This is a genomic window from Sphaerotilus sp., from assembly GCF_034519685.1.
Lineage (GTDB): Bacteria > Pseudomonadota > Gammaproteobacteria > Burkholderiales > Burkholderiaceae_C > Sphaerotilus.
In genome coordinates this window covers 1,363,630-1,420,763 of sequence record NZ_JAXHOF010000006.1, presented here as the reverse complement: position 1 = coordinate 1,420,763, position 57,134 = coordinate 1,363,630, and the positions used below count along the sequence as shown (strand labels likewise).

At 70.3% G+C, this 57,134-nt stretch carries 46 protein-coding genes, 1 pseudogene and 1 riboswitch (2 of these 48 only partly in view); of the genes and pseudogenes, 29 read left to right on the top strand and 18 right to left on the bottom strand.

Annotated features, from left to right (window positions below; translation table 11 throughout):
* Positions 1-1,669, top strand: the 3' portion of a protein-coding gene (gene metG / locus U5O44_RS17630) for a methionine--tRNA ligase (protein ID WP_322590528.1). The gene continues 401 nt to the left of window position 1, outside the view; only the last 1,669 of its 2,070 coding nucleotides appear in the window; its start codon lies beyond the left edge, outside the window; the stop codon is at positions 1,667-1,669.
* A gap of 24 nt (positions 1,670-1,693) precedes the next feature.
* On the opposite strand, the gene U5O44_RS17625 is transcribed toward metG, so the two are convergent.
* On the bottom strand, positions 1,694-2,230 hold the full coding sequence (locus U5O44_RS17625; protein WP_322589704.1) for a hydrolase: 537 nt from the start codon (positions 2,228-2,230) through the stop codon (positions 1,694-1,696).
* Positions 2,231-2,324: 94 nt separating this feature from the next.
* Between U5O44_RS17625 and U5O44_RS17620 the strand changes: the two genes are divergently transcribed.
* Positions 2,325-2,933 carry a PH domain-containing protein gene (locus U5O44_RS17620; RefSeq protein WP_322589703.1) on the top strand — a complete coding sequence of 203 codons (609 nt, stop codon included), beginning with the start codon at positions 2,325-2,327 and terminating at the stop codon, positions 2,931-2,933.
* Positions 2,934-2,950: 17 nt separating this feature from the next.
* Here the strand turns inward: U5O44_RS17620 and U5O44_RS17615 are convergent, their stop codons facing one another.
* Positions 2,951-3,556 (bottom strand): TetR/AcrR family transcriptional regulator, encoded by a 606-nt coding sequence (locus U5O44_RS17615; RefSeq protein WP_322589702.1) that lies wholly within the window; start codon positions 3,554-3,556, stop codon positions 2,951-2,953.
* Between the two features lie 66 nt (positions 3,557-3,622).
* Between U5O44_RS17615 and U5O44_RS17610 the strand changes: the two genes are divergently transcribed.
* Entirely contained in the window at positions 3,623-5,335 is a 1,713-nt protein-coding gene (locus U5O44_RS17610; protein ID WP_322589701.1) for a tannase/feruloyl esterase family alpha/beta hydrolase, read from the top strand.
* 292 nt (positions 5,336-5,627) lie between these two features.
* A complete protein-coding gene (locus U5O44_RS17605; RefSeq protein ID WP_322590527.1) occupies positions 5,628-7,391 on the top strand; it encodes a SulP family inorganic anion transporter in 1,764 nt (587 codons plus the stop codon).
* Here U5O44_RS17605 and U5O44_RS17600 read toward each other — a convergent pair.
* Positions 7,354-8,292: a CYTH domain-containing protein gene (locus U5O44_RS17600; RefSeq protein ID WP_322589700.1), complete on the bottom strand. Its 939-nt coding sequence runs from the start codon at positions 8,290-8,292 to the stop codon at positions 7,354-7,356. The genes U5O44_RS17605 and U5O44_RS17600 overlap by 38 nt on opposite strands.
* Before the next feature lie 61 nt (positions 8,293-8,353).
* Here U5O44_RS17600 and U5O44_RS17595 point away from each other — a divergent pair, with 61 nt between their 5' ends.
* The 5 genes from U5O44_RS17595 (at position 8,354) to U5O44_RS17575 (ending at position 14,859) form a co-directional block, all read left to right on the top strand.
* Positions 8,354-8,554 carry a DUF3460 family protein gene (locus U5O44_RS17595; RefSeq protein WP_322589699.1) on the top strand — a complete coding sequence of 67 codons (201 nt, stop codon included), beginning with the start codon at positions 8,354-8,356 and terminating at the stop codon, positions 8,552-8,554.
* 1 nt (position 8,555) lies between these two features.
* A complete protein-coding gene (locus tag U5O44_RS17590; protein ID WP_322589698.1) occupies positions 8,556-9,380 on the top strand; it encodes a segregation and condensation protein A in 825 nt (274 codons plus the stop codon).
* A 56-nt stretch (positions 9,381-9,436) separates the two neighbouring features.
* Positions 9,437-10,321, top strand: a complete 885-nt coding sequence (locus U5O44_RS17585) for a Dyp-type peroxidase (protein ID WP_322589697.1) — start codon at positions 9,437-9,439, stop codon at positions 10,319-10,321.
* A 165-nt stretch (positions 10,322-10,486) separates the two neighbouring features.
* The gene (locus tag U5O44_RS17580) at positions 10,487-11,944 is read left to right on the top strand and encodes a FecR domain-containing protein (RefSeq protein WP_322589696.1); all 1,458 of its coding nucleotides are present in this window, start codon (positions 10,487-10,489) and stop codon (positions 11,942-11,944) included.
* Positions 11,941-14,859 carry an EAL domain-containing protein gene (locus U5O44_RS17575; RefSeq protein WP_322589695.1) on the top strand — a complete coding sequence of 973 codons (2,919 nt, stop codon included), beginning with the start codon at positions 11,941-11,943 and terminating at the stop codon, positions 14,857-14,859. Before U5O44_RS17580 ends, U5O44_RS17575 begins: the two co-directional genes overlap by 4 nt.
* Here the strand turns inward: U5O44_RS17575 and U5O44_RS17570 are convergent.
* Complete coding sequence (locus U5O44_RS17570; RefSeq protein ID WP_322589694.1) at positions 14,807-15,784, bottom strand: GMP reductase; 978 nt, start codon at positions 15,782-15,784, stop codon at positions 14,807-14,809. The genes U5O44_RS17575 and U5O44_RS17570 overlap by 53 nt on opposite strands.
* 311 nt (positions 15,785-16,095) lie before the next feature.
* Here U5O44_RS17570 and U5O44_RS17565 point away from each other — a divergent pair, with 311 nt between their 5' ends.
* Entirely contained in the window at positions 16,096-17,022 is a 927-nt protein-coding gene (locus tag U5O44_RS17565; RefSeq protein ID WP_322589693.1) for a caspase family protein, read from the top strand.
* A gap of 34 nt (positions 17,023-17,056) precedes the next feature.
* On the opposite strand, the gene U5O44_RS17560 is transcribed toward U5O44_RS17565, so the two are convergent.
* On the bottom strand, positions 17,057-18,187 hold the full coding sequence (locus U5O44_RS17560; protein ID WP_322589692.1) for a hypothetical protein: 1,131 nt from the start codon (positions 18,185-18,187) through the stop codon (positions 17,057-17,059).
* Between the two features lie 218 nt (positions 18,188-18,405).
* On the opposite strand from U5O44_RS17560, the gene U5O44_RS17555 reads away from it, so the two are divergent.
* On the top strand, positions 18,406-19,707 hold the full coding sequence (locus tag U5O44_RS17555; RefSeq protein ID WP_322589691.1) for a GGDEF domain-containing phosphodiesterase: 1,302 nt from the start codon (positions 18,406-18,408) through the stop codon (positions 19,705-19,707).
* A gap of 38 nt (positions 19,708-19,745) precedes the next feature.
* Here U5O44_RS17555 and U5O44_RS17550 read toward each other — a convergent pair whose 3' ends face one another.
* From U5O44_RS17550 to thiC, 5 genes are read right to left on the bottom strand one after another with little or no spacing between them, the layout of a single operon-like run.
* Entirely contained in the window at positions 19,746-21,398 is a 1,653-nt protein-coding gene (locus tag U5O44_RS17550; RefSeq protein ID WP_322589690.1) for a bifunctional hydroxymethylpyrimidine kinase/phosphomethylpyrimidine kinase, read from the bottom strand.
* A gap of 32 nt (positions 21,399-21,430) precedes the next feature.
* On the bottom strand, positions 21,431-22,243 hold the full coding sequence (locus U5O44_RS17545) for a thiazole synthase (RefSeq protein WP_322589689.1): 813 nt from the start codon (positions 22,241-22,243) through the stop codon (positions 21,431-21,433).
* 7 nt (positions 22,244-22,250) lie between these two features.
* On the bottom strand, positions 22,251-22,457 hold the full coding sequence (thiS, locus tag U5O44_RS17540; protein WP_322589688.1) for a sulfur carrier protein ThiS: 207 nt from the start codon (positions 22,455-22,457) through the stop codon (positions 22,251-22,253).
* Entirely contained in the window at positions 22,454-23,530 is a 1,077-nt protein-coding gene (locus U5O44_RS17535; RefSeq protein ID WP_322589687.1) for an FAD-dependent oxidoreductase, read from the bottom strand. The genes thiS and U5O44_RS17535 overlap by 4 nt, the downstream gene beginning before the upstream one ends.
* The gene (gene thiC / locus U5O44_RS17530; RefSeq protein ID WP_322589686.1) at positions 23,527-25,374 is read right to left on the bottom strand and encodes a phosphomethylpyrimidine synthase ThiC; all 1,848 of its coding nucleotides are present in this window, start codon (positions 25,372-25,374) and stop codon (positions 23,527-23,529) included. The genes U5O44_RS17535 and thiC overlap by 4 nt, the downstream gene beginning before the upstream one ends.
* Positions 25,375-25,464: 90 nt before the next feature.
* Positions 25,465-25,597, bottom strand: a riboswitch (TPP riboswitch).
* A gap of 95 nt (positions 25,598-25,692) precedes the next feature.
* Between thiC and U5O44_RS17525 the strand changes: the two genes are divergently transcribed.
* The 3 genes from U5O44_RS17525 (at position 25,693) to U5O44_RS17515 (ending at position 31,283) form a co-directional block, all read left to right on the top strand.
* A complete protein-coding gene (locus tag U5O44_RS17525; RefSeq protein WP_473964711.1) occupies positions 25,693-29,382 on the top strand; it encodes a DUF748 domain-containing protein in 3,690 nt (1,229 codons plus the stop codon).
* A 126-nt stretch (positions 29,383-29,508) separates the two neighbouring features.
* Positions 29,509-30,621 carry an AAA family ATPase gene (locus U5O44_RS17520; RefSeq protein WP_322589685.1) on the top strand — a complete coding sequence of 371 codons (1,113 nt, stop codon included), beginning with the start codon at positions 29,509-29,511 and terminating at the stop codon, positions 30,619-30,621.
* Positions 30,621-31,283: a DUF3226 domain-containing protein gene (locus U5O44_RS17515; RefSeq protein ID WP_322589684.1), complete on the top strand. Its 663-nt coding sequence runs from the start codon at positions 30,621-30,623 to the stop codon at positions 31,281-31,283. Before U5O44_RS17520 ends, U5O44_RS17515 begins: the two co-directional genes overlap by 1 nt.
* A gap of 17 nt (positions 31,284-31,300) precedes the next feature.
* Here the strand turns inward: U5O44_RS17515 and U5O44_RS17510 are convergent, their stop codons facing one another.
* From U5O44_RS17510 to U5O44_RS17490, 5 genes are all read right to left on the bottom strand, one after another.
* Complete coding sequence (locus U5O44_RS17510; protein WP_322589683.1) at positions 31,301-32,428, bottom strand: GNAT family N-acetyltransferase; 1,128 nt, start codon at positions 32,426-32,428, stop codon at positions 31,301-31,303.
* Positions 32,429-32,432: 4 nt separating this feature from the next.
* A complete protein-coding gene (locus U5O44_RS17505) occupies positions 32,433-34,376 on the bottom strand; it encodes an MFS transporter (protein WP_322589682.1) in 1,944 nt (647 codons plus the stop codon).
* A gap of 84 nt (positions 34,377-34,460) precedes the next feature.
* Complete coding sequence (locus U5O44_RS17500; protein WP_322589681.1) at positions 34,461-35,249, bottom strand: DUF2145 domain-containing protein; 789 nt, start codon at positions 35,247-35,249, stop codon at positions 34,461-34,463.
* Positions 35,246-35,677: a hypothetical protein gene (locus U5O44_RS17495; protein WP_322589680.1), complete on the bottom strand. Its 432-nt coding sequence runs from the start codon at positions 35,675-35,677 to the stop codon at positions 35,246-35,248. The genes U5O44_RS17500 and U5O44_RS17495 overlap by 4 nt, the downstream gene beginning before the upstream one ends.
* A gap of 62 nt (positions 35,678-35,739) precedes the next feature.
* On the bottom strand, positions 35,740-36,147 hold the full coding sequence (locus U5O44_RS17490; RefSeq protein ID WP_322590525.1) for a YiaA/YiaB family inner membrane protein: 408 nt from the start codon (positions 36,145-36,147) through the stop codon (positions 35,740-35,742).
* 266 nt (positions 36,148-36,413) lie between these two features.
* Between U5O44_RS17490 and U5O44_RS17485 the strand changes: the two genes are divergently transcribed.
* The 13 genes from U5O44_RS17485 (at position 36,414) to U5O44_RS17425 (ending at position 53,365) form a co-directional block, all read left to right on the top strand.
* A complete protein-coding gene (locus U5O44_RS17485) occupies positions 36,414-37,148 on the top strand; it encodes a helix-turn-helix domain-containing protein (protein ID WP_322589679.1) in 735 nt (244 codons plus the stop codon).
* A gap of 245 nt (positions 37,149-37,393) precedes the next feature.
* Positions 37,394-38,737, top strand: a complete 1,344-nt coding sequence (locus U5O44_RS17480) for a GH1 family beta-glucosidase (protein WP_322590524.1) — start codon at positions 37,394-37,396, stop codon at positions 38,735-38,737.
* A gap of 11 nt (positions 38,738-38,748) precedes the next feature.
* Positions 38,749-39,987, top strand: coding sequence for an ABC transporter substrate-binding protein (locus U5O44_RS17475; RefSeq protein WP_322589678.1), 1,239 nt, complete (start codon positions 38,749-38,751; stop codon positions 39,985-39,987).
* Between the two features lie 133 nt (positions 39,988-40,120).
* Positions 40,121-41,020: a carbohydrate ABC transporter permease gene (locus U5O44_RS17470; RefSeq protein ID WP_322589677.1), complete on the top strand. Its 900-nt coding sequence runs from the start codon at positions 40,121-40,123 to the stop codon at positions 41,018-41,020.
* Between the two features lie 12 nt (positions 41,021-41,032).
* The gene (locus U5O44_RS17465) at positions 41,033-41,947 is read left to right on the top strand and encodes a carbohydrate ABC transporter permease (protein WP_322589676.1); all 915 of its coding nucleotides are present in this window, start codon (positions 41,033-41,035) and stop codon (positions 41,945-41,947) included.
* Between the two features lie 41 nt (positions 41,948-41,988).
* Positions 41,989-43,074, top strand: a complete 1,086-nt coding sequence (locus U5O44_RS17460; protein WP_322589675.1) for an ABC transporter ATP-binding protein — start codon at positions 41,989-41,991, stop codon at positions 43,072-43,074.
* Between the two features lie 24 nt (positions 43,075-43,098).
* A complete protein-coding gene (locus tag U5O44_RS17455) occupies positions 43,099-45,675 on the top strand; it encodes a beta-mannosidase (protein ID WP_322589674.1) in 2,577 nt (858 codons plus the stop codon).
* A gap of 16 nt (positions 45,676-45,691) precedes the next feature.
* The gene (locus U5O44_RS17450) at positions 45,692-46,732 is read left to right on the top strand and encodes a LacI family DNA-binding transcriptional regulator (protein WP_322589673.1); all 1,041 of its coding nucleotides are present in this window, start codon (positions 45,692-45,694) and stop codon (positions 46,730-46,732) included.
* Entirely contained in the window at positions 46,729-47,829 is a 1,101-nt protein-coding gene (locus tag U5O44_RS17445) for a Gfo/Idh/MocA family protein (RefSeq protein WP_322589672.1), read from the top strand. The genes U5O44_RS17450 and U5O44_RS17445 overlap by 4 nt, the downstream gene beginning before the upstream one ends.
* 25 nt (positions 47,830-47,854) lie before the next feature.
* Complete coding sequence (locus U5O44_RS17440) at positions 47,855-48,610, top strand: sugar phosphate isomerase/epimerase family protein (RefSeq protein WP_322589671.1); 756 nt, start codon at positions 47,855-47,857, stop codon at positions 48,608-48,610.
* Between the two features lie 15 nt (positions 48,611-48,625).
* Positions 48,626-49,699: a sugar phosphate isomerase/epimerase family protein gene (locus tag U5O44_RS17435; protein WP_322589670.1), complete on the top strand. Its 1,074-nt coding sequence runs from the start codon at positions 48,626-48,628 to the stop codon at positions 49,697-49,699.
* Positions 49,696-50,856 carry a Gfo/Idh/MocA family protein gene (locus tag U5O44_RS17430; RefSeq protein ID WP_322589669.1) on the top strand — a complete coding sequence of 387 codons (1,161 nt, stop codon included), beginning with the start codon at positions 49,696-49,698 and terminating at the stop codon, positions 50,854-50,856. The genes U5O44_RS17435 and U5O44_RS17430 overlap by 4 nt, the downstream gene beginning before the upstream one ends.
* Positions 50,857-50,908: 52 nt before the next feature.
* Positions 50,909-53,365 (top strand): glycoside hydrolase family 3 C-terminal domain-containing protein, encoded by a 2,457-nt coding sequence (locus U5O44_RS17425; RefSeq protein WP_322589668.1) that lies wholly within the window; start codon positions 50,909-50,911, stop codon positions 53,363-53,365.
* Positions 53,366-53,367: 2 nt separating this feature from the next.
* Here the strand turns inward: U5O44_RS17425 and U5O44_RS17420 are convergent, their stop codons facing one another.
* Together U5O44_RS17420 and U5O44_RS17415 are read right to left on the bottom strand one after the other, a co-directional pair.
* Positions 53,368-53,646 carry a DUF2442 domain-containing protein gene (locus tag U5O44_RS17420; RefSeq protein ID WP_322589667.1) on the bottom strand — a complete coding sequence of 93 codons (279 nt, stop codon included), beginning with the start codon at positions 53,644-53,646 and terminating at the stop codon, positions 53,368-53,370.
* Positions 53,618-53,857: a DUF4160 domain-containing protein gene (locus tag U5O44_RS17415; RefSeq protein WP_322589666.1), complete on the bottom strand. Its 240-nt coding sequence runs from the start codon at positions 53,855-53,857 to the stop codon at positions 53,618-53,620. The genes U5O44_RS17420 and U5O44_RS17415 overlap by 29 nt, the downstream gene beginning before the upstream one ends.
* Positions 53,858-54,006: 149 nt before the next feature.
* Between U5O44_RS17415 and U5O44_RS17410 the strand changes: the two genes are divergently transcribed.
* Complete coding sequence (locus tag U5O44_RS17410) at positions 54,007-55,044, top strand: pirin family protein (protein WP_322589665.1); 1,038 nt, start codon at positions 54,007-54,009, stop codon at positions 55,042-55,044.
* A gap of 12 nt (positions 55,045-55,056) precedes the next feature.
* Here the strand turns inward: U5O44_RS17410 and U5O44_RS17405 are convergent, their stop codons facing one another.
* Positions 55,057-56,904 (bottom strand): PhoX family protein, encoded by a 1,848-nt coding sequence (locus U5O44_RS17405; RefSeq protein ID WP_322589664.1) that lies wholly within the window; start codon positions 56,902-56,904, stop codon positions 55,057-55,059.
* A gap of 24 nt (positions 56,905-56,928) precedes the next feature.
* Between U5O44_RS17405 and U5O44_RS17400 the strand changes: the two are divergent.
* Positions 56,929-57,134, top strand: a pseudogene (locus U5O44_RS17400) (AbrB family transcriptional regulator); it runs 853 nt beyond the window's last position.

Below are 57,134 nucleotides of genomic sequence, written 5' to 3'. Positions count from 1 at the left end.
GCCCGACCGCTTCATCAAGGGCGAATGCCCGAAATGCGGCGCCAAGGACCAGTACGGCGACTCGTGCGAGAACTGCGGCGCCGTCTACAGCCCGACCGAGCTGAAGAGCCCGTACTCGGCGCTGTCGGGCGCCACGCCCGTGCTGCGCACCAGCGACCACTACTTCTTCAAGCTCTCGGACCCGCGCTGCGTCGAGTTCCTGCAAGCCTGGACCACCGAGCCGGGCAAGCTCCAGCCCGAGGTGCTCAACAAGATCAAGGAATGGTTCACCAAGGACGAGGAAGGCAAGGGCGGCCTGGGCGACTGGGACATCTCGCGGGATGCGCCCTACTTCGGCATCGAGATTCCGGACGCGCCGGGCAAGTATTTCTACGTCTGGCTGGACGCGCCGATCGGCTATCTGGCCTCGCTGAAGAACTGGTTCGACAAGGGCGGCCCGGCTGCGAAGTACGGTGACACGCGCAGCTACGCCGAGTTCATGGCCGACCCAGCGATCGAGCAGTACCACTTCATCGGCAAGGACATCACCTACTTCCACACCCTGTTCTGGCCCGCGACGCTGCACTTCAGCGGGCGCAAGACGCCGGACAACGTCTTCGTCCACGGCTTCCTGACCGTCAACAACGGCGAGAAGATGAGCAAGAGCCGCGGCACCGGCCTGGACCCGCTGAAGTACCTGTCGCTGGGCATGAACGCCGAGTGGCTGCGCTACTACATCGCCGCCAAGCTCAACGCGCACGTCGAGGACATCGACTTCAACCGCGACGACTTCACCGCCCGCGTCAACGCCGATCTGGTCGGCAAGTACATCAACATCGCCTCGCGCGCGGCCGGCTTCATCGCCAAGCGCTTCGGCGGGCAGTTGAGCGGCGACCTGGGCGTCGAGGGCCGCGTGCTGCTCGACACGCTGCGCGCCCACCGCGACACGGTGACCGGTTTGTACGAGGCGCGTGAACTCGGCAAGGTGCTGCGCGAGATCATGGCGCTGGCCGACCGCGTCAACGAGTACGTGGACCAGAACAAGCCGTGGGAACTCGCCAAGCAGGCCGGGCAGGACGCCGTGCTGCACGATGTCTGCTCGGTGTGCATCGAAGCGTTCCGGCTGCTGACGATCTACCTGAAGCCCGTGCTGCCGAAGCTGGCCGCACAGGTCGAAACCTTCCTGCAGGTCGAGCCGCTCGACTTCCACGCTGCCAGCCGGGCGCTCGGCGCCCACACCATCGGCACCTACCAGCACCTGATGCAGCGCGTCGATCCGAAGCTGCTCGAAGAACTCTTCGCGGTGCCGGAGCCGGAGAAGGTCATCCCCGGCGGCGAGGACATCGCGCCCGAGATCAAGATCGACGACTTCACCAAGGTGGACCTGCGCATCGCGAAGATCGTCAAGGCGGAAGCCGTGGAAGGCTCGACCAAGCTGCTGCGCCTGACGCTCGACGCCGGCGAAGGCCGCACCCGCAACGTCTTCTCCGGCATCGCCAGCGCCTACCAGCCGGCGGATCTGGAAGGCAAGCTGACGGTGATGGTCGCCAACCTCGCGCCGCGCAAGATGAAGTTCGGCGTCAGCGAAGGCATGGTGCTGGCCGCCAGCGATGCGGACGAGAAGAAGAACCCGGGGGTCTTCGTGCTGGAGCCGTTCCCGGGGGCGCAGCCAGGCATGCGCATCCGCTGACGGCCTGCCCCGCTGCGCCGCCGGTCAGCGCACCAGCGGCAGCAGCGCCCGGAAGTCCTCGGTGCCGGCGCGCTCCAGCCATTCGTAGAGCACCATCTCGGTGGTGACGACCTCGGCGCCGTGCTGGCGCAGGCGGGCCAGGCCGGCCTCGCGGTTGGCCGCGGTGCGGGAGCTGCTGGCGTCGGCCACCAGCGCCAGCTCGAAGCCCGCCTGCAGCAGGCCCAGACCCGTCTGCAGCACGCAGATGTGCGTCTCCATGCCGGTCAGGATCACCTGCGGTCGCCCGAAGGCGCGCAGCTTGTCGACAAAACCTGGCTCGCGGGTGGCGCCGAAATGGATCTTCTCGATGACCGTGGCGCCCGCCAGATGCGGCTGCAGGGCCTCGACTGTCGCCCCCAGCCCCTTGGGATAGTGCTCGGTCACGACGACTGGCACGCCCAGGCGCTGCGCCGCCAGCAGCAGCCGGCGGTTGTTGTCCACCGCCGCCGCCCCTTCGTCGATCGCGGGCGCCAGCCGCGCCTGCACGTCGACCACCAGCAGCACCGAACGTTTCGCTTCCATCCACATCACCGCTTCTCCTGAATCTGAAACGTCTATGCTGCGCCGATTCCACGCCCGGCGCATGCGCGCTTTCTCCCATTCCAGGAGCCCACCCATGTTCAAGAAGCTTGCCTCCGAAGCCCTCGGCCTGAGCGACATCGGCTCGATCATCCAGCCCAAGGACTTCGGCAGCGTCGATGCCGACGACTACCTCTTCCACGAGGACGGCGAAAAGATATTCTTCCTGATCAAGTCGAAGAAGGACGAATACTGCTTCACCAACCTCGCGCTGATGCACGTCGATGGCGATTCGGCCGTGTCCTCCAAGCGCACGATCCGCCGCCATGAATACGCCGACTGCGCCATCGGCACCGTCACGATCGAGACGGCCGGCACGGTGGACATGGACGTGGAGCTGAAGTTCTCGATCGGCGGCACCACCTTCAGCATCGACGTGCGCAAGCAGTTCCTCGAACAGCTCAAGGATGTCTACAAGGCCCTGATCGCCATCAGCCGGCTGCAGGACCGTGACGAAACCGCCCGGCAGAACGCGCTGAAGGTGCTCGGCGCGATGTCCTCGATGTACAAGGTCAGCCAGATCGGGCTGGCGCGCGACCTGCCCGACCAGTTCAACGCGCTGCTCGACAACCTCAACCAGACCGTGCTCGACCGCCACACGCGGCGCGACTTCGGCGAGGTGTTCAGCCGCTACATCCACGGCTGACCCGCACGCCACAGCCTTCAGCGGCGCAGCATCCCCACGAGCTGCGCCGCGAGTTCCGCCGGTCTGAGCGCCCCGTCCGGGCGGTACCAGGTGCGCGTCCAGTTCATGGCCCCGATCAGGTTCAGCCGCAGCACCCGCCGGTCGAGCCCCGCGCCCTCGGGCAGCGGCAGCGCCTCCACCAGCCGCGCCCACAGCGCCTCGTAGTCGTGCCGCAGCGGTCCGAGCGCCACATGCACCGGCCCGTCCCGCGGCTCCATCAGCCCCTGTCCGGTGACACGCGCGATCGGATCGCCCTCCAGCATCTCCGCCAGGTGCGTGCGGCACGCCAGCTCCAGCCGCCTCCACGGGTCGTCCTGGCCTTCCAGGACACGCGACACCGCCGCCTGCATGCGCAGGTAACCGGTGCGGTGGACCTCCAGGTACAGCGCCTCCTTCGATTCGACATGGTGGTAGACCGACCCGGCCAGGATGCCCGCCTCGTCGGCGATCTGGCGCAGCGTCGCCGCCTTGTAGCCATGGGCGTCGAAGACCCGCGCGGCGGCCAGCAGCAGGTGCTGCTTGCGGGCAGAGGGCTCCGGCCAGACCGGGGACGCCAGGGGTGGAAGGGGTGGGTTTGTGCGCATGGAAGCCTGGAGGTTGCGTGCCTAGAGTGTCGCCCATCGAAACCAAACAATTGTTAGGTTATTGGCATGCACGCCCAGCTCCACACCCTGACCCCCTTGGCCGCCGCCGCGCTGCTCACCGCCTGCGCCCTGCCAATGCCACCCGGCAGCCCCGCCGCCCCCACCGCCCCGATGGCCGCCGCCCAGCCCGGCGCACTCCAGCACTGCACCGACCTCGCCAGCCGCTTCCAGTTCGCGGCGACCCGCATCACGGCCGCCGAACCGGTGGCTGCGGATGCGCTGAAGGTCGCGGGCCAGCCGGTCGGGGCGCACTGTCGCGTGGCGGGCCTGATGCACGAGCGCACCAGCCCGGTCGATGGCCAGTCCTACGCCATCGGCTTCGAGATGCGCCTGCCGACGAACTGGAACGGCCGTTTCCTGCACCAGGGCAACGGCGGCCTCGACGGCATCCTGGTGCCCGCCACCGGAGGCGTCGGTGGCCGGGGTTCGCTGACCAATGCGCTGCAGATGGGCTTCGCGGTGCTGAGTTCGGATGCGGGGCACAACGTCCGGCAGTTGCCGCTGTTCGGCCTCGACCCGCAGGCGCGGCTGGACTATGGCTACCAGGCGGTCGCCAAGCTCACGCCGATGGCCAAGGCCTTGATCGCGACGGGCTACGGACGCGCGGCGGATCGCTCGTATTTCGCCGGCTGCTCGAACGGCGGACGCCACGCCTTCGTGACGGCGGCGCGTCTGCCCGAGTCGTACGACGGCATCCTGGCCGGCGCGCCCGGCTACAACCTGCCGCAGGCGGCGGTCGCGCAGCTCTTCGGGGCGCAGCAGTTCGCCCGTGTCGCCACCGACCCCAAGGATCTGAAGACCGCGATCACGCCGGCCGAACGGCAGCTGATCTCCCGGCAGGTGCTCGCCCGCTGCGACGCGCTGGACGGCGCGACCGACGGCATGGTCCAGGACTCGGCCGCCTGCCAGAAGGCGTTCGACCTGGCGCGTGACGTGCCCACCTGCGAAGGCAGCAACCGCACGGGCCAGTGCCTGACAGGTGCACAGAAGACTGCGCTGGGCAACGTGCTGGCCGGCGCCCGCGACTCATCGGGCAAGGCGCTCTACACCCGCTTCCCCGTCGACCCCGGCTTCGTGTCCGAGGACTGGGCCAACTGGAAGTTCGTCTACTCGGTGACCAACCGCGATCCGGTGGCGGTGGGCCATGTCTTCACGGTGCCGCCCGCACCGAAGGAGATGATGAAGGACACGCTCGGCTACGCGCTGAACTTCAGCATGGACCGGGACGCGCCGGCCATCTTCCGCACCGACGCGACCTACACCGAATCGGCGATGCAGTTCATGACGCCGCCGAAGCCGGCCGAGCTGGGCGCGCTGCGTGCCCGCGGCGCCAAGCTGCTGGTCTGGCACGGCACCAGCGACGGCGTGTTCTCGCCCGAGGCGACGGTGACGTGGTACCGCGACCTGCAGAAGAACGCCGGGGGCCGTGCGGACGACTTCGCGCAGCTCTACCTCGTGCCCGGCATGAACCACTGCGGCGGCGGCCCGTCGACCGACCAGTTCAACCTGCTGCAGCCGCTGGTGGAGTGGGTCGAGCAGGGCAAGGCCCCCGCCGGTCTGACCGCCCAGGTGCGCGGCCCCGCCAACGCGGGTGGCGCCAACACCGAACTGCCCGCCGGCTGGTCGCCCGAGCGCAGCCGCCCGCTGTGCGCATGGCCCAAGGTCGCCCGCTACCAGAGCGGGGACGTGGAGCAGGCGGCGAGCTTCCGCTGCGAATGAACGCCCCAGGACACCGGTTGCGGCCCTGACCCGACCGCGACCGACCACGACCACGGGAGAATCCCCGGCCCCAGTGCCCCCGCCTGAAGGCACAATCCGGCCATGCACGCGGTGACCTGCTCGAACCAGTCCATCCGCCCGATCAGCCGGCGGCGGCGCTTCATCGCGCAGCGCCACCACTGCGGCCCGCCTCGACCCCGAAGCCCCTGACGCATGCCCCGCCCGCCACACCCCGCGGGCGGTCTGTCCCGCTTCCGGAGTCACCGTGTCACTGCCCGCCACCCCGTTCTCGATGCCCGCCTGGACCACGCGGCTGCATCGCTTCCGCCCTCGCCTGTCCGACACCCTGCGCGGCTACGACCGGCCGCGCTTCCTGGCCGACCTCGGCGCGGGCGCCACCGTCGGCATCGTGGCCCTGCCGCTGGCCATGGCCTTCGCGATCGCCTCGGGGGTCAAGCCCGAGCAAGGGCTCTACACCGCCATCATCGCGGGCTTCCTGATCTCCGCGCTGGGCGGCTCGGCGGTGCAGATCGGCGGCCCGGCCGGCGCCTTCATCGTCATCATCTACGGCATCATCGAGCGCTACGGCCTCGCCAACCTGCTGATCGCCACGATGCTCGCCGGGGTGCTGCTGTTCACGATGGGGCTGCTCAAGCTCGGCGGCATGGTGCGCTACATCCCGGTGTCGATCGTCATCGGCTTCACCAACGGCATCGCGGTGCTGATCGGGCTGTCGCAGCTGCGCGACCTGTTCGGGCTGGACATCGCCAAGATGCCGGCCGACTTCTTCGCCCAGATCCGCACGCTCTGGACACACGCGGACAGCTTCAACCCCTGGGCGTTCGCGCTGGGCATGGCGTGCCTGGTCGGCCTGTTCGCGTGGACGAAGCTGTTCAAGCCCGGCTCGGTCCTGCCCACCGAACTGGTCGAAGGCCGCAGCGCCCGCGTCATCGCGCGCGTGCCGGGGCCGATCGTCGCGCTGATCTCGCTGACGCTGGTGAGCACGGTGTTCAACCTGCCGGTCGAGACCATCGGCTCGCGCTTCGGTGGCATCCCGCAGGCGCTGCCGGCGTTCGAGCTGCCCGAGTTCACCTGGGCCACCGCCAAGCAGCTGCTGATGCCCACGCTGACCATCGCGCTGCTCGGGGCGATCGAGTCGCTGCTGTGCGCCCGCGTGGCCGACAACATGATCGACGCGCCGCGCCATGACCCGAACCAGGAGCTGATGGCGCAGGGTGTGGCCAACTTCGTCGTGCCCTTCTTCGGCGGCATTCCGGCCACCGGCACCATCGCCCGCACGGTGACCAACGTGCGCGCCGGGGCGGTCTCGCCGGTGGCGGGCATGGTGCATGCACTGGCGCTGCTGGCGATCATGCTGGTGGCCGCGCCGCTGGCGATGAACGTGCCGCTGGCGGTGCTGGCCGGCATCCTGCTGTTCGTCGCGTGGAACATGGGCGAGTGGCACGAGTTCGCGCGGCTGCGGCACTTCAGGCTGCCCTACCGCTCGGTGCTGCTGGGCACGTTCTTCCTCACGGTGGTCTTCGACCTGACGATCGCGGTGGAGGTCGGGCTGCTGCTGGCGTGCGGCTTCTTCATCTGGCGGATGAGCCAGCTGTTCCAGGTCGAGCGGGTCTCGGCCGACACCACGCCCACCGGCGACTTCCAAGACACGCTGCCGACCCCGCAGCCGGGCATCGAGGTCTACAGCTTCTACGGCACGCTGTTCTTCGGCGCGGTCGGCAAGGTCGAATCCCTGCCCGACCGGCTGCACGCGGGCACCCGCGTCGTGGTGCTGGAGATGCACCGGCTGATCTCGGTCGATACCTCGGGCGTGGATGCGCTGGTGCAACTGCACCGGCAACTGCAGCGCCGCGGCGTGCGCCTGATCGTGGCCGCCCTCAACGAGCAGCCGCACTCGCTGCTGAGCCGCTCCGGCTTCGACACGCTGCTGGGCGAACACGGCATCGCGCCGACGCTGGCCGCCGCGCTCGACGCCGCGCAGCTGTACGCGGATTCGCTCAGCGGGCGTCCGGCAGGCTCCACGCCAGCAGGCTGAGCCAGAGCGCCTGGGTCTCGACGCGGCGCCAGATCGCGGCATCGAACACCATCCCGGCCAGTGCGGCCACGGTGTCCGCTGCGCCGGCAGCCTGTGCGTCGGCCCGCAGCGTCTGCGCCAGCACACCCAGCGCCTGCGCCAGTGCCACCCGCTGGGTGGGCGAGGCCAGGTCGTCCGCCACATCGCCCACCAGCGCCAGCACCGGCGACAGCGCCACGGCCACCTGCTGCGGCCACGGCTGCGCCGCATCGACCGGGCGCACCGCAAGCACGTCGCCCTGTGTCACGCCGCGTGCCAGCCGGTCGCCCCGCTCGGCCTTGCTGCGCGCATCGAGCCAGAGCCCGAAGGCCTCGGTCCACAGGTAGGCCATCGACAGCAACCCCGCGGGCGCCCCACGGACCAGCTCGAACTCGATCTCCCACACCGGCAGCGTCTGTCCGCCGCCGGCAATCTGCCCGACGTCCAGCGCCAGCTCGACCACGGCGCCGTCGGCATGCACCTCGGCGTGGGTGCGGGTGATGTCGGTGGAGAACTGCAGCACCAGATCGGCCGGCGTGCGCCCCGCACGGGCCAGCAGCGCCACCAGCGCCGCGCCGGCGGGCGTGCCGGCGTGGCATTCCAGCGACAGTGCGGGGGCCGCGTCGCCCGAGTCGGTGCCGAGCGGCGCGTTGTGTTCCAGCCGGGTCATCAGGCCGTCGCCGCGGCCCTTGAGGGTCTGCACCCAGCCCTCGCCCTCCTGGCGCAGCCGCAGCGCGAAGGCCGAGCGCGCCAGCAGGCGGTCCTCGGTGTCGAAGTAGCGCGCGCGCAGTCGGGTGGTGGCCCCCGCCGCGTCGCGCAGCGCTTCGGACAGCGCGGGGCGGCAGGCGGGGGGTATCTGGAATTTCAGTTCGATTTCTTGCATGGTTGCGCCTGTAAAATCAGGGGTTCACTCTATCCCCACAGCGTCCGCCCGCTCACACACCATGCCGCTCTTCTGGAAGCACTACAAGTCCGAGACCACCCAGTTCATCGAGAGCCTGAAGCAGCAGGATCCGACGCTGGAACAGCGCCAGCGCGAAGGCCGCAACCTGCTGTGGGACCGTGAACAGAACCGCAGCGCCCAGGGCGAGTTCAACACCGCCAAGGTGCCGCAGCAGCCCTACGTCTACCAGACCAAGGCCTGACATGCCCCCGGATCCCGGCACCGCCGCGTCGGACACCGACCCGGCGGTGCTGGCACTGGCGCGGCTGTACGGCGAGCCGCTGTTCGCGCTGCCGCAGGATCTCTACATCCCGCCCGAGGCATTGGCCGTCTACCTCGATGCCTTCGAGGGGCCGCTCGATCTGCTGCTCTACCTGATCCGGCGGCAGAACTTCAACATCCTCGACATCCCGATGGCCGAGGTGACGCGCCAGTACCTGGCCTACGTCGAGCAGCTGCGCGAACACCACCTCGAACTCGCCGCCGAGTACCTGCTGATGGCGGCCATGCTCATCGAGATCAAGTCGCGCATGCTGCTGCCCCCACGCCAGGTGGCGCACGACCAGGAGGCCGCCGATCCGCGGGCCGAACTGGTGCGGCGCCTGCTGGAATACGAGCGCATCAAGCTCGGTGCGCGCAAGCTCGACCAACTGCCGCTGCTCGGGCGCGACCTGCTCGCCGCGGCGGTGCACATCGAGCAGACCCTGGAGCCGCGTCTGCCCGACGTCAGCCCGATCGACCTGCGCAACGCCTGGGCCGATGTCCTCAAACGCGCCAAGCTGACCCAGCGCCACCACATCGGCCGCGAGACCTTGTCGGTGCGCGAGCACATGACGCTGGTGCTGCGCGCATTGCAGGGCCGGCGCTTCGTCGAGTTCCACGAGCTGTTCGATGTCACACGCGGCGTGCCGGTGCTGGTCGTGACCTTCATCGCCATGCTGGAACTGGCCCGCGAGCGCCTGCTGGAGATCACCCAGGCCGAGGCCTTCGCGCCCATCTACGTGCGGCTGGCCTACACCCCGTCCTGAGCCGACGGCGCACAGCGCTCCCCTACACTCCGCTGAAATCCTTCAGGAGTGTGCAGATGTCCACGATCCAAGCCGGCATTGCGGCCCGCGTCCCCGCCCACGGCCGCTACCTCAGCCTCGCGCTGCGTCCTGGCGCCGATGCGGCCGTGCGCACCACGCTGCAGGCGCTGGCCGCCGAGGTCGACGGGCTGCACACCGTCGTTGGCCTGGGTGCCACGCTGGTCGCGCGGCTGGACGCCGCCGTGCCCGGCCTGCGCAGCTTCTGCGCACCGCCCACCAGCCGGGTCGATCTGCCGGCCACGCCCGCCGAGCTCTGGCTGTGGCTGCGCAGCGAGGACGATCCCGGCGCACTGCTGCAGCGGGGCCGCGCACTGGCCCGCCTGCTGGCGCCGGCCTTCGACGTCACCCACGAACTCGCCGCCTTCCGCCACCAGGACGGCCGCGACCTGACCGGCTACGAGGACGGCACCGAGAACCCCACCGGCCGCGACATGGTCGACACGATCGGCGTGCAGGGCCAGGGGCCGGGGCTGGACGGCGGCAGCTTCGTCGCGGTGCAGCAGTGGGAGCACGCGCTGGACCGCTTCGACCGGTTCGACCGCACCACGCAGGACCGCATGGTCGGCCGCCGCCGCGACGACAACATCGAACTCGACGACGCCCCGCCCAGCGCCCACGTCAAGCGCACCGCGCAAGAGAGTTTCTCGCCCGAGGCCTTTGTCGTGCGGCGCTCGATGCCGTGGATCGAGGGCGCGCGCTGCGGCCTGCACTTCACGGCCTTCGCCACCAGCTTCGACGCCTTTGAGGCCCAGCTCGCCCGCATGGCGGGCGTCGAGGACGGTATGGTCGACGACCTCTTCCGTTTCAGCCAGCCGGTGTCGGGGGCCTATTTCTGGTGCCCGCCGGTGGACGGGCGGGGGCTGGACCTGCGCCGCCTCTGAGCCGCTTGCCAGCGCGCGGGAGGGCGCGCGCCCGGCAGATCCCAGCAAGTACGTCCTGATTTGCCGTTTCCACGAAGTGAACAATTCGCCAGCCCCGCATAAGATGCGGGCGGCGAATCTGCCATTTACGGGTCCATGACGGCCACCCGCCGACCCTCTGCCTTGATGATCTCCCCGCTCCGCCTGGTTGCCGCTCTGCTGGCCATGCTGCTGTCCGCGGCCAGTGCCTCCACGCCTGCCGGCGCGCCGGGGGCCTCTGGTGCGCAAGAGGAGTTCCTCTACACCGTCCAGCCCGGCGACTCGGCCTGGACCATCACCGCCCGTTACCTGCGCGATGCGCGCCACTGGAACGGGCTGCGGGAGAACAACCAGCTCCGCGGTGACCGGCTGCGCCCGGGCCAGGTGCTGCGCATCCCGCTGCCGTGGCTGCGCCTGACCACCCCGCAGGCACGCCTCGTCACGCTGCAGGGCGACGTCACGCTCAACAGCGGCGCAGGCTGGGAGCCCGCGCGCGCAGGCACGCTCTTGCCGCCAGGCGCCTGGCTGCGCACGGCCCCTGCAGGTTCGGCGATGCTGGGGCTGGCGGACGGCACCCTGGTGCTGGTGCGTCCGGGCAGCGAGCTGCGGCTGGTACCGCTGGATGCCGCGCAGCTCGCCGCCTGGGTCAAGGCACAGGCGGCGACACCTGCGACACCCTCCGACCGCCCCACCTCGCGGCCAGCCGACGATGTCGCCCCCGTGCGCATCGAGCTGCTGCGGGGCGGGCTGGAAAGCCAGGTCCGGCCGCAATCGGGCAACGGCCGGTTCGAGGTCCGCACGCCGTCCGCGGTCACGACGGTCAGGGGCACCGAATTCCGGATCTCCGCGGAGGGCGACAGCAGCCGGGCCGAGGTGGTCCACGGCGCCGTGGCGTTCGGCAACGGGCACGGACAGGTCGCGCTGGAGACGGCCACCGGCTCGCACGCCACCGCCGGAGCCGAACCCGCCCCCGCCATCCCGCTGCTGCCCGGCCCGGATCTGCAGGCCATCGCTGACCGCATGTCCCCGGCACAACTGCAGGCCCTGGTCCTGCCCGCGCTGACCGGCGCCGTCGCCTACCGCATCCAGTGGCTGGCCGACACGGCGCCGGACCAGCTGCTGCTGGACCGCCTGCAGCAGGCCCCCCTGCAACCAGGCCATCCTGGTCTGCCCGATGGCCGCTACCGGCTGCGCGTGCGCGGCATCGACGCGCTGGGCCTCGAAGGCCTGTCCGGCGAACGCACGCTGGACATCGCCACACCGCCTGCGCCCCCACCCCCGCCCCCTCCTGCGCCAGCACCACCACGCGCCCCGACACTCGGCCTGGACCGCAGCGCCCAGCGCCTGGTGCTGCACTGGACTCCGGTCGAGCCACTGGGCCCGGACGACTGGTACCAGGTGCAGATGGCGCTGGACCCCGGCTTCACGGCCGTGGTGCTGGACGAGCCCAGCCCGCTGCAGCACCTGCACCTGCCACTGCCCCGCCCAGGGCAGCCGGGGCCTCTGCACATCCGCGTGCGTGTGCGGCAACCCGGCGGTGGCCACAGCGCCTGGTCCGAGCCGCGTGTCTTCGACCTCCGCGCGCCCCTGGAGTCCACGCCATGACCAACCCCCCGCCCTTCGCCAGGCGAAGCCTCGCCTTGTGGCGACTGTCGGCCCCCTGGTGGTTCGCGTCCATGCTGACCGCGCTGCTGCTGCTCACGACGCGGCCGGTGGTCGAGCGCTTCGATCTCGCCGTGCACGACCTGCTCGGCCGCGACGTGGTCACGCCGATCGGCCAACCGATCGCGCCGGCCGACAGCATCGTGGTCGCCATCGACGACGCCAGCCTGCAGGCCATCGGCCGCTGGCCCTGGCCGCGGCAGCGCCATGCCGAGCTGATCGACGTGCTGCGCAACGCGGGCACCCAGGCCGTGGGCTACAACGTGCTGTTCTCCGAACCCGCCGCCGACCCCGCGGAGGACGAACGTCTGGCACAGGCCATCGCGGCCCATGGCCAGATCGTGCTGCCCGTGCTGCCGGAACACCGGCCGGGCGACACCCCGACCGGCGTGCTGCAGCCGCTGGCCGCCATCGGCAAGGCCGCAGCCGCGCTGGGCCATGCCGAGGCCCCGATCGACCGCGATGGCCAGGTGCGCCGCGTCGCCCTCGTCGCCGGCAGCGGCACGACGGTCTGGGAGGCGATGCCGCTGGCCGTGCAGCGCATCAGCGCACCGCGGACTGGAGCCCCGGCGGCGGCCGGCTCTGCGCAGCCATCCGCCGACCTGTGGTGGCAGGACAAGCTCCAGCTGCTGCCCACCGGCCACCGCCCGGTCCAGGAACTCTCGGCCGCGGACCTGCTGCGCGATCCGACGCTGGCGCTGCAGCTCACCGGCCGGGTCGTCTGGGTCGGACTGACGGCACGGGGCATCGACAGCGCCATCACGGTGCCCGGCCCGCACGGCAGCACGCCGCTCAGCGCCGTCCAGTGGCAGGCCCAGGTCCACCATGCGATGGACGGCAACCGCCTGGTCGACATCGCCAGCACGCCGGTGGTGCTGGCGGCCAATGTGCTGCCGCTGCTGCTGGCGGCGCTCTTCAGCGGGTGGGTGAGGCCTGTTGCGCAGAACGTCCAGCGCCAGCGCAAGGCCATGCTCTGGCTGCTGCCGCTGCCCTTGCTGGTCCAGACGGCGGCACTGGTCGGGATGCAGCTCTGGTTGCCGATGGGCGCCATGGTGCTGGGCTGGGCAGCGGCACTGCTGATGAGCCGGGCGATGGAACTCCGGACCGCGCGCCAGGACCTGCAACGCGAACGTGGCCTGGCCGAGGTGACGCTGCAGTCCATCACCGACGCCGTGCTGACGCTCGACCAGACCCACCGCGTGCGTTACCTCAACCCCAGTGCCGAGCGCCTGGTCCGCCAGCCGGTGGCGGGGTCGGCACCGCGGCAGGGGATGCAGACAGTGCAGATGGTGCAGGAGGTGCTGCACCTGGCACAACAGGACGAAGCGCTGCTGCTGCAGGCGATCCGCGACTGCCAGTCACAGCAGCGCAAGGTGGTGGTCGGGCTGGCGCTGCACCTCCACGCCCAGGACGGCGAACATCTGGTGCAGGCCGTCGTCAGCCCGCTGCAATCGCCGAACGAGCCGGAGCCCGGCGTGGTGATCGTGCTGACCGATGTCACCGCCACCGCACGCGCCGAGCAGGCGGTCGAACACGGCAGCACGCACGACGGTCTGACGGGCCTGCCCAACCGGGTGCTGCTGACCGATCTGCTGGCCCATGCGCTGGCGCATGGGCGCCACCAGCACCAGGCGCTGGCCGTGCTCTTCATCGACCTCGACCGCTTCGGCCGGATCAACGACAGCCTGGGCCAGCGCCAGGGCGACGAGGTGCTGGAGGTCATCGCCGCCCGTCTGCGGCGCGTGTTCCGCCCGCACGACACGATCGCGCGCTGGGGCAGCGACCAGTTCGTCGTGCTGATCGAGGACGTGACCTCGCGCGAGGTGGTGGCTGCGCTGGCGGCGCAGCTCATCGACGTGGTCGCCCACGATCTGCGGGTGGACGAGGTGGCGATCGCCTGCACCTGCAGCGTTGGCATCGCCCTCTCGCCGGACGACTCCCCGACCACCGACGGGCTGCTGACCATGTCGGAAGCGGCCATGTCGCGCGCCAAGGCGGCAGGCGGCGGACGCTTCGAGTTCTACACCTCCGGCATGTCCACGCTGACCCGCGACTGGCTGGCGCTGGAGAACCGGCTGCGCCATGCGCTCGACTCCCAGGAATTCGTGCTGCACTACCAGATCCAGACCGAGCTGCGCAGCGGCCGGCCGGTCGGGCTGGAGGCCCTGCTGCGCTGGCGGCAGGACGACGGCGAGCTGTGGGCGCCGGCGCGTTTCCTGTCGATCACCGAGGAGACCGGGCTCATCGTCGCCGTCGGCAACTGGGTGATCCGCGAAGCCACCCAGCAGCTGCGGCGCTGGATCGACGCCGGCGTGACACCAGTGCCGGTGTCGGTGAATGTCTCGGCCCGCCAGTGCATGGACTCGCACCTGTTCGACGTGATCGCCGGGGCACTGAAGGAGGCCGATGTCGCCCCCTCGCTGCTCAAGGTGGAGATCACCGAGAGCACCGCGATGGCCGATCTGGACCATCTGCGGGAGCTGCTGATGCGGCTGCGCCAGCTCGGCGTGGCCATCGCGCTGGACGACTTCGGCACCGGCTTCTCCTCGCTGGCCCACCTGAAGCGCTTCCCGGTCGACCAGATCAAGATCGATCCGAGCTTCATCGCCGACATCCACCGCGACCCGAACGGAGCCTCCATCGTGCGGGCCACGATCGCGCTGGCGCACGGGCTGGGCGTGCCGGTGGTGGCGGAAGGGGTCGAGAACGAGGCCCAGATCCGCTTCCTGCGCGAGCACCACTGCGACATCGTGCAGGGCTACCTCTACGGTCGCCCCGGCAGCCCGGACGCCATCCGGGAGGTGCTCACATCAGCAGATGTTCACCCGCGTTATCTCCACCCAGAATCACATAGTTGACGCGGCGGATGTCCTGCAGCCGGGTGCCCCCGGCGTAGGAGATGGAGCTTTGCAGGTCTTCGCGCATCTCGCGCAAGGTGTCGGCCAGCTGGCCTTTCACCGGCTCCAGGATGCGCTTGCCTTCGACGTGGCGGTATTCGCCCTTGTTGAAGTCGCTGGCCGAGCCGTAGTACTCCTTGAAGAGCTGGCCGTCGACCTCGACCGTGCGGCCCGGTGATTCCTCGTGGCCCGCGAACAGCGAGCCGATCATCACCATCGCCGCCCCGAAGCGCACGCTCTTGGCGATGTCGCCGTGGTGGCGGATGCCGCCGTCCGCGATCATCGGCTTGGTCGCCACGCGCGCGCACCACTTCAGCGCCGAGAGCTGCCAGCCGCCGGTGCCGAAGCCGGTCTTCAGCCGCGTGATGCAGACCTTGCCGGGGCCGATGCCGATCTTGGTGGCGTCCGCGCCCCAGGCTTCGAGGTCGATCACCGCCTCGGGCGTGCCGACGTTGCCGGCGATCACGAAGGTGCCCGGCAGCTTCGCCTTGATGTGCTCGATCATGCGGCGCACGCTGTCGGCGTGGCCATGGGCGATGTCGATGGTGATGTAGTCGGCGCCCACGCCCTCGGCGGCGAGCTGGTCGACCACCGCCATGTCGGCCGGCTTCACGCCGGAGCTGATCGAGACGAACAGCCCCTGCGCGCGCATCGAGCGGGCGAAGGCGACGTTGTCCAGGTCGAAGCGGTGCATCACGTAGAAGTAGCCGTTGGCAGCCAGCCAGGCGGCCAGCGGCGCGTCCAGCACCGTCTTCATGTTCGCCGGCACGACCGGCAGGTGGAAGCGGCGACCGCCGAACTCCACCGCCGTATCGCATTCGCTGCGGCTGTCCACGCGGCAGCGGCGGGGCAGGAGCAGCACGTTGTCGTAGTCGAAGATGTCCATGGGGAAAAGGCTCTCGAGTGGCCGGCAGCGAAGGATGCAGTGCTGCCGCGAAACTGCGAGCGCTTGACCTGAGACCCGGTCAGCAGACCGGGCCGCAGAATTTGGGCCCGGTGGCCGATTCTACGCGGGCCGCCGTGGCTGCCGCAGCCCCAGACACGGCGCGAAAAACAGGGCAAATCTCCGTGAAATAAGCACAGGCAAAGCCTCGTCTTTGCCCCATCCGGCTATGGACTTCCGGAACTGCACGTTTTCCACTGCCCGAGAGGATCTTGCACTTTCCGAACACCCCCTCCACCTGCCCGAGCACCACGATGCCCACCAAGACAGCCACCCCGGCCAAGAAAGCCACCCCGGCCAAGCCCGCCGCCCTCTCGCTGCACATCGGCCTGAACGCTGTCAGCCCGACACACTACGGCGGCTGGAGCGGCGACCTCGCCGCCTGCGAGGCCGACGCCGACGACATGCAGGCCATCGCCAAGTCCAAGGGAATGAAGCCGACCGTGCTGATGACGGCCCAGGCCACCCGCGCGGCCGTGCTGGCCGCGCTGCGCAAGGCGGCCAAGACGCTGAAGAAGGGAGACTTCTTCTTCCTGACCTTCTCGGGCCATGGTGGACAGGTGGCCGATGTGACCGGCGAGGAGATCGACCGCAAGGACGAGACCTGGTGCCTGTGGGACAGCCAGCTCATCGACGACGAGCTGTATCTGGAGCTGAGCCGGTTTGCGGCCGGTGTGCGCATCCTGGTGCTCTCCGACAGTTGCCACAGCGGCACCGTCACCCGCGACGCCGTGCCGACACCGACCCAGCCGGGCGGTGCGCGCTCGCGGATGATGCCGCCCGCCATCGCGCTGCGGACCTACCGCAACCACAAGGCGTTCTATGACGGCCTGCAGCAGGACGTCGCCGCCTCGGCCGTGAAGTCCGGTTTCATCGACCCGGACGCCGCCCTCGCGCAAGTGGCGGTCACCAGCACGCGCCTGACCACCGTGGTCAACAGCTTCGCACCGTCGGTGATCCTGATCTCCGGCTGCCAGGACAACCAGACCGCGATGGACGGCGACTTCAACGGCGCGTTCACCGGCCGGCTGCTGCAGGTGTGGAACAACGGCAGGTTTTCGGGCAACTACACCCAGTTCCGCCACCTGATCGCCGCCGGATTGCCGCCCACGCAAAGCCCGAACCTGTTCGTCCTGGGCAGCGCGGCCAGCTTCCTGACCCAGCGGCCGTTCACGGTCTGAGCGGGGCGGGTGGTCCGCGCGCAGCCGTGCCAGCTCAGGCCGCAGCGGCCAGGGCCGGCGCGTGGTGGTGTGTGTCCCCTCCCCGGCGGTCTTGCAGTCCGGGCGGCAGCTGCGCCGGGTAGACCCGCCGTTCGCGGCGCTGCTCGTCCAGCAGCGCCTTGGCCTGACCGACCCAGTTCTCGCGGTAGACGCGCCGGCCGAAACGCGGCAGGTGGCCGGCCACCCATTGCAGCTCGTCGGCCTTCCAGCCCGCGATCTGCCACAGGTACCAGACGCCGCACCGGTTGAGCCAGGCCTGGTTGCCCGGGCCGATGCCGGTGATGCGCAGCAGGTTGTCGGGCGGCGGGCTGTCCGGCTGGCGCTCGAACGGCCGCAAGCCAGAGGCATCCGGTGGACTCGGTGGGTGGGCGTTGGCGGCCAGCGCAGCGGTGGAGATCGTGGTCAGCGCCGCCTGCGCGACGGGACGCATGGTCGGCATGGAGGTGCTGCGTTCACGCTCGCGCTCCAGCGCCCGGCGGGTGTCTTCCAGCAGGCGCTGGCTGGTGGCCAGTTGCTGCTCGTGTGCGTTGAGACGGTGCTGCAACGACGCCTGCGCCGTGTCGGACTGCTCCAGCAATTCGAGCAGCTTGGCCACCTCCTGGCGCAGGTTGTCGCGGACAGTGCAGACTTGGAGATGCTGGTCCGCATCGACCCGCACCGACTGGCGCTCCGCCGCCAGCAGCTCGCCGAATTCATCACATTGCACACGCAGCGCCTGGACCTCGCGGCGGTGTGCCATCCGCTCCGCCGCCACCTGCCGGTCCATCGCCAGCAACTGCTGGCACAGGGCCTGCTCGGCCTTGCTGTAACCGACCCGGGCACCTTCCATCTCGCGGCGCACACGCTCCAGCGCCTGGTCGCCATCCGAGCGGATCTGGTCACGCTCCTGCTGTGCGGCCTGTGCAAGCTCAAGTGCGGCCTGCCGTTCCTGCAATGCGGTGGCCAGCTCGCCTTCGTGCTCCGCGGTCCAGCGGTCTTGGTCGGCCCAGCAGGCACGGTGCACGCTGTCCAGATCGAGCAGATGCACCCTGCGCGCCCGCAGCGTCGCGAACACCCCTCCCAGCAGCAGACCCAGCATGTGGACCAGCAGCAGATCGACCCACCAGACTTGACCAACGACACCCATGGAACACCTCCAGCGCCAAATAATGCGTTACTTTTTGTAACCGCCTGTGATGTGCCAACTATCGTGAAAATGATCACGTTTTTTATGAAGCTTGCCTGATAGTCGGCATTGGAACGGTTTCGTTTTTGCGGCGCCTGACCCCCTGTGTTAGCATTTTTTCTACCCTTGGACAGGCCTTCGGCAAACAGACTTTCATGAATCAATTGCGCATCGTGGTCATGGAAAACGATCCCCTGCTGGCAGAGGACCACGACGCCACCATGCGGCAACTCGGGCTCATCGATGCCCGCACCGGACTGCCGCACCGAGATCTTTTGCTGGACCGGCTGGGACAGGCCACGGCGGGAGTGGCCCGCGGAGGATCGGCGTTCGCGCTCATGTACATCGGCACCAGCGCCGCCAGTCCGGGCACCTCTGCCGAGGCGATGGAGGCCGTGATGCTGCAGCTCGCCCGCCAGCTCCATCGCCTGAGTCGACGCACCGACAGCTTCTCGCGCATGGGTGCCCGCGACTTCGCCGCGCTGCTGCCCGGTAATCCCTCCGTGGCCGGACTGATGGCCATGGGCCAGAAGATCGCGGCCGAGTTCGCCGACCGGATCCATGTGCACATCGGTGTGGCCCTGTGCCCGCGCCACGCCAGCGACGCCGACACGCTGCTGCTGCAGGCCCGCACGGCGCTCGACCAGGCCCGCCACGCGCAGGTCGTCACCGCGCTGTTCGAACCGCGGTCCGTGCCCGTGCACGCGGGGTTGTCGACCGCAGCGGATGGCAGCGTGCGCGCCGCCTTCCAGCCCGTGCTCGACCTGAAGACGGGCGGGCTGTCGCGGCTGCAGATCTCCACCCGCGGGCTCTCGCCGGCACAGGAGGATTTTTCGCCGACCGAGCTGGGCAGTGCCGGTCAGAACACCCGCCAGGAGCTGTACACCCGGCTCATCGCCACCACCGACGCCGCCTTGCGCAGCGCACAGCCCCTGCGCCAGGAAGGGCTGGTGAAACACCTGTCGCTGCCGCTGCCTGGCCGCCTGCTGGACCATCCGTCGCTGGCACAGGCACTGCTCGAACTGCTCGACCACCACCGCTGGCCGGCGCAGCATTTCCTGGTCGAGGCGCAGGCCGCTGCCATCGCCCAGCGCGGCGGGGACGTGCTGGAAGCCCTGTCCCAGGCCGGTGTGGGGCTGGCCATCCAGGACGGCGGCTCGGGGCTGAGCCTGCACGTGGCGCTGGCCGGTCTGGACCCGGTGGGGGAATTCAAGTTCGATGTGCGGACACTGTCGGTGCTGCCACGCATGGAGCAGCGCACGGCGGTCGTGCGTGCGCTGATGTCACTGGCCCGCGGCTGGGGCGCGCGGGTGGTGGCCGACGGGGTGGACGACCTGGGCACGCTCGCCTGGCTGGGCGAGCTGGGTTGTGACGGCGCGCAGGGCCATGCCAGCGGCAAGTCCATGCCAGCCGAGCAGGTGCGGGCCTGGTGCGCCGGGCACACGGACCGGCCACGGTCCCATCCTCCGCTTGCACGCTGACGGCGCGTCGGCGTCGGTGTCGGTGTTGGCATCGACGCTCACGACATGGCCGGATCGAGGCTCGGTCTCGGCCAGTCTGGCGCAGGCAACGGGGGCGCTGCCGCGCCGTGGCGCCACGCCAGCACCGCTGCGGCCAGCCGGCTGGCCACCGGCTCGCGCTCGCCAGCCTGCGTGGCCACGGCCCTGACGAGGCAGGCGCACGCCGCCCCGGTGCCCGCCACCGCCTCGACCTGCGCCGTCGTCAGCAGCCCGCCGATGCCCACCACCGGCACCGGCGACATCACCGCCCACCAGCGCAGGTTGTGCAGCCCCTGCGGGTGCCAGGGCATGTCCTTGGTCGTCGTCGCCCAGACGGGGCCACAGGCGATGCAGGCCGGCGCCAGCGCCGCCGCCCGGCACAGCTCCCACAGGCTGTGCGAACTCACGCCCAGCCGCAGCCCGCGCGCCTGCGCCGCCGCGAGCCGCGCGCGGCCCGCCGCGCCCAGCGCCAGCACGTCTTCCTGCCCGAGGTGCAGCGCCACGGACGCCGGATCGACCGTGCCGGCTTCGACCGCGTCGAGCACCAGCGCGTGGTGGTCGTTGACGACGATCACCACGCGCGCCGCCTCGGGTAACGCCGCCGCCTGCGCCAACGTACGGTCGATCTGGGCACGGACCTCGGCGGCAAATGCCTGGTCGTCCAGTGTCTGGTGCGACGTCCGCTTGATGCGCAGTTGCAGCGCGCACAGCGTCGGTTCGGCCGCCGCCAGCAGCGGCGTGGCCTGGTCGGCGCTGTCCACGATCGCGTACAGGCCAGCGGGCCACGGCAGCGCCGGCCCGCTGGTCCCCGACACCGGCGATGTGTCGCACCCCAGACGCGGCAGCCAACGAGGATCCGCCGCAAAGCCCGCATCGAACCCGACCGGCCCGACGCCCTGCCCCGCCGCGTGGCCGACCGCCAGCCCCGCCGTCGTCGCCATCTTGGCCAGCACCAGCGCGTCCGCCGTGACGAAGCCACGCGCCATCGCGGACGCCGCCGTGGTGGCGAAGGTGCAGCCCGTGCCATGCGTGTGCGGCGCGTCGAGCCGAGGCAGCGCCAGCCAGCCGCGGGCGTGCGGCGTGTCGAGCCAGTCGAGCGCGTCGGCGCCGTCCGGGCTGTCGCCGCCGGTGATGCAGACCGCCGCCGCGCCCAGCGCCCGCAGCGCTGCCGCCTGCGCCGGCACCTCGGTCAGCGCCACCGCCTCGGGCTGGCCGAGCAGCCGCGCTGCCTCGCGCCGGTTCGGCGTGACGAGGTCGGCGCGGGGCAGCAACTGCGTGCGGTAGGCGTCGATCAGCGCCGCGTCCGCAAAGGCCGCGCCGCCCGCGCTCGCGCCGAGCACCGGATCGATCACCAGCCGCACGCGCGGCCCGCCGTCCGCGTCGAGCCGGTCCAGCCAGCGCGCCAGCACGGCCACCCCGTCCACGCGGCCGATCAGGCCGGTCTTGATGACCGCCGGGCGCAGGTCGGTGGCCAGCGCCGCGAGCTGCGCCTCCAGCACGTCGGGTGCCACCGGCACGACCCGCTGCACGCCGAGCGAGTTCTGCGCCGTGACGGCGGCAACCACCGGACAGAGGTGGACCGTGCAGCCCTCGGCGGCGCGGGCGTCGGCGCTGAGGCCCGCCCCACCGCCGCTGTCGTTGCCGGCCACGCTCCAGACGATCGGCCGTGTCATGTCCCGGTTCATGTGGTGGCGCATGTCCCTGCTCACAACAGGAAGGGCCGCCCGCCCACCGGCGTCGTCGCCACTGCCATTGCCTGCGGCGCCATCACGCCCGCCTCGAAACCGAGCCGCCCCGCCTGCACCGCCGCCCCGAACGCCGCCGCCATGCGCACCGGCTCGCGCGCCTGCGACACCGCCGAGTTCAGCAGCACCGCGTCATAGCCCAGCTCCATCGCCTGCACCGCATGCGCGGGAGAGCCGATGCCGGCGTCCACCACCATCGGCACGTCCGGCCAGCGCTCGCGCAGCGTGCGCAGCGCCCACGGATTGATGAGCCCCTGGCCCGAGCCGATCGGCGCGCCCCACGGCATCAGCACCTCGCAGCCCACGTCGAGCAGACGCTGGCAGGTGACGAGGTCGTCGGTGCAATACGGGAAGACCGCGAAGCCGTCGCGGATGAGCTGCTCGGCGGCGCTGACCAGCTCCCACGGATCGGGCTGCAGCGTCTGCTCGTCGCCGACGACTTCGAGCTTGATCCACGGCGTGTCGTACAGCTCGCGCGCCAGATGCGACAGCTCGATCGCCTCGCGGGCCGTGCGGCAGCCGGCGGTGTTGGGCAGCAGCCGGGCACCACGTTCGCGCAGCGCGGACTGGATCGCGGCGATGTGGCCGTTGTCGCCCGCGCCCGAAGCGCCCGCATGGATGCGGCGCAGGCCGACCGTCACCACCTCGGTGCCCGAGGCGACGATGGCCTCGTGCAGCGCTTGCGGCGACGGGTAGCCGGCCGTGCCGAGCAGCAGCCGGCTGTGGAGCGTGACACCGTAGGCGGTCCACGGCGTGGGGGTCAGGGTGGGCATGGGGCTTTCAGCCTCCGACGATGGGTTGGAACAGCGTGATGGTGTCGCCGTCGTCGAGCACGCGCTCGACACGGGCGGCACGCGGTACATGGCGGCCGTTGACGGCAGAGCCAACCGCTTCGGGCGTCAGGCCGCGCTGAGCGATGAGGGCCGCCAGCGTCGTGCCCTCGGGCAGTTCGGTCAGCTCGCCATTGAGGAGAACGTGGAGGGTCATGTCGATACCTGCTTCATCGCCTGCTCGATCAGCGCCGGCGCCAGCAGCCAGCCGTGGCGGAACAGGCCGTTGATCGACACCCGACCCGGCTCGACCGTCCACTTCGGCGCGTTGTCGGGCAGCGCCGGGCGCAGGTTGGTTTCCATGTGAACGATGCGCGCCTCGGCCAGCGCGGGCAGCACGCTGTGCGCCGCCGCCATCAGCTCGACCGCCGAGCGCAGGCTGACCGGCGAGCGGTCCTCGCTCTCGATCTCGCTGGCGCCGATGACGACGTGGTCGTCCGGGCGCGGCACGATGTAGACGCGGTGGCGCGCATGCAGCAGCCGCAGCGGGCGCGTCAGCGGCACACCGGGCGCGTGCAGCCAGATCACCTCGCCGCGTACGCCGCGCAGCGGCTGCTCCGCCGAGCGCCCGCCGAGCCCGCGCACATCGAACACGAGGTCGAAGCCGGCCGCGGTGCCGTCGTCCAGCGTGATCTGCCCCGGCGCCGTGGCCGCCACCGTGCGGCCCCAGTGCCACTGCACGCCCTGCGCGAGCGCACACAGCGCCGGCAGCACCTGCTGCGGCATCACCTGCGCCTCGCCGTCGAGGCACCACGCGTGCAGCCCCGGCAGCAGCGCCGGCTCCAGCGCGGCCAGCGCGGGGCGCGTCAGCCGCCGCGGCGGCGCCATCCCGGCCGGCGCCACCGTCAGCCGCGACAGCACCCGCTGCGCCGCGCCCAGGTCCGGCCCGTGTGCGAGCAGCAGGCTGCCGTGCTGGCGGAAATAGCGCCCCGCGTCGCCCTGCCCGTCCAGCGCCGCCAGCCGATGCGCCACCTCGGCCCACAGCGTGACCGAGCGCAGGCCGAGTGTCGCCACCTCCGGCCCCGCCGCGTCCAGCTCCGCCAGCGGGCTAAGCATGCCGGCGGCCGTGAAGCCGGCCGGACCGAGCCCGTCACGCCGCGCCTCGGGCCCCGGCGCCGGGTCGAACACCTCGACCGCGTGCCCGGCGTGCGAGAGCTGCCACGCCAGCAGCCGCCCGAGCACGCCCGCGCCCGCGATGCCGATGCGGACAGACCCCGTCATCGAGGTCATGCCTTGTGGATCGGGATGTACAGCTCGCCCCCCACCGCCTTGAACTCGGCCGACTTCTCCGCCATGCCCTTCTCGGCGTAGTCGCGCACGTCCTGCGTGATCTTCATCGAGCAGAACTTCGGCCCGCACATCGAGCAGAAATGCGCCTCCTTCGACGAGTCCTTCGGCAGCGTCTCGTCGTGGTAGGCCTCGGCCGTCTCCGGGTCAAGGCCGAGCGCGAACTGGTCGCGCCAGCGGAACTCGAAGCGCGCCTTGCTCATCGCGTCGTCGCGGGCGCGGGAGCCGGGGTGGCCCTTGGCGTTGTCGGCGGCGTGGGCTGCGATCTTGTAGGCGATGATGCCCTGCTTCACGTCGTCGCGGTCCGGCAGGCCCAGGTGCTCCTTCGGCGTCACGTAGCACAGCATCGCCGTGCCCATCCAGCCGATCATGGCTGCACCGATGGCGGAAGCGATGTGGTCGTAGCCGGGTGCGATGTCGATCGTCAGCGGGCCGAGGGTGTAGAACGGCGCCTCGTCGCAGTGCTTGATCTGCTCGTCCATGTTGGCCTGGATCAGGTGCATCGGCACGTGGCCCGGGCCTTCGATCATGGTCTGCACGTCGTGCTTCCAGGCGGTCTTGGTCAGCTCGCCCAGCGTGCGCAGCTCGGCGAACTGCGCTTCGTCATTGGCGTCCGCCGACGAACCCGGCCGCAGGCCATCACCCAGCGAGAAGGTCACGTCGTACGCCTTCATGATTTCGCAGATCTCTTCGAAGTGCGTGTACAGGAAGTTTTCTTTGTGGTGCGTGATCATCCACTTGGCGAGGATCGAGCCGCCGCGCGAGACGATGCCCGTGCGGCGCTTGGTCGTCAGGTGGATGAACGGCAGGCGCACGCCGGCGTGGATGGTGAAGTAGTCCACCCCCTGCTCGGCCTGCTCGATCAGCGTGTCGCGGAAGATGCCCCAGGTCAGGTCTTCGGCCACGCCGCCGACCTTCTCCAGCGCCTGGTAGATCGGCACGGTCCCGATCGGCACCGGCGAGTTGCGGATGATCCAGTCGCGCGTGGTGTGGATGTTGCGGCCAGTGGACAGGTCCATCACGGTGTCGCCGCCCCAGCGCATCGACCAAACCAGCTTCTCGACCTCTTCCTCGATCGAGGAGGTCACGGCCGAGTTGCCGATGTTGGCGTTGATCTTCACCAGGAAGTTGCGGCCGATGACCATCGGCTCGACTTCGGGGTGGTTGATGTTGGCGGGGATGACCGCGCGGCCGCGGGCCACTTCGTCGCGCACGAACTCCGGCGTGATGATCTCGGGGATGCGCGCACCCATGGCGTTGCCCTTCAGGCGGGCCTCGCGCTCGGCGTCGCCGAGGTATTCGCGCATCCACTCGCGCTTGCCGTTCTCGCGGAGGGCGATGTATTCCATCTCCGGCGTGACGATGCCTTGGCGCGCGTAGTGCATCTGCGAGACGTTCTGCCCGGCCTTGGCGCGGCGCGGCGTGCGCTGCAGGCCGGCGGCTTCGGCGCGCAGGGCGTTGATGCGGTCGCCGTGCAGGTCTTCGTTCTTGACACCGTCATCCAGGGCGGCGCGTTGACGGCCGACGTAGGTCTCCGTGTCGCCACGGGCCTCGATCCAGCCGGCACGCACCGGCGCCAGGCCCTTGCGCACGTCGATCTCGGCGGTCGGGTCGGTGTAGGGGCCTGAGGTGTCGTAGACGGTGACGCGCTCGCCGTTGGTCAGCGCGATCTCGCGCATCGGCACCTTGACGCCGGGCAGTGCGCCGTCGACGTAGACCTTGGTGGACGCGGGAAAGGGCTCGCGGGTGAGCGAGAGCAGGGCTTGGAGCTTGTCGGGGGCGTTCATCGGGCGGTTTCCTTCGGTGGGCGCAGGCGCGGATGGCTACGCTCCGAAGGGTGCCCCGGGTCGGCGGCCCTGCGGGGCAGGGACAGCGGAGGTCACGGTGCGGGCTCTTCTTACGCCGGTACTAACCGGGTCAAGTACAGCGGGTTCGGTCATTCGACCATCTCAGCACAGCGGGCCACAGTCAGTGAAGAACTGCCGGCCCGGGGCACCCCGGAGCGTGGCCGCATTGTCGGGAGGTGAAGCAGAGGCGTCAAGCCGCACCGACTTGAGGCACCATGCCTCTCTGTTCAATGTTGTTTCGGCAACAAGCGAGGCACTGTGCATCGGGCGTTCAAGTGGATCGGAGGCGGCTTGCTGGCCGTGGTGGGGCTGGGTGTGGTGGCGTGGCTGGGCGTGCCGCCGCTGCTGAAGTCGCAGGTCGAGCAGCACGCCAGTGCAGCGCTGGGCCGCCCGGTGCAGGTCGGCCGGATCGACTTCAAGCCCTGGACGCTGGAGCTGACCGCCGAGCAGCTCGCCATCGGCGCCGCGCTGGGCGCGGCCTCGCCCGAGCCGCTGCTGAAGATCGCCCGGCTCCACGCCAACGCCGACCTGCGCTCCGTGCTGAACCTGGCGCCTGTGCTCACCGCGCTGGAGATCGACCAGCCCGAGATCCGCCTGACACGCACTGCGGAAGGCCACTACGACATCGACGACCTGATCGCCCGCTTCAGCACGCCGACGCCCGCCCAGCCCGACGCCAAACCCGCGCAGTTCGCGCTCTACAACGTGCAACTGCGCGGCGGACAGGTGACGTTCGATGACCAGCCGCTGCAGCGCCAGCATGTGCTGAAAGACCTCACGCTGGCCGTGCCCTTCCTGTCGAACCTGCCGTCGCAGGTGGACATCGAGGTCACGCCCCGGCTGGCGTTCAAGCTGGACGGCACCGCGTTCGACTCCGCCGCCAAGACCAAGCCGTTCACCGCCGCCCGGACGACCGAAGCGCAGTTCAAGCTCGCGCCGTTCGACCTCGCGCCCTGGCTGGGCTACTGGCCCGACACGCTGCCGGTGAAACTGCAGAAGGGCCGCCTGCAGACCGACCTCGCCCTGCACTTCGACACGCCGGCCACGGGCACGCCGCACCTGCGCCTGACCGGCACCTTCGGCGCGCACGACCTGGCGCTGACCGACCGGGCCGGCGCGGCGCTGGTGGGCTGGGACGCGCTGGACGTGGCGCTGCGCGACGTGCAGCCGCTGGCGCGGCAGGTCACGCTCGGCGCGGTGACGCTCGACGGGCTGGTGCTGGACGTGTCACGGGATGCACAAGGTCGGCTGAGCCTGACGCAGTTGGCCGGCCCGGCGGACGCTGCCCCACCGCCAGCCGCCGCCACACCGGCCGCCCCCGCGTGGCAGCTCAAGCTCGACGCCCTCGCACTGCAGAACACCCGTGTCCGCTGGCGCGACGCCACGACGCAGCCCGCCGCCGCGCTGACGCTGGCCGGGCTGGACCTGGAGACCGGCGCCGTGCAATGGCCGCTGGCCGCGCCGGTGACACTCAAGCTGAGCACCACGCTGCACGGCGGTGGTGCCTACAGCCCGGCCCAGGGCAAGCTCACCGCGCAAGGCGAGGCCAGCGATCGCGGCGCGCAGGTGGACCTGCAGATCGAGCGCCTGGCACTCGCCGCGCTGCAGCCCTACCTGAACGCCTCGCTCAAGCCGCAGCTCAGCGGCGCGCTGTCCGCCAGCGGGCAGCTGCGCTGGGCGGCTGCGGCGGACCAGACGCCGGCGCAGCTCCAGCTCGATCTGAAGAACGCCACGGTCAACGCGCTCCAGCTCGCCGACCGCAGCGCCGGTCCCATCGCGCTGGCCTCGCTCGGCCAGCTGCAGCTCGACGGCGCCGCGATCGACCTGAACGCCCACACGGTCGCACTCGCCCGCGTGCAGCTCGGCTGCCTCGACACCCGGCTGGCGCGGGACGCCAAGGGCCAGTGGAACGTGCTGCAGTGGCTCGTGCCGCAGCCGCCCAGCCCGCCCGCCTCGCCGCCGTGGCAGGTGACGCTCAAGGATCTGCAGCTACAGGACGGGCGCCTGCAGTTCACCGACGCGCAGGTCGCTTCACCGGTGCAGCTCGACATCGCCCAGCTCAACGTCGGGCTGCAGAACCTCGCCCTGCGCGGCGACCAGCTCACCACGCCGCTGCGCTGGCAGCTCGGCGCCAACGTCGCGCCAATGACCAATGCCGCAACCGCCTCGGCCAAGGGCAAAGCCCCCGCCAGCCGCACGCTCGACGGCCGGGGCGAGCTGAGCTTGGCGCCGCTGCGGGTGACCAGCAACCTGAAGGTGCAGAACTTCCCGGTGCACGCGCTGGAGCCGTATTTCGGCGAGGCGCTCGGCCTGAGCCTGCTGCGGGCCCACCTCGGCTACGAGGGCACGCTGGCGCTGCAGGACGGCCCCGCCGGGCTGAACGTCGCGCTCAAGGGCGACGGCCGCGTCGGCGACGTGCAACTCCACACCCGCCGCACCGCCCAGCACACCAGCGACGAGCTGCTGAGCTGGCAGGCGCTGACGCTGCAAGGACTGGACGTGGCGCTCAAGCCGCCGCAGAAGCCCAAGGTCGTCATCGGCGCCCTCGGACTGAACGACTTCTACTCGAAGCTCGTCATCACCGAGGACGGTCGATTCAACCTGCAGGACGTCGGCCCCGCGCCCTCGCCCGCCGCCTCGGCTGTGTCAGAACCCGCCGCCAGCGCACCACCCGTGCCCGCCAGCGCGCCCGCGAAAGCCGACGAGCTGACGGTCGACCTGACCATCACCGCCACCCGCTTGAGCAACGGCCGCGTCGACTTCACCGACCGTTTCGTGCGCCCGAACTACAGCGCCGACCTCAGCGAGCTGCAAGGCACGCTCGGCACCCTGCGCACCGGCACCCGCGAGATGGCCGAGATCACGCTGCGCGGCAAGGTCGCCCGCACCGGCACGCTCGACCTCAGCGGCCAGATCAACCCGACCGCCAGCCCGCCGGTGATGGACCTGCGTGCTCGCGCCGCGGACCTGGAGCTGACGCCGCTGTCGCCCTACGCCGGCAAGTACGCCGGCTACGGCATCGAGCGCGGCAAGCTGACGATGGACGTGGCCTACCGCATCACCCCCGAGGGCCAGCTCGCCGCGACCAACAAGCTGGTGCTGAACCAGCTCACCTTCGGCGAGCGGGTCGAGAGCCCGACGGCGACGCAGTTGCCGGTGCTGCTGGCGGTGGCGCTGCTGCAGGATCGGAACGGCGTGATCGACCTCGACCTGCCGATCGGCGGCTCGCTCAACGACCCGCAGTTCAGCGTGTTCGGGCTGGTGCTGAAGGTGATCGGCAATGTGCTGACCAAGGCGATCACGGCGCCGTTTGCCTTCCTGTCGGGCGGCGGGGACGACGACCTGAGCGTGGTCACGTTCGAGCCAGGCACGGCGGTGCTGACCGCCGAGGGGCGTACTGCAGCGGACAAGGTGGCCAAGGCGCTGCAGGACCGGCCCGCGCTGCACCTGACGCTGACCGGCTGGGCCGACGGACTGACCGAGCGGGCCGCGTACCAGCGCGCAGCGGTGGAGCGGCAGGTGCTGGCCGCCTGGCGGCAGGAACGCGAGAAGGCGGGCGACGCGCCGGAGGTGGTCGCGGAATCGGTGCCGATGCCGGCCGACCGGGCGCGGCTGCTCGACACGCTGCTGCGCCAGTCGGCCCGCACGCCCGCTGCGGCCGCCAAGCCCGCCACGAAGGCCAGCGCACCGGCCGCTGCGGCTTCTCGACCGGCCGAGGTCGATCCGGCGGCGGCACTGGCCGACGCCGTGCCGGTTTCGGCGGACATCTGGCGCGAGCTGGCGGCGCAGCGCGGCACGGCCGTGCGCGATGCGCTGCTGGCGCGGCAACTGCCGAACGAGCGGCTGTTCCTGGCCGCGCCCAAGGTGCAGTCGGAGGCCGCAGGCACCGACACCAGCAGCGCCAACAGCGGCAAGCCGCGCGCAGAGCTGACCCTGTCGGCACGCTGAACGCCACCCGGGTCACCCGTCCGCTGCGATGGCTGTTCCTGTGGGTGATCCAGTGGCCGGGTCAGTGCATGGCTCTTGATGAATTGTTGATAGGCTTTGAGGCAAGGACATGCCAAGGAATCCAAGATGCTGCACTCGCTGACGATCAAGAACTACCGTGCTCTGGCCAGTTTCGAGGTCTCCAGACTGGGACAGATCAACCTGATTGTCGGCAGAAACAATGGTGGCAAGAGCGCCGTGCTGGAGGCCATCCGGCTCTATGCCGGGCACGCCAACAAGGCGTTGCTGGATGACATCGCCCTGTCACACGACGAGACGCTGCAAGACCTGTTCACGGGGCGACGCTTTCCCACTGACGACGACCGGGCGCACGCGATCCAGATCGGCGAGATGGAAGACACGGCGTCCATCCTGCATATCCGGCATGCCTACGCCGTGGAGACAGAGGAACGCGCAGAAGACAACGGCACGCCCACCGTGCAGTGGCGCGTGAAGACAGTGCCGAAATCCGACCTCTCGCAGGTCGAGGGCCGGCTGATGCAAGTCCTCTATGTGACGGAGCAAGCCCGGGCATACCCCACCATTTTTCTGGACTCCGATCGCTTCCTGGTGCCCGACACGGTACCGCCTACGCCCTGCGGCTTCGTTCCGACACAGTTGCTTTCAATGGATGAACTGGCCGATGACTGGGACCAGATCGGACTGACTGAACATGAGGACATCGTTCTGCGGGCACTGCGGATCATCACGCCCGAGTTCGAAGGCCTCAAGTTCGTGCGCAACGAGGACAACCGCGCGGCCCTTGCCCGGACACCGAAAGCCCTGCGGCGCAGCGCCAAGGTCAAACTCTCGAACACCCCCGCCCCCGTCGCGCTGAAAAGCCTCGGCGACGGCATGCAGCGCATCCTGCAGATCGCGCTCAAGCTGGTCTCGGCCCGCGGCGGCTTCCTGTTGATCGACGAATTCGAGAACGGCCTGCACTACAGCGTGCAGGAGAAAGTCTGGGCTCTGCTGTTCGAGATGGCCGCGCAACTCGACATCCAGGTCTTCGCCACCACGCACAGCTGGGACTGCATCGAAAGCTTCGCCAAGGTGGCCCACGACCGGAAAGACACCGAGGGCGTTCTGTTCCGCGTCGGTCGCAGCGTGCGCACCAGCGACCAGGGCCGCATCATCGCCACCGTGTTCGATGAAGAAGCGCTTTACAGCATCACGCAATCCGATGTCGAGGTGCGCTGATGGCTCCGCACTCGAACATCCTGGTCGTCGAAGGCCCGTCAGACGAAGCTTTCTTCAAGAGTCTCTGCCACACCTTGGGGCTGGAAACCACCGTGAAGGTCGCACCCCCCAGGACGTTGCAGCCCCGCGCCTACAACACCAAGCAAGGTGTCTTCAACTACCTGCCCACGCTGCTGAAACAGCTGGACGACGGCAGCTTGGTGCGACTGGGTGTGGTGGTCGATGCCGATTCGCCACCCGATGGCGGTTTTGACAGGACACAGGCGCTGGCGACACGAACACTGACCCCATTCGGCTACACCCTGAAAACTACCCAGACCGCCGGACTCGTGTACGAACACCACGACGGACTCGCCGATGTCGGCGTGTGGGTCATGCCAGACAACCACGCCCCCGGCATGCTGGAAGACTGGGCACAGCAAGCGCTGCATCCGCAGGAGCACGCCCTGTTCGCCCACGCACGCTCGGCTGTCTTGGCCTTGCCTGAACCGCGCAAGTTCAAACCCCTGCAGCGCAGCAAAGCAGAAGTGGCAACCTGGCTGGCCTGGCAGGCTCAACCCGGACACGGTCTGGATCGCGCTGTAGAAGAGGGCTTGTTCGATACCGACAACTACAGCTACCAACAACTGGTCGCATGGCTGGCGCAGATTTTCCGGTCATGACAACGCGCCGTGCCGGCTCACGCCCCCCGGACCGTGCTCCACAGCCGCTTCAGCAACGCGATCGGCCCAAGCCGTGACTGCAGATTCCACACCGACAGCCGCTGCGTCGGGCTTCGGCTGTCGTACCAGTCGGCCAGTCTGGCCGTGGCGGCATCGGGCTCGCGCACGCTGACCAGCGTGGACTCCCGGGCGGTGGTGCCGAAGCTGCGCTGCAGGGCCTGGGTGGCGAGCAGCAGGCTGGGGTGGAGGGCTGCCTGGGTAGGGTCGTAGCAGGCATGGCGCTCGATCCAGGTGTCGCCGCAGCGCAGCCGGATCAGACCGGCGATCTCGCCCTGGTGCCCCACGAGCAGCCAGACCGCCGCATCGCCACGGGCCGCCAGCCGCGGCAGCCAGTCGCGGTACAGGGCGACCAGGCGCAGATTGCTGCCGATGGTCACGCCGTGGCCGGCCTGCACCAGCGCATCCTCCAGCGCCAGGTAGCGTTCCAGCGCGGCCAGCACATCCTCGGGCGATTCGGCAACGACCACACAGTGCTCCGGATAGGTCGCCTGCAGCGCCTGCTGCAGCCGCTGCCATGCGACCCGCACCGGTTCAGTCCGGGCCGCGGCGTGCAAGGCCCAGCTGGTGTCCAGGCGCTGGAAGGGCGCCTCGGTGTCCGGCTGCATCTGTGCAGCAAAGCCCTTGCCGGGCCGCTGCAACATGCGCAGCGGCCAGCTCCCGGAGGTCAGCTCCCGCAGGTCCAGCACCTGCCACTCTGACCGCTGCGCCACCAGCGCATCCCAGAGCGCCGACCAGACCCGGTCCGCATCGTTCAGCGCCAGCAGCCCCGGCTGGTCGCCCTCCCAGATGCCGATGTGGCGCAATACCCGGACCGACAGGCCGTAGTGCCGCTCGGTCACCCGCACCAGCGGCAGCACACCGTGCAGCCGGCCCTCTTCATCGCGCACCACCAGCACCCATAGATCGTCACCAGGCGCCGACAGGTGCTGCCAGGCCGGACGCACATAGCCCCAGGTGACGTACAGGCCGTAATGCTCGGCCTGGTCCTCCAGTGACTCCCACGCCGTGCGCAACGTCACCAATGCGGACTCGTCGCGCACAACGGTGACAGACAGGGCGGAGGGACGGGGCTCAGGCTGGATCATGGTGTCAGGGGCGAGAGGCTGGGTCGAACACTGGTACGCCAGTGTGCAACAACGCGGCCACCTCCCGCTGCAGGCGCTCGGGCGTCACCTGCGCGACAGGCAGTGCCGGACCGGCCACCACCTCGACCCGGCTGAACACCCCGCGCCGCAGTGGTCGCGCCATCGCCCGCCCGCCCTCGATGCGCGAGAAGGTCGAGCCCCACAGGTTGACCAGCGCCACCGGCACCACCGGCACCGGCTGGCGCTCCAGGATCTTCATGATGCCGCCCTTGAAGGGCTGCAGCGTGCCGTCGCGGGTGATGCTGCCTTCCGGGAAGATGCCGAGCAGGTCACCCTCGGCGAGCACCTTCGCGGCCTCGGCGAAGGCGCGCTCGTAGACCACGGGGTCTTCCTTCTGCGGCGCCACGGGGATCGCCTTGACCAGCCGGAACAGGCGGCCCAGCACCGGCGTGGCGAAGATGCGGTGGTCCATCATGAAACGGATCGGCCGCGGGCTGGCGGCGGCCAGCACGATCGCGTCGACGAAGCTGACATGGTTGGCGGCCACGATCGCGGCGCCCTCGGTCGGGATGTGCTGCTCGCCGGTGAGCTTCAGGCGGTAGACGAAGCGCGTCAGCACGAAGGCCAGGAAGCGCAGCAGGTACTCCGGCACCAGCAGGAAGATGTAGCCCGCCACCAGCGCATTGGCCAGCCCGGTCGCCAGGAACACCTGCGGGATCGTGGCGCCCGCGCCGAGCATCGCGCCGGCGATCAGCGAGCTGGCGATCATGAACAGCGCGTTGAGGATGTTGTTGGCGGCGATGATGCGGGCGCGGTGGCTCTTGGGCGCGCGCAGCTGGATCAGCGCGTACATCGGCACGCTGTAGAGCCCGGCCGAGCCGGCCAGCAGCGCCAGATCGGCCATCACGCGCCAGTGCGCCGGCTGCGCGAGGAAGGCGCCGAGCGTGTACGACGCCGCGCCCTGCGGCGGCGGCAGGCCGGTCGCGGCGAAGTACAGGTCGACCGAGAACACCGTCATCCCGATCGCACCCAGCGGCACGAGGCCGATCTCGACATGGCGCCGGGACAGCACCTCGCACAGCAGCGAGCCGACACCGATGCCCACCGAGAACACCACCAGCAGCAGCGACGCCACCTGCTCGTTGCCATGCAGCACCTCCTTGGCGAAGGCGGGGAACTGGCTCAGGAACACCGCGCCGAAGAACCACATCCACGAGATGCCCAGCAGCGAGCGGAAGACGACGATGTTCCCGTGCGCGAGCTTGAGGTTGCGCCAGGTCTCGGTGAACGGGTTGGGGTTGATCTTCAGCGTCGGGTCGGTCGCGGGTGTCGGCGGCACGAAGTGCACGACGATGCGCCCCAGCACCGCCACCGCCACGCAGCCGATCGCCACCGCCTGTGCCCCGACCTGCGGCAGCCCGATCAGCAGGCCACCCGCCACATTGCCGAGCAGGATGGCCACGAAGGTGCCCATCTCGACCATGCCGTTGCCGCCGGTGATCTCGCGCTCGTTCAGGTGCTGCGGCAGGTAGGCGAACTTGACCGGGCCGAACAGCGTCGAGTGCAGCCCCATCAGGAAGACGCAGGCCAGCAGCGTCACCACCCGCACGTTCTGGGCGTCCTGCACGAAGGCCCAGGCCGCCAGCCCCATGATGCCGATCTCCAGCGACTTGACGAAGCGCATCAGCAGCGCCTTGTCGAGCTTGTCGGCGAGCTGGCCGCTGGTGGCCGAGAACAGCAGGAAGGGCAGGATGAACAAGGCCCCGATCACCAGCCCCGCCAGCGAGGGCGGCAGCCAGTCGACCTGCAACTGGTAGGTCACCAGCACCGTGAAGGCGAACTTGAACAGGTTGTCGTTGCCGGCGCCGAGGAACTGGGTCCAGAAGAACGGCGCGAACCGTCGCTGGCCCAGCAGCGCGAACTGGCTGGTCTGGTCGGGGTGGCTCATGCGGAGCGATCCTCTTGGTCGTCGTCAGGGGGCGGCGCGCAGGGATCGGCGCCGCCGGGAGACTGTAGTGCAGTGGGCCGCCGGTCAGCGCACGGTCTGTGGCGCGCCGGCCAGTCCCGCACGCTGCAGGAAGGTGAACACCGAGTCCACCGTCACCGTGTCGATGCGGTCGGAGAAGCGCCGGACGGACGGGTGGTCGTCGAAGGCGACATTGGCGGTGCCGACGCGGGCGCCCAGGCGCTGGCCGACGCTGAGGTTGAGCGTGGTCGGCTGGTAGCCCTTGAACTGCAGCCAGGCCTGGGCGCGGGTGCGGTCACAGGCGCTCGGCTCCACCGCGCAGGCCAGCGTCTCCAGCGCCCACTGGTTGCTCTGCTGGTAACGCTGCGCCCACGGGTAGGCGACCATGCTGTAGGGCATGTGGTGCAGCGCCGCCGCCCGCGTGTTGTCGTGCAGCAGCGGGCGCAGCGCGGCCTGCACGGCGGGCGTGGGAATCACCAGCCCGGCCTCGAAGTCGTGGAGGTCGTCGCTGAAGAACTCGGCCAGTCCCTGCCGGTACAGCGCCGACTCGGCCGTGCCGCACTGGTTGAGCTTGTGGACGATGCGCCAGGCCATGGCGCCGTCGTCGCGGTAGACATAGCCGAGGTGCGAGTAACGCACGCCGTAGCGGTCGAGGTTCTGGCCGCGGCGGGCGATGACCGCCAGCTTCGCGCCGCTGCTGTCGAGCCAGCGCGCGGTCTTCACGGCCAGGTCGAGCGCGCTGCGGATCTGCTCGGGCGACGGCGGCTTGTGCTCGCAGTTCCGGCCGGCCTGCGCCGGGGTCGCCGCCAAGCCGAGCACCAGCGCCAGCGCGGTCGAGATCGTGGTGGTGTTCATCGTGTCATCCGTTCGTTGTAGATCAGCGACTGGCCGATCTCGTTGGGGATGAAACACAGCGCCTTGCCGGCGGCCGACAGGATCCAGCCGGTGCTCAGCGCCGTGACCACCACGGCGGTGCCGGCGGTGACGGACACGGCCTCGGCACCCGCCGCACTCAGCGTCAGCACGACACTGGCGCCCGTCGAGGCCTGGGTCAGCACCCAGACCGTGCCCGCGGCGGCGACCTGCACGCTGGCCACCGTCAGCACTGCCCCGGCCGACAGCACCGCCGCCGCCGGGGCCGCCGAGAGCGCCAGCGGCACGCCCAGCGACAGGGCGGACAGGGCACTGGCTTCGGAGCCGTCGCGGTGGGCGTGGGCGGCCATGGGGGCCACGGCGAGGGTGGCGGCCAGCAGGAGGCCGAGGAGCTTGTTCGGGGTCTTCATGGGGTCACCTTGTGGGGTGGGTGCCCGCTATCGCGGGCATGACGGGCCGGGGTGCGGCGGGATCAGGCTTCGTCGCGGGCTTCGCGGCGGCCCTGCAGGCGGGCTTCGAGCACATCGGCCTCATGGGCATCGCGCAGCGTCTTGGCCAGCGTGAACACCGACGAGATCAGGAACAGCCAGCTCACCGCGAGGTAGGCCTTCCACACCGGCTGCACGTCCATGCGCCACAGGCCCCAGCCCGTCAGGCCCATCGCCAGGAAGAAGCCGCCCCACACCACCCACTTCCAGCCCGGGGTGTCGCTGCGGCGCTTGTCGTTGTCGCGGATGAACTTGGACAGCCCGAACGCCGAGGTCAGGCAGAACAGGTAGCCCATCACCATGAACGCCCGGTCCAGGTCCTGCCCCGGCAGCCAGGCCAGCCCGGTCGCGCACAGCGTCACCGCCAGGCCGAACGAGATCCAGACCTGCATCCGCCAGGCGCGGGTGTCGCGGCGCACGGCAAACGACGCAGCCGAGGAAGTCGAGGACGTCGAAGAAGACGGGGAGAACGGATCGGAGGACATGGTGTCGGGCCTTTGCCTTGCGGCGGGTGAGGGGTCGTTGAACACGGAACGAATAGTCGGACAGCCAACCACAGGGTGCAACCATAAGCAACGAAATATCAGGCAATGCGTCGATGAGTATCATTTGACGATACCAAATCACCCTTGACCGCCCTTCCCCCCGAGGAAACGCCATGAGCACCACCGCCGACCTGATCCGCGTCCTCAAGGCCGAGCTGAAGACCGCCGGCCTCACCTACGCCGCGCTGGCCCGCGAGCTGGACATGGCCGAGTCCAGCGTCAAGCGCATGTTCGCGCAGGGCGACATGCCGCTGTCGCGCATCGACGAGATCTGCCGCGTGCTGCGCACCGACTTCGCCGAACTGGCCCGCCGTGTCGCCGACGACACGCCGCCCCGGGTCGAGCTGACGCCTGAGCAGGAGCGCGCCGTGGTCGCCGACCGCAAGCTGCTGCTGGCGGCGATCTGCTGCCTGAGCCAGTGGACCTTCGAGCAGGTGCTCAGCGGCTACGGCTACACCGAGGCGGAGCTGACGGGCTACTTCGTGCAGCTCGACCGGCTCGGCATCATCGAGCTGAAGGCGCAGAACCGCTACCGCCTGAAGGTGGCCAAGACCTTCCGCTGGCGCCCGCACGGGCCGGTGATGCAGTTCTTCCGCGCCGAGGTGGTGCCCGACTACTTCCGCGGTGGCTTCGACCATGAGGGCGAGCAGCTCATGCTGGTCCACGGCGAGATCAACACCCGCGTCGCCCAGGTCTTCAATGAACGCCTGGCGCGCATCACCAGCGACTTCGCCCAGCAGCACCTGGCCGACCAGCGCCTGCCCGACGACCAGAAGCGGCCCTACACGCTGGTGATCGGGATGCGCTCATGGCTGTTCGGGCCGTTCCGCGACCTGCGCCGGTCTTGACCGGACACTGCAACATTGAACACGCATTGAACGAAGAATGAACACTGTCTGAACATACACCCGGAGTTTCCCGATGCACCGGGTTTCCCCTCTCCTGACAAGTGCCTGACGCGGACAAACTGACTGCGCATTGGAACCGGTTCCAATGCGCCGTTTCATCGCCTGGATCCCCCCTGGAGCCCGTCTTGCCCGCACCGATCGCCAGCCCGTCCGCCCACTGCATCGCTCCCCCGGAGGGTTCCGCGATGGCGAGCCCCGGTTTCCTGTGGGGCGTGGCCACGGCGTCGTACCAGATCGAAGGCGCCATCCACGCCGACGGCCGCCTGCCCAGCATCTGGGACACCTTCTCGGCCACCCCTGGCAAGACCCTCGGCGGCGACAGCGGCGAACACGCATGCGAGCACTACACCCGCTGGGCCGAGGACGTGGACTTGATCGCCGACCTCGGTGTCGACGGCTACCGCCTGTCCATCGCCTGGCCGCGCGTCATGCACGCCGACGGCACGCCCAATGCAGCGGGCCTCGATTTCTACCGCCGCCTGCTGACCCGCCTGGGAGAGCGGGGCATCCGGCGCTTCGTCACGCTCTACCACTGGGACTTGCCGCAGCACCTCGAAGACCGCGGCGGCTGGCTCAACCGCGACACCGCCTGGCGCTTCGCCGACTACGCCGCGTTGGTGGCGCGCGAACTGCGCGGGCTGGTGGACGGCTGGATGACGCTGAACGAGCCGTGGTGCTCGGCCTTCCTCGGCTATGGCAACGGCCACCATGCGCCGGGTCTGGCCGATCCGCGCTACGCCACGCAGGCGATGCACCACCTGCTGCTCGGCCACGGGCTGGGCCTGCAGGCGATCCGCGAACACGACCCCGGCACGCCCGCCGGCATCGTCGCCAACGTCGGCCGCGGCACCACCGATTCCAGCGACCCCGCGGACATCGAGGCCGCCCGGCTCTACGAACTCCAGCACAACGACTGGGTGCTGCAGCCCCTGCTGGCCGGCCGCTACCCGGCCGATCTGTTCGAGCGACTCTGGCCCGGCAGTGCGCCGCTGGTGCTGCCCGGCGACATGGACCTGATCCGCCAGCCGCTGGACTTTCTCGGCATCAATTACTACTTCCGCAGCAACCTGCGCAGCGACGGCGCCACGGGCTTCCGCGATGTGCCACTGGACGGCGTCGAGCGCACGCAGATGGGCTGGGAGGTCTACCCGCAAGGCCTCGAAGACCTGCTGCGCCGCTTCAAGGCGGTCTACCCGAACCTGCCGCCGGTCTACATCACCGAGAACGGCATGGCCAGCGACGACGCCGTGGTCGACGGCCGTGTCGACGACCCGCAGCGCCAGTCCTACCTGAAGCGCCATTTCGCGGCGGTCAGCGCCGCGATGGACGCGGGCGTCGAGGTGCGCGGGTACTTCGTCTGGTCGCTGATGGACAACTTCGAATGGGCGTTCGGCTACGAGCGCCGCTTCGGGCTGGTCCATGTGGACTACACGACCCAGGCACGCACGCTGAAGGACAGCGCCCTCGCCTTCCGGACCTTTTTGCAACAGCGTCGGGCAGCCGCTCTACCAGCCGCCCTTACAACCTGAGGAGACAAGCGATGACGAAGACCCTGAACCTCCGCATGAAGCAACTGGCCGCTGTGGCCCTGATCAGCGTCGGCAGCATGGGCGCTGCCCACGCCCAGAAGGCTGAAGTCATTCACTGGTGGACCTCGGGTGGCGAAGCCGCCGCCATCAAGGAATTCGCCACGATGTACACCAAGATGGGCGGCACCTGGGTCGACACCCCGATCGCCGGCGGCGGCGGCGCACAGGCCCGCACCGTGATGGCCAACCGCACGATGGGCGGCGACGCCCCGACGGCCGCCCAGTACAACTACGGCAAGCAGTACGAGGAGATCATCAAGGAAGGCCTGCTGAACGACCTCGACGACGTGGCCAAGAAGGGCAACTGGGACAAGCTGCTGCCCGAGAAGATCCGCAACGCCGTGAAGGTCAATGGCAAGTATTTCGCCGTGCCGGTCAACCTGCACAACGAGAACTGGGTCTGGTACAACAAGGCCGTCCTGGCCAAGGCCGGCGCCAAGGAGCCGACCAACCTCGACGAGATGATGGCCGCGATGGACAAGGTCAAGGCGGCGGGCGGCGTGGTGCCGCTGGCCCTCGGCGGCCAGGGCTGGCAGGAAGGGATCACCTTCCGCGGCGTGCTGCTGGCCACCGGCGGGCAGGATCTGTACCTGAAGACCTTCAAGGACAAGGACGCCTCGACCCCCGGCTTCCGCAAGGCCGTCGAGACCTTCAAGAAGCTCAAGGGCTATGTCGATCCTGGCTCCCCGGGCCGCGACTGGAACCTGGCCACCGGCATGGTCATCGAAGGCAAGGCCGCCTTCCAGATGATGGGCGACTGGGCCAAGGGCGAGTTCGTCAACGCCGGCAAGACGGCCGGCAAGGAATACGGCTGCTTCATGGCCGGCGGTCCGAAGATGCCCTACGCGATCGGCGGCGACGTGTTCGTGTTCCCGAAGCAGAAGGCGCCTGACGCCGCGGCGGCACAGAAGAAGCTGGCCGAGATGATGATCTCGCCGGAAGGCCAGGTCGCCTTCAACAACAAGAAGGGCTCGATCCCGATCCGCACTGACGTGGACACCAGCAAGATGGACATCTGCGCCCAGGCCGGCGTGCAGGCCATCAAGGAAAACCGCCTGCTGCAGAGCGACAACGAGCTGCTGAGCCCGGATGCCAAGGGTGCCTTCGAGGACGCGGTCAGCAAGTACTGGAACTCCAACCAGTCGGCTGACGACGCCATCAAGGCGATGGCCACCGCCCTGAAGCGCTGAGGCTTCACCGCGCGGGGACAGGGGCCGAACGCGGCCCTCTGACCCTGCGCTCCTGTTTCTCCCTTACGCGACCCCCTGACCCGGTCGGGCACCTGCCCCGGGTCAGGCTGCCGCATGACCAGCGAGACCCGCCATGGCGCGCTCCGCACGACCCAAACGCCTGAACCTGGCCCTGCACATCGCGCTGCTGCCGCTGGCCATCACCGCCCTGCTGGCCTATGTCGGCTCGGTGATCTGGAGCATCCGGATCTCGCTGTCCTCGTCCAAGCTCTTCCCGCGCGACGACTGGGTCGGGCTGGACCAGTTCCAGCGCCTGTTCGAGACCGACCGCTGGATCGTCTCGCTGCAGCACATGGGCGTGCTCGCGGTGGTCTACATCCTCGGCGTGCTGGTGCTCGGCACGCTGATGGCCATCTTCATCGACCAGCAGGTCAAGGCCGAGAGCTGGTTCCGCACCATCTTCCTGTACCCGTACGCGATGAGCTTCGTCGTCACGGGGCTGATCTGGCAGTGGCTGTTCAACCCGACGCTGGGCCTGCAGAACGCCTTCCGCCTGATGGGCTGGGAGAGCTTCACGCTGGACTGGACGGTGCGGTCCGACATGGTGCTGTACGCGATCGGTCTGGCGATGGTCTGGCAGGGCAGCGGCACGACGATGGCCATCCTGCTGGCCGCATTGCGCGGCGTGGACGAGGAGCAGTGGAAGGCCGCCCGGCTGGAGGGCGTGTCCAAGCCGCGCTACTACCTCAGCGTCGTGCTGCCGCAGCTCGGCCCGGCCTACGCCACCGCCTTCGTGCTGCTGGCCGTCGCGCTGGTGCGCACCTTCGACGTGGTGGCCGTGATGACCAGCGGCGGCCCAGGCGATGCCAGCGAAGTGCCCGCGAAATTCATCATCGACCACCTGTTCGGCCGCAACAACATCGGGCTGGCCTCGGCCGCCTCCGTGGTGATGCTGGTCACCGTGTTCACCGTGCTCGCGCCGCTGCTGTACTGGCGCTCCAAGGTCCAGGCGCGTCAGAACGCCGGCCACTGAGGGTTTATTGACATGAGCACCACTGCTGCTTCCTTGGCCACCCCGACCACGCCACGCGGCCAGCGCCCCCGACGGCCGCTGGTCACGCCCGCCCGCATCGGCATCTACGCCTTCTTGCTGTCCACCTCGGCGTTTTTCCTGCTGCCGCTGTACGTGATGGTGGTGACCTCGCTGAAGTCGCCCGAGGAGATCCGCCAGGCATTGCTGTTCGCCTGGCCCGCCTCGCCGCAGTTCGGCAACTGGAAGGAGGCGTGGTCCGGCGCCTGCATCGCGCTGGCCTGCGAGGGCATCCAGGGGGGCTTCTGGAACTCGATCCGGCTGGTCGTGCCGGCCACCATCCTGTCGGTCTTCCTCGCCGCGTTGAACGGCTACGCGCTGAGCTTCTGGCGCTCGCGCTGGGGCGACATCCTGTTCGGCATCATGCTGCTGGGCGCCTTCGTGCCCTTCCAGGTGATGATCTACCCGCTGGTGGCGTGGTTCCGCCTGGGCGGCTTCTACAACACCTACTGGGCGATCCTGCTGGTGCACTGCATCTTCGGCATGCCGGTGCTGACGCTGCTGTTCCGCAACTACTACATCGCCGTCCCGCAGGAGCTGTTCAAGGCCGCGCGCATCGACGGTGGCGGTTTCTGGCGCATCTTCTTCCAGCTGATGCTGCCGATGGCCACGCCGATGCTGATCGTGGCGACCATCCTGCAGGTCACCGGCATCTGGAACGACTACCTGTTCGGCCTGATCTTCGCCGGCAAGGACAACTACCCGATGACGGTGCAGCTCAACAACCTGGTCAACACCACGTTCGGCGAGCGCCGCTACCACATCGACATGGCCGCCACGATCCTCACGTCGCTGGTGCCGCTGGCGGTGTATTTCTTCTCCGGTCGCTGGTTCGTGCGGGGCATTGCTGCCGGCGCGGTCAAGGGCTGAGGGCTGATTCCTTTTTTTGACGAGATTGACGAGACCCCACCATGGCCAGCGTTCACATCGAGAACCTCGACATCGTCCTCGGCGGCAACACCATCCTGAAGGGCATGAACCTGGAGGTCGCCGACGGCGAGTTCCTGGTGCTGCTCGGCCCGTCGGGCTGCGGCAAGTCCACGCTGCTGCACACCATCGCCGGCTTCAACGACGTCGCCGAAGGCAGCATCCGCATCGGCGAGCGCGACGTGACCTGGGCCGACCCCAAGGACCGCGAGATCGGCATGGTGTTCCAGTCGTATGCGCTCTACCCGACGATGAACGTCGAGCGCAACATGTCGTTCGGGCTGCGGGTGGCCAAGGTGCCCGCCGCCGAAGTCGACAAGCGTGTGGCCAAGGCCGCCGAGATGCTCCACCTGACGGAGCTGCTCAAGCGCCGTCCGGCGCAGCTCTCCGGCGGCCAGCGCCAGCGGGTGGCCATCGGCCGCGCGGTGGTGCGTGACGCCAAGGTCTACCTGTTCGACGAGCCGCTGTCCAACCTCGACGCCAAACTGCGCGCCGAGCTGCGCCGCGAGCTGAAGCAGCTGCACCACCAGCTCGGCGCCACCATGGTCTACGTCACCCACGACCAGGTGGAAGCCATGACGCTGGCCGACCGGATCGCGGTGATGAAGTCCGGCGTGATCCAGCAGATCGGCTCACCCGCCGAGATCTACATGCGCCCGGTGAACCTGTTCGTCGCCGGCTTCCTCGGCTCGCCGACGATGAACACCATGCGCGGCACGCTGACCGAGCGCGGCGGTCGCATCGGTTTCGCGGGCGACGCGCTGAGCACCGATGTGTCGGCCTATCCCTTCGTGCTGACGCCGGGCAGCAGCCGCGAGGTGGTGCTGGGCGTGCGGCCGGAGCAGGTCCGCCTGAGCCACGGCGCCGGCCCCGACACGCCGCACACCGGCCAGCTCACGCTGATCGAGCCGCTCGGCCCGCAGAAGATCGTCTGGTTCACCTGCGGCGGCGTGCTGATGAGCGCGATCGCCGACGACCAGTGGGAAGGCCGGGTCGGTGAGCCGATCGCCTTCGGTTTCGACCTGCCGCGCGCGTCGATCTTCGACGCCAAGAGCGAAGCCCGCCTCTGAGCGAGCGCAGCCACAGGATTCGCCATGCCCCGTCCCTTGCTCCAGCAGCCGTTGCACGATGGCTGGCGGTTCCGTGTCGCCGATGCGCGGCTGGGTGACACGGAACAGTTCACCGCGACCGACGGCTGGCACGCGGCCACGGTCCCCGGCACCGTCTACCAGGATCTGATCGACAGCGGCGCCCTGCCCGACCCGCTCGTCGGCCGCCAGGAAGCCGCCGTGCAGTGGGTCGCCGAGCGGGACTGGTGCTACCGGCTCGACTTCGAGGTCGGCGCGGACGCGCTGCGGGCACAGGTGGCGCTGGTGTTCGAGGGACTGGACACCTTCGCCCGGGTCTGGCTCGACGGCCAGCCGCTGGCCGAGAGCGACAACATGTTCGTGCCGCTGCGCGCGGACCTCACCGACCGCCTGCCCCACGCCGGGCCGAGCCGGCACACGCTGTGGATCCGCTTCGACAGCGCGCTGCGCCGCGGCCGCGCCCTCGAAGCCCACCACGGCGCCCGCCCGCTGTGGAACGGCGATCCGAGCCGGCTCTATGTGCGCAAGGCGCCCTACCACTACGGCTGGGACTGGGGCCCGACGCTGCTGACCTGCGGGCCGTGGAAGGCGATCCGGCTGGAGTCGGCCGACCTGCGCATCGCCGAGCTGGCCAGCCCGGTGATGCTGAGCGACGACCTCGGCCATGCCCGCATCGACCTGAACACCCGGCTCGACGGCGACCTGTCCGGCACGTTGACGCTGGAGCACACGCTGCACGACCCCGCCGGCACGCCCGTCGCCACGCACCGCAGCCCCGCCACCGCGCAGCACACCACCGCGCTGTCGGTGGACACGCCGCAGCTCTGGTGGCCCGCCGGCCACGGCGCGCAGCCGCTCTACACGCTGCACACCCGGCTCGTGCGCGCCGACGGCACCGTGCTCGACGCGCAGCAGCGCCGCCTCGGCCTGCGCCGGCTGCGGCTGGTGCAGGCGCCGGTGGCGGGCGAAGCCGGGCGCAGCTTCGTGTTCGAGGTCAACGGCGTCGAGGTCTTCTGCGGCGGCGCGAACTGGATTCCCGACGACAACCTGCTCAACCGCATCACCCCGGCGCGCTACCGCGAGCGCGTGCAGCAGGCGGTGGACGCGCACCTCGTGATGCTGCGCGTCTGGGGCGGCGGGATCTACGAGGACGACGCCTTCTATGACGCCTGCGACGCGCTGGGCGTGCTGGTGTGGCAGGACTTCGTGTTCGCCTGCGGCCTGTATCCGGCGCACCCGGCGTTTGTCGCCAGCGTCGAGGCCGAGGCACGCGCCGCGATCACCCGGCTGCGCCACCGGGCGAGCCTGGCGCTCTGGTGCGGCAACAACGAGGACTACATGCTCGCCGAGGCAGTCGGCGCCTACGGGCCGGGCGGCGACCTCTCGCGCTTCGAGGCGCGGGCGCTCTACGAACAGGTGCTGCCGACGCTGTGCCACGCGCTCGACCCGGGCCGCCCCTACTGGCCCGGCAGCCCGTACACCGCCAGCACTGGCGCGGAAGCGACCGTGGCCGGCAGCGGCGTGCGCCCGTCGCAAGACCCCACCGCCGGCGACCGCCACAGCTGGGAGGTCTGGCACCAGCTCATGCTCCCGTACCAGCGCTATGCCGAGGTCGGCGCGCGCTTCGTCAGCGAGTTCGGGATGCAGTCGCATCCGTCGATGGCGGTGCTGGAACACGCCATCCCCGCCGAGGAACGTTTTGCTGGCAGCCGCACGCTGCAGTGGCACAACAAGGCGTTTTCGCCCGTCGGCGCCGACGGGCACCGCCGGCTGGCCGTCTACCGCGCCGACACGCTGCGCCACCCGGACACGCTGGCCGCCGAGGTCTATGCCACCCAGTTCGTGCAGGCCGAGGCGATGCGCCACGCCTACGAAGCCTTCCGCCGCCGCTGGCAGGTGCCGGGCGCACGCGGCTGCGGCGGCGCGCTGGTCTGGCAGCTCAACGACTGCTGGCCGGTGACGAGCTGGGCCATCGTGGACAGCGCCGGCACGCCCAAGCCGGCGTGGCACACCATCCGCCGCGCGATGGCGCCGCTGGCCTGCGCCGTGCGGCGCGGCGCGGCGGGCGTGGCAGCCTGGGCGATGCACGCGGGCGCGCAGCCGCTGGCCGTGCAGGCACGCTGGCGGCTGCACACGCTCGACGGCGACACGGTGGACGACGTGGTCACCCCCGTGAGGCTGGCCGCCAATGCCACCACCGAACTCGTGCCACCGTCGGCGTGGTCGATGGAGCCGGAGCGGCCGCTGGTGGCCTCGCTCTGCCTCAGCGACGGCCTGGGCGAGGACCGCGGCGACGTCCTCGCCCGCGCTCTGGCCTGGCCCGAGCCTTACCGCTGGCACCACTTCCCCGATCCGCAGTTCCAGATCGCCACCGACCCGGACGGCACCGTCACCGTGCAGGCCACGCGGCCCGCCAAGGGCGTGTGGCTGGAGGTGGCGGGCGCACCGGGCGCGCGGTTAGAGGACAACTTCCTCGATCTGCTGCCGGGCGAGGTGCGGCGGCTGAGGGTGACTGGGGTTGAGGGAAAACCCAGTGCGATCATCGCGGCCTGTCTCAACACTGTGCAGGGCCCGCTGGGGTGACCTGCCACCCCTTTCGATGAGCACCATCAAGGATGTCGCCCGGCTGGCCGGCGTCGGCGTGGCGACCGCTTCGCGCGCGCTGTCCGGCAACGGCTCGGTGTCCGAGGACACCGCCCAGCGCGTGCGCCAGGCCGCCACCGCGCTCGACTACCGCCCGTCCATCACCGCCCGGGCGCTGTCGCTGCAGCAATCCAGCGCCATCGGCGTCTATGTCCCCGGCTTCGACGGCCATTTCTACTCGGGCATCGTCGCCACCATCGACGGCGTGCTGCGCACCGTCGGGCGCCACATGATCGCCGCCAATGGCTGCGGCACCGGCTCGACCCGCCAGCTCGACCTCGACGGCATCGACTTCCTGATCGGGCGTGACTGCGACGGCCTGATCGTGGCGTCCAACAGCCTGGACGACGACGACCTGGAGCGGTTGATGGCGCGTGTGCCCAACCTCGTGGCAGTGAACCGCGCGCTGGCGGCCCACCGCGACAACAGCTTCTGCGCCGACCACCGCGCCGGTGGCCGGCTGGCGGCGCGGGCACTGCTGGCGCGCGGGCACCGGACCATCGCCACCGTGCGCGGCCCGCGCGACACGCCCGACAACGAGGCCCGCCTGAACGGCTTCCGCGACGAGCTGGCACACCACGGCGTCGCCATCCGCCCCGAGCACAGCGCCGACGGCGCCTTCGACCTGCGCAGCGGCGACGCCGCCGCACAGCAGTTGCTCGCCGCCGCCCCCGGCCAGCGCCCGGCCTTCACCGCCGTGTTCGTCGCCAACGACGTGATGGCGCTGGCCGTCATCAGCCGGCTGGCGCGGACCGGGCTGCGCGTGCCCGAGGACGTGTCGGTGCTCGGCTACGACGACGACGACTTCGCCCCCTACACCTCGCCAGCGCTGACCACGATCCGCATCCCCACCGCCAGCGTGGCCACCAACGCCTGCCGGCATGTGCTCAACCTCTGCTACGGGCTCGACCTGCCCGTCGTGCGCGACTTCCCGCCGGAAGTCGTCTGGCGCGCCTCGGTCGGCCCCGGGCCGCACCCCCCGATGGAATTGCCATGACCCCTGACGCCCCGTCCCGCCGCGCCGCGCTGCCCATCGGCATCATCGGCTGCGGCAACATCTTCCCTGCCTACCTGAAGACGCTCTCGCGCTGCCGCCGCGTGCGCATCGTCGCCATCGCCGACGCCAACGCCGAGCTGGCCGCCCGCCGCGCCGCCGAACACGGACTGACCGCGCTGTCCATCGACGACCTGCTCGCCAGCGACGCACAGATCATCCTCAACCTCACGCCGCCGCAGGCGCACCACGCGGTTGGCCTGCGGGTGCTGCACGCCGGCAAGCACTTCTTCACCGAGAAGCCGCTGGCCGCCACCTTCGAGCAAGGCCAGGAACTCGTGGCGCTGGCCGCCGCCAAGGGCCTGCGGGTCGGCTGCGCGCCGGACACCTTCCTCGGCGCGGCGGGACAGGCGCTGCGCGCGCTGGTCGACGCCGGCACCGTCGGCCCGATCCGCCACGGCACGGCGCAGTTCATGAACCATGGCCCCGACCACTGGCACCCGAATCCCGCCTTCTTCTACCAGCCCGGCGGCGGCCCGCTGCACGACGTGGGCGTCTACTACCTGACGCACCTCGTCCACCACCTCGGCCCGGTCGCCCACCTCACCTCGACCAGCCACACCACGCACAACCCGCGCACCGTCCCGCTCGGTGCCCGGGCGGGCGAGCAGTTGCCGGTGGCGGTGCCGACGCATGTGGTCACGCAGCTCGCCTTCGCCAGCGGCGCGCACATCGTGCTGACCTCCAGCTTCGACGTCTGGCGCCACACGCACACGCCGATGGAGCTGTACGGCGACGACGGCACGCTGCTCGGTGCCGACCCGAACCAGTTCGGCGGCACCGTGCGCCACAACCGCCAGACCGGCGAGTTCACGCGCGCACCGGGCGGGCGGCTCTACACCACCAACAGCCGCGGCATCGGCCTGATCGACATGGCGCTGGCGCTGCAGGAAGGCCGCCCGCACCGCTGCAGCGCCGAGATGGCGCTGCACGTGCTGGAGGTCATGGACCGCGCCCTCGACGCCGGCCGCACCGGCCAGCCCATCGCCCTCACCACCCGCTGCGAGCGCCCGGCGCCGCTGACGGGCAAGCTGTTCTGAACCGAACCCCCTCGGGAGATCCCCCATGAAACTCTCCGTCCAGCTCTACTCCCTGCGCGAAGCGGGCGACCTCGACACGCAGCTCGCCATGGCCCGCGCCGCCGGCTTCAAATGGGTCGAATCGGTGGCCAGCCACGGCCTGCCGCCCGACACCTTCGCGGACAAGGTCGCCGCGCACGGCCTGCGCGTGTCGTCGATGCACGTCAGCCTGGCGATGGTCGAACAGGATCTGCAGACCGTCATCGACACCTGCCACGCTACCGACTGCCGGCTGGCGATCATGCCGTGGCTGCCGATGGGCGAGCGGCCCGCCACGGCCATCGGCTGGCAGGCGCTCGGCGCTCGGCTGGCCCGGGTCGGCGACAAGCTGGGCGCTGAAGGGCTGCGGCTGGCGTACCACAACCACGAGTTCGAGTTCCTGCAGTACAGCGGCCGCAGCGCGCTGGACTGGATCTTCAGCACCGCCAACGCCCGCCAGCTCGGCTGGGAAGCCGACCTCGGCTGGGTCGCCCGCGCCGGCCTGGACCCGATGGCCACGGTGGTCCCCTACGCCGACCGGCTGGTGGCCATCCATACCAAGGACATCGCCGAGCCGGGCACCGCCCCGGACGAGGACGGCTGGTGCGCGCTCGGCCAGGGCATCGTGCCGTGGCCGGCGCTGCTGGCCGAGCTGCAGCAGCGCGTCAGCCTGTTCGTGCTCGAACACGACAAGCCGAAGGACCACGCCGCGATGCTGAAGACCAGCTTCGACTTCATGCACCAGCACCTGATCGCCAACTGAGCCGGGGGCCTTGCCATGACCACGACCTCCCCGATCCGCGGCCCCGGCGTCTTTCTGGCGCAGTTCGCGGGTGATGCTGCGCCGTACCACTCGCTCGACGCCCTGGCCGGCTGGGCGGCGGGCCACGGCTACACGGGTGTGCAGATCCCGAGCTGGGACACGCGGCTGATCGACCTCGCGCGGGCGGCCGAGAGCCAGACCTACTGCGACGACCTGTGCGGCCGGCTCGCCGACCACGGCCTGCAGATCACCGAGCTGTCCACGCACCTGCAAGGCCAGCTCGTCGCCGTCCACCCCGCCTACGACGCACCGATGGACGCCTTCGCCCCCGAGGCGGTGCGCGGCAAATACGCCGAGCGCACCGAATGGGCCAAGCAGCAACTGCACCTCGCCGCCAAGGCGTCGCGGCGGCTCGGGCTGACGGCGCACGCGACCTTCAGCGGCGCGCTGGCGTGGCCGTACCTGTATCCGTGGCCGCAGCGCCCGGCCGGGCTGATCGAAGCGGCGTTCGACGAACTCGCAGCGCGCTGGCGGCCGATCCTCGATGCATTCGACGAGGCGGGCGTGGATGTCTGCTACGAGGTGCATCCGGGCGAAGACCTCTGCGACGGCGCGAGCTACGAGATGTTCCTGGAACGTGTCGGCAACCACCCGCGCGCCAACCTGCTGTACGACCCGAGCCACTTCGTGCTGCAGCAGCTCGACTACCTCGCCTACATCGACTGCTACCACGAACGCATCAAGGCCTTCCACGTCAAGGACGCCGAGTTCCGCCCGACCGGCAAGCAAGGCGTGTACGGCGGCTTCCAGTCGTGGAAGGACCGCGCCGGGCGCTTTCGCTCGCTCGGCGACGGGCAGGTGGATTTCCGCGCCATCTTCTCGAAGCTCACGCAGTACGGCTACACCGGCTGGGCGGTGCTGGAGTGGGAGTGCTGCCTCAAGCACCCCGAGCAAGGCGCGGCCGAAGGCGCGCCGTTCATCCGCGAGCACCTGATCCGCGTGGCCGACAAGGCTTTCGACGACTTCGCCGCCAGCGCCACGAACGACGCGGCCAACCGCCGGATGCTCGGCCTGGAGCCACGGGCATGAGCCCGACTGCGGCACCCCGTCGCCTGCGCCTGGGCATGGTCGGCGGCGGGCAAGGCGCGTTCATCGGCGCGGTCCACCGCATCGCGGCCCGGATCGACGACGACTGGGAGCTGGTGGCCAGCGCGCTGTCGTCCGACCGGGAGCGCGCCCGCGCCAGCGGCGCCGAACTGCGCATCGACCCGGCACGCTGCTACAGCGACTTCCGCGAGATGGCCCGTGCCGAGGCGGAACGCACCCGACACGGCGGCGACGGCCTCGACGCAGTGGCCATCGTCACGCCGAACCACCTGCATTTCCCGGTCGCCTGCGCCTTCATCGAGGCGGGCATCCATGTGATCTGCGACAAGCCGCTGACCACCAACCTCGCCGACGCGCAGCACCTGCAGGCGCTCGTGCAGCGCCACGGCGTGCGGCTGGCGCTGACGCACAACTACACCGGCTACCCGCTGATCCGCGCCGCCCGGGCGCTGGTCGAGGCGGGCGAGCTGGGCGAGGTGCGCATCGTGCAGGTCGAATACGCACAGGACTGGCTCGCCCAGCCGCTCGAAGCCTCCGGCCAGAAGCAGGCCGCGTGGCGCACCGACCCCGCGCTGGCCGGCCCGGCAGGTTGCCTCGGCGACATCGGCACCCACGCCGCGCAGCTCGCCGAGTTCGTCACCGGCCAGTCGCCGCAGCAGCTCAGCGCCGAGCTGGTCAGCTTCGTGCCCGGCCGGCGTGTCGATGACCATGTGCAGGTGCAACTGCGCTACGCCAGCGGCGCACGCGGCATGCTCTGGGCCAGCCAGGTCGCCACCGGCGAGGAAAACCACCTGCGCCTGCGCGTCTACGGCACGAAGGCCGCGCTGCACTGGGACCAGGAGACGCCCAACGAGATGACCTGGCACCCCGCCGGCCAGCCCGCGCAGCGCCTGACCCGTGGCATGGCGTCGCTGTCCGCCGTGGCCGCCGCCGCGACCCGCACCCCCGGCGGCCACCCCGAGGGCTACCTCGAAGCCTTCGCCCAGCTCTACCGCGACTTCGCCCGCGACCTGCGCCACCTCGACCAACCGGGCAGCGTGCCAGGTGTGGACGACGGCGTGCGCAGCCTCGCGTTCGTGGAGACGGTCCTCGCCAGCGCCGCCCACGACGGCGCCTGGACCGCCCTCCCCACCCCCTGACGCTCCCCCCTCCGTCATGCCCGCGCAAGCGGGCACACACGCACACCCCCCCATGACCACCCCCCACCTCCCCGCCCTGCTCGACGCCATGACCCTGGAAGAGCAAGTCAGCCTGCTGACCGGCGCCGACTTCTGGACCACCGTCGCCATCCCGCGCCTGGGCATCCCCGCCGTCAAGGTCACCGACGGCCCGAACGGCGCCCGTGGCGGCATCTTCAACGGCGGCCCGCAGACCGCGTGTTTCCCCATCGCCATCGCGCTCGGCTCGACCTGGGATCCGGCGCTGGTCGCCGAAGCGGGTCAGGCGCTGGCCGAGGAGTCGCGGCTCAAGGGCGCGGGCGCCCTGCTCGCGCCGACCGTCAACCTGCACCGCTCGACGCTCAACGGCCGCAACTTCGAGTGCTACTCCGAAGACCCGCACCTGACCGGCGAGATCGCCTGCGGCTACATCCGCGGGCTGCAGTCGGGTGGCGTGGCCGCCACCATCAAGCACTTCGTCTGCAACGACAGCGAGGTCGAACGCATGTCGATCGACTCGGTGGTGGGCGAGCGCACGATGCGCGAGCTGTACCTCGTGCCCTTCGAGAAGGCGGTGAAAGAAGCCGGCGTGCAGGCGGTCATGACCTCCTACAACCGCATCAACGGCCTGTTCGCAGGCGACAACGCGCCGCTGGTGCGCGACATCCTGCGCGGGCAGTGGGGCTTCGACGGGCTGGTGATGTCGGACTGGTTCGCCGAGCACACGACCGGCAAATCCGCCACCGCCGGCATGGACCTGGAGATGCCCGGCACGACGCGCCACCGAGGCGAGGCGCTGGTGCAGGCGGTGCGCGAGGGCCGCGTGCCGGCCGAGGACGTGCGGGCGTGCGCGGGGCGGGTGCTGCAGTTCGTCGAGCGGCTCGGCGGCTTCGCGTCGCCCGGCATCCCGGAGGAACGCGCCGAGGACAGCCCCGCGCGCCGCGCACTGATCCGCCGCCTCGGCGCGGCGGGCAGCGTGCTGCTGAAGAACGAGGGCGGCCTGCTGCCGCTGGCCGGCACGGCGCGCACGCTCGCGCTGATCGGCCCGAGCGCCGAGACGGCGCGCATCATGGGCGGTGGCAGCGCCAACGTGAACGCGCTGCACCGCGTCACGCCGCGCCAGGGCATCGAGGCGCAGACCGACGCGACGATCCTGAGCGTGGCGGGGGCGGACTGCTACCGCTGGGTGCCGGTGCTGAACCAGCCGATGGCGGTGGACTTCTACACCTCGACTGACCTGAGCGGCGAGCCGGCGGTCCAGGCGGTCTACCTGAGCACGGAGAAGCTCTGGGCCGGCGCGGTGGAGGACGGCATCGACCCGCTGCACTTCTCGGCCCGCGCGACGCTCACCTTCGTGCCGCCGGCCGACGGCGACTACCAGGTCTCGATCACCAGCGCGGGCCTGAGCCGCGTGCTGTTCGACGGCGTGCAGGTGGTCGAGGCGTGGGAGAGCTGGTCGCGTGGCGACACCTACTTCACCTTCGGCTGCGCCGAGCGCATCGTCAGCCAGCCGCTGCGCGCCGGGGTGCCGGTGACGATCACGGTCGAGTTCTCGTCGCCGACCGAGGTGGACGTGTCGTTCAAGGCGCTGCGGCTGGGCGTGTACCTGCCGCGCGGCGAGTCGGACCTGGCCGCCGCCGAGGCCGCAGCGCGTCAGGCCGACGTGGCGCTGGTCTTCATCGGCCTGAACGACGAGTGGGACTGCGAAGGGCTGGACCGGCCGGACATGCAGCTCCCGCACGGCCAGAACGCGCTGGTCGAGCGCGTCGTCGCGGCGAACCCGAACACGGTCGTCGTGCTGCAGACCGGGGCGCCGGTGGAGCTGCCGTGGCTGGACAAGGTGCCGGCGGTGCTGCAGGCGTGGTACCCGGGCCAGGAGTGCGGCCACGCCATCGCCGACGTGCTGACCGGCGCGGCCGAGCCGGGCGGGCGGCTGCCGCAGACGTGGCCGAAGCGGCTGGCGGATGTCGTCACGTCGAACGGCGACCCGCTGCGCTACCCCGGCGTGGGCGGGCGCGTGGTCTATGACGAAGGCGTGTTCATCGGCTACCGGCACCACGACTCGCACGGCGTCGAGCCGATGTTCCCGTTCGGGCACGGGCTGGGCTACACGGCGTTCCAGTGGGGCGCTGTGACGGTTGACCGCGCCAGCTTCGGGCCGGGCGAGACGGTCACGGTGTCGGTCAGCGTCACCAACACCGGCCCGCGGGCAGGCAGCGAGGTGGTGCAGGTCTACGTCACCGACCCGGTCAGCGGCGTCGAGCGGCCGGCGCAGGAACTCAAGGGTTTCGCCAAGCTGCACCTGCAGCCCGGCGAGACCGGCACGGCGACGGTCACGCTCGGGATGCGGGCGTTGGCGTGGTTCGACGAGGCGCGCGGCGGCTGGGTGGCCGAGGCGGGCGCGTTCGGGCTGAGGGCCGGGGCCTCGTCGCGGGACGTGCGCGGCGAGGTCGAGGTGGCGCTGACGGGCGAGTGGTTCGCGGCGGCTTGACCTCAGCGGGGTGACACCACGGCGGGACTCCCCTGCGACACGAGCGGAAAATCACCCGGTCGGCGCAGGGAGTCCACCGACAGGTCCACGTCCAGATCAGGCCAGTAGAGGTGGTTGGCAGTCGGGCGTTCGACGTGGATGATCTGCTCGACAGTGGCCTGCCGGAACCAGGGAAACTGCTCGAAGGGCAACAGCAGTTCCTCGTCGTCGTCCAGCAGCAGCCAGAAGCCGTGCCGCGAGATGTGGGTGACTTCAGCCGCCAAAGTGGTGTTTCCAAGCATCTTCAATCTCCTTCAGATGCGCCTGCACGACCGATTGTGCGTCGGTGATCTGGCGGGGTGTCATGCCCGTCGAGGTGGCCAGATGGACGACGGGCGTGAGCCAGAATTTCGCCTCTCCGTCGGGATGCGCCACATGGACATGAATACGCGACTCCTCACGAGAGAAGAAAAACAGCCGGAACGGTCCATCGCGGACAACAGTGGGAGCCATCGGAACACTGTAGCCGATCGGTGCTGGTCGTCGTCGGGCCCCGGACGAGGACACGACCGACATCAGCGATCCGGTCAGCGGCATAGCCCGGCCTGCGCGGCAAGCACCGTACAGTGCGGTGCACCGCAGCACGTTACCGAGGAGCCCCCATGTCCGCCCCTGCCCCGCTGAAATTCCACCCCCTCGGCTTCCCCTGGCCAACCCAAGACCCCTTCCTCTTCTGCGTCCACCACGACGACCGCTACCCCGCCGGCAACGGCCGCTTCGGCCCGGCGGCCGCGTCGCTGGCGGGTCGGCAGATCGGCAGCGACTTCTCCTGCCGCGACGGCTGGAGCATGTACCACGGCCAGACCGTGCCCGGCTTCCCCGCCCATCCGCACCGGGGTTTCGAGACCGTCACCCTCGTGCGCACCGGCCGCATTGACCACGCGGACTCCGTCGGCGCCGCCGCCCGCTACGGCGATGGCGACGTGCAGTGGCTGACCGCCGGGCGCGGCATCCAGCACGCGGAGATGTTCCCGCTGCTGTCCACCAGCGCGCCGAACCCGCTCGACCTGTTCCAGATCTGGCTGAACCTGCCGGCCCGCAGCAAGTTCGCAGCACCGCATTTCACGATGCTCTGGGCCGAGGCCATCACGCGCCGCACCGACGTGGACGCCGCCGGCCGGCGCACCGAGCTGCTCTGCGTGGCCGGCGCCCCGGACGGCATGGCCGCGCCGCCCAGCCCGCCGCCCGATTCGTGGGCCAGCGACCCGGCCGCCGATGTGGCGATCTGGACGCTCAAGCTCGACGCGGGGGCGCGGATGACGCTGCCCGCCGCGCGCGGCGGTGCGGCGACGAAGCGGCGGCTCTACTTCTTCCTCGGCGACGGTCTGCGCATCGCCGACCAGCCGCTGCCAGGCCACTGCGCGGTCGACGTGCCGGCCGAGCGCCCGGTCGAGATCGTCAATACCGGCACCGCGCCGGCCGAGTTGCTGATGCTGCAGGGCCGCCCGATCGGCGAGCCGGTGGCGCAGTACGGGCCGTTCGTGATGAATACCGAAGCCGAGATCCGGCAGGCGTTCATGGACTATCAGCGCACGCAGTTCGGCGGCTGGCCGTGGCCGGACACGGCGCCGGTGCATGGCACGGACCCGGCGCGTTTCGCCCGCCACACCGACGGCCGCACGGAGCAGCCGCCCGCCTGACCGCGCCCCGCCTCAGGCGCCGATCAGCCCGCCGTCGTCCTTGGTGATGACCACAGTCGCCGAGCGCGGGCGCTGGCCCGCCTCCGGCCAGCCGGCGTCGGGGTGCTGCAGGTTGACGAACAGCGTCCGGCAATCCGGCGCCACCACCGGCCCCGTCACCTCGCAGCCCTCGGGCGCCACCAGGAAGCGGCGCATCTGCGGCCCGCCCGGCGCCGTCGGGTCGCAGGCCAGCAACTGGTTGCGCGGCAGCCAGAGGCGCTCGCCGGGCGCGGCCTGGGTCATCGGCGTGGCGTCGGTGGCGATCCACATCACGCCGCGCGGGTCGATCGTCAGGCCGTCCGGGCTGCTGAAGGCGTCGCCCGGTGTCTCGCCGCCACCGAGCGCGAAGAGATCCCAGCCAAAGACCTCGGCCGCCAGATCGCCGCCGTGGCGCCAGCGCAGCAGGTGGCCGGTCGGGTTCGGGGCGCGCGGGTTGGCGGCGTCGGCCCCGGGCTGGCCGGGACGGCCGCGGGCGCTGTTGTTGGTGAGCGTGATGTAGACCTCGCCGGTGGCGGCGTCCACCGCCGTCCATTCCGGGCGGTCCATCTTCGTGGCGCCGAGCGCGTCCGCCGCCTCGCGGCTGCGCACCACCACCTCGGCCTGGTCGGCAAAGCCGCGCTCGGCCGTCAGCGGCCCCTGCCCGTGGACCAGCGGCAGCCAGCGCCCGCGCCCGCCGGCGTCGAAGCGGGCCACCGACAGCGTGCCGTGGTCGAGCAGGTCGCGGTTGGCCGCTGCGCCGCCGGGGCGGATCGGGTCGCGGCTGACGAAGCGGAAGATCGACTCGAAGCGCGCGTCCTCGCCCATGAAGACCACGGCGCGTCCGTCCTTCGACACCCCGACCGCCGCCCCTTCGTGGACCGCGCGCCCGAGTGCGGTGCGCTTGACCGGGGTGCTGGTGGCGTCGTGGGGGTCGATCTCGACCACCCAGCCGAAGCGGTGGAACTCGTTCGGGTGGCGGCGCAGGTCGAAGCGCTCCTCGTGGCGGTGCCACTGCGTCCAGTTGCCGTTGCTGCCGGTGGCGCCGCTGCGCAGGCCCCAGCGGCGGTGGTGCGCGTCCAGTTCGGGCGGCGGCTCGAAGTAGCCCTGGAAGTTCTCTTCACAGGTCAGGTAGGTGCCCCAAGGCGTGGCGTTGGCTGCGCAGTTGCCGAGGGTGCCAAGCACGCGGCGGGCCTCGGGATCGGCGGCGGTCTTCAGCAGCGCGTGGCCAGCGGCGGGGCCGGCCAGCCGCATCGGGGTGGTCGCCGTGATGCGCCGGGCGTGGCGCGACGGCCGCACCACGGACCAGCGCCCGTCGGCGTCCGCCTTTACCTCGACCACCGAGACACCATGCGCGGCCATCGACTTGGCGACCTGCTCGGCCGTGCGGGCGCCGCCGGCCAGCGACGCGGCATCGGCGTGCAGCACACGCTCGTCGGTGTACTCGTGGTTCAGCGCCAGCAGGCCGTGGCGGGCCGAGCCGGCGAGCGGGAAGAACGCCATGCCGTCGTGGTGCATGCCGGCCTGCTGGGTCTGGTCGGCAGCGGAATTGCTGGCATCCGGGCGCCACGCGGGCTGCGGACCAGCCTGTCCGGTCGGGTCGCCCCAGGCGTAGAGCACCCGGGCGGTGTAGCCGGGCGGCACGACCAGCGGCTCGGCGACGGTCATCGGCACGGCGCGGAAACCGATGCCACGCCCAAGCGACACCGCCGCCGCGCTGGTCGCCGCTGTCGCCGTCCAGGGCTGCACGCCCACCAGCAAGGCAGCCAGTCCGGCGCCCAGCGACTGGCGGCGGGACAGAAGCGGTTCGGCAAGGTCGGGCATGGGCATGGGCAGATTCGGCATGGCGCGACCATCTTGCCATCGCCTATGCTCCCGCGCATGTTGCACCACGGAATGCGTCTGTCCTTGACGCTGCTCATCGCCTGGCTGGCCGCGCAACTCTGTGTCCGCCTGAACACCCCGCTGCCCTGGATGATCGGCCCGCTGCTGGCGACGGCCGGGCTGTCGATGGCCGGGGCGCCGCTGCGGTCCTCGCGGCGGCTGCGCAATGGCGGGCAGTGGATCGTGGGCAC

What these genes read in the sequence shown, in the direction of transcription:
- U5O44_RS17625 (WP_322589704.1), bottom strand. Translation starts at nt 2,230, where the DNA reads ATGGAAGCGAAACGTTCGGTGCTGCTGGTGGTCGACGTGCAGGCGCGG.
- U5O44_RS17620 (WP_322589703.1), top strand. Translation starts at nt 2,325, where the DNA reads ATGTTCAAGAAGCTTGCCTCCGAAGCCCTCGGCCTGAGCGACATCGGC.
- U5O44_RS17615 (WP_322589702.1), bottom strand. Translation starts at nt 3,556, where the DNA reads ATGCGCACAAACCCACCCCTTCCACCCCTGGCGTCCCCGGTCTGGCCG.
- U5O44_RS17610 (WP_322589701.1), top strand. Translation starts at nt 3,623, where the DNA reads ATGCACGCCCAGCTCCACACCCTGACCCCCTTGGCCGCCGCCGCGCTG.
- U5O44_RS17605 (WP_322590527.1), top strand. Translation starts at nt 5,628, where the DNA reads ATGCCCGCCTGGACCACGCGGCTGCATCGCTTCCGCCCTCGCCTGTCC.
- U5O44_RS17600 (WP_322589700.1), bottom strand. Translation starts at nt 8,292, where the DNA reads ATGCAAGAAATCGAACTGAAATTCCAGATACCCCCCGCCTGCCGCCCC.
- U5O44_RS17595 (WP_322589699.1), top strand. Translation starts at nt 8,354, where the DNA reads ATGCCGCTCTTCTGGAAGCACTACAAGTCCGAGACCACCCAGTTCATC.
- U5O44_RS17590 (WP_322589698.1), top strand. Translation starts at nt 8,556, where the DNA reads ATGCCCCCGGATCCCGGCACCGCCGCGTCGGACACCGACCCGGCGGTG.
- U5O44_RS17585 (WP_322589697.1), top strand. Translation starts at nt 9,437, where the DNA reads ATGTCCACGATCCAAGCCGGCATTGCGGCCCGCGTCCCCGCCCACGGC.
- U5O44_RS17580 (WP_322589696.1), top strand. Translation starts at nt 10,487, where the DNA reads ATGATCTCCCCGCTCCGCCTGGTTGCCGCTCTGCTGGCCATGCTGCTG.
- U5O44_RS17575 (WP_322589695.1), top strand. Translation starts at nt 11,941, where the DNA reads ATGACCAACCCCCCGCCCTTCGCCAGGCGAAGCCTCGCCTTGTGGCGA.
- U5O44_RS17570 (WP_322589694.1), bottom strand. Translation starts at nt 15,784, where the DNA reads ATGGACATCTTCGACTACGACAACGTGCTGCTCCTGCCCCGCCGCTGC.
- U5O44_RS17565 (WP_322589693.1), top strand. Translation starts at nt 16,096, where the DNA reads ATGCCCACCAAGACAGCCACCCCGGCCAAGAAAGCCACCCCGGCCAAG.
- U5O44_RS17560 (WP_322589692.1), bottom strand. Translation starts at nt 18,187, where the DNA reads ATGGGTGTCGTTGGTCAAGTCTGGTGGGTCGATCTGCTGCTGGTCCAC.
- U5O44_RS17555 (WP_322589691.1), top strand. Translation starts at nt 18,406, where the DNA reads ATGGAAAACGATCCCCTGCTGGCAGAGGACCACGACGCCACCATGCGG.
- U5O44_RS17550 (WP_322589690.1), bottom strand. Translation starts at nt 21,398, where the DNA reads ATGACACGGCCGATCGTCTGGAGCGTGGCCGGCAACGACAGCGGCGGT.
- U5O44_RS17545 (WP_322589689.1), bottom strand. Translation starts at nt 22,243, where the DNA reads ATGCCCACCCTGACCCCCACGCCGTGGACCGCCTACGGTGTCACGCTC.
- thiS (WP_322589688.1), bottom strand. Translation starts at nt 22,457, where the DNA reads ATGACCCTCCACGTTCTCCTCAATGGCGAGCTGACCGAACTGCCCGAG.
- U5O44_RS17535 (WP_322589687.1), bottom strand. Translation starts at nt 23,530, where the DNA reads ATGACCTCGATGACGGGGTCTGTCCGCATCGGCATCGCGGGCGCGGGC.
- thiC (WP_322589686.1), bottom strand. Translation starts at nt 25,374, where the DNA reads ATGAACGCCCCCGACAAGCTCCAAGCCCTGCTCTCGCTCACCCGCGAG.
- U5O44_RS17520 (WP_322589685.1), top strand. Translation starts at nt 29,509, where the DNA reads ATGCTGCACTCGCTGACGATCAAGAACTACCGTGCTCTGGCCAGTTTC.
- U5O44_RS17515 (WP_322589684.1), top strand. Translation starts at nt 30,621, where the DNA reads ATGGCTCCGCACTCGAACATCCTGGTCGTCGAAGGCCCGTCAGACGAA.
- U5O44_RS17510 (WP_322589683.1), bottom strand. Translation starts at nt 32,428, where the DNA reads ATGATCCAGCCTGAGCCCCGTCCCTCCGCCCTGTCTGTCACCGTTGTG.
- U5O44_RS17505 (WP_322589682.1), bottom strand. Translation starts at nt 34,376, where the DNA reads ATGAGCCACCCCGACCAGACCAGCCAGTTCGCGCTGCTGGGCCAGCGA.
- U5O44_RS17500 (WP_322589681.1), bottom strand. Translation starts at nt 35,249, where the DNA reads ATGAACACCACCACGATCTCGACCGCGCTGGCGCTGGTGCTCGGCTTG.
- U5O44_RS17495 (WP_322589680.1), bottom strand. Translation starts at nt 35,677, where the DNA reads ATGAAGACCCCGAACAAGCTCCTCGGCCTCCTGCTGGCCGCCACCCTC.
- U5O44_RS17490 (WP_322590525.1), bottom strand. Translation starts at nt 36,147, where the DNA reads ATGCAGGTCTGGATCTCGTTCGGCCTGGCGGTGACGCTGTGCGCGACC.
- U5O44_RS17485 (WP_322589679.1), top strand. Translation starts at nt 36,414, where the DNA reads ATGAGCACCACCGCCGACCTGATCCGCGTCCTCAAGGCCGAGCTGAAG.
- U5O44_RS17480 (WP_322590524.1), top strand. Translation starts at nt 37,394, where the DNA reads ATGGCGAGCCCCGGTTTCCTGTGGGGCGTGGCCACGGCGTCGTACCAG.
- U5O44_RS17475 (WP_322589678.1), top strand. Translation starts at nt 38,749, where the DNA reads ATGACGAAGACCCTGAACCTCCGCATGAAGCAACTGGCCGCTGTGGCC.
- U5O44_RS17470 (WP_322589677.1), top strand. Translation starts at nt 40,121, where the DNA reads ATGGCGCGCTCCGCACGACCCAAACGCCTGAACCTGGCCCTGCACATC.
- U5O44_RS17465 (WP_322589676.1), top strand. Translation starts at nt 41,033, where the DNA reads ATGAGCACCACTGCTGCTTCCTTGGCCACCCCGACCACGCCACGCGGC.
- U5O44_RS17460 (WP_322589675.1), top strand. Translation starts at nt 41,989, where the DNA reads ATGGCCAGCGTTCACATCGAGAACCTCGACATCGTCCTCGGCGGCAAC.
- U5O44_RS17455 (WP_322589674.1), top strand. Translation starts at nt 43,099, where the DNA reads ATGCCCCGTCCCTTGCTCCAGCAGCCGTTGCACGATGGCTGGCGGTTC.
- U5O44_RS17450 (WP_322589673.1), top strand. Translation starts at nt 45,692, where the DNA reads ATGAGCACCATCAAGGATGTCGCCCGGCTGGCCGGCGTCGGCGTGGCG.
- U5O44_RS17445 (WP_322589672.1), top strand. Translation starts at nt 46,729, where the DNA reads ATGACCCCTGACGCCCCGTCCCGCCGCGCCGCGCTGCCCATCGGCATC.
- U5O44_RS17440 (WP_322589671.1), top strand. Translation starts at nt 47,855, where the DNA reads ATGAAACTCTCCGTCCAGCTCTACTCCCTGCGCGAAGCGGGCGACCTC.
- U5O44_RS17435 (WP_322589670.1), top strand. Translation starts at nt 48,626, where the DNA reads ATGACCACGACCTCCCCGATCCGCGGCCCCGGCGTCTTTCTGGCGCAG.
- U5O44_RS17430 (WP_322589669.1), top strand. Translation starts at nt 49,696, where the DNA reads ATGAGCCCGACTGCGGCACCCCGTCGCCTGCGCCTGGGCATGGTCGGC.
- U5O44_RS17425 (WP_322589668.1), top strand. Translation starts at nt 50,909, where the DNA reads ATGACCACCCCCCACCTCCCCGCCCTGCTCGACGCCATGACCCTGGAA.
- U5O44_RS17420 (WP_322589667.1), bottom strand. Translation starts at nt 53,646, where the DNA reads ATGCTTGGAAACACCACTTTGGCGGCTGAAGTCACCCACATCTCGCGG.
- U5O44_RS17415 (WP_322589666.1), bottom strand. Translation starts at nt 53,857, where the DNA reads ATGGCTCCCACTGTTGTCCGCGATGGACCGTTCCGGCTGTTTTTCTTC.
- U5O44_RS17410 (WP_322589665.1), top strand. Translation starts at nt 54,007, where the DNA reads ATGTCCGCCCCTGCCCCGCTGAAATTCCACCCCCTCGGCTTCCCCTGG.
- U5O44_RS17405 (WP_322589664.1), bottom strand. Translation starts at nt 56,904, where the DNA reads ATGCCGAATCTGCCCATGCCCATGCCCGACCTTGCCGAACCGCTTCTG.